The organism is Treponema zioleckii, from assembly GCF_014737315.1.
GTDB classification, from domain to species: domain Bacteria; phylum Spirochaetota; class Spirochaetia; order Treponematales; family Treponemataceae; genus Treponema_D; species Treponema_D zioleckii.
In genome coordinates this window covers 1-44,987 of record NZ_JPUF01000032.1, presented here as the reverse complement: position 1 = coordinate 44,987, position 44,987 = coordinate 1, and the positions used below count along the sequence as shown (strand labels likewise).

At 41.1% G+C, this 44,987-nt stretch carries 47 protein-coding genes; 18 read left to right on the top strand and 29 right to left on the bottom strand.

Features of this window, described 5'->3' with window-relative positions:
• The 3 genes from JI65_RS17110 to JI65_RS09770 form a co-directional block, all read left to right on the top strand.
• Positions 1 to 398: DEAD/DEAH box helicase family protein (locus JI65_RS17110; RefSeq protein ID WP_207106096.1), on the top strand; the 398-nt coding region annotated here is incomplete at its 5' end.
• Positions 314 to 1,855, top strand: coding sequence for a DEAD/DEAH box helicase (locus JI65_RS09775; RefSeq protein WP_197971933.1), 1,542 nt, complete (start codon positions 314 to 316; stop codon positions 1,853 to 1,855). The genes JI65_RS17110 and JI65_RS09775, both read left to right, overlap by 85 nt.
• 112 nt (positions 1,856 to 1,967) lie before the next feature.
• Positions 1,968 to 2,324: an arsenate reductase family protein gene (locus JI65_RS09770; RefSeq protein ID WP_191015819.1), complete on the top strand. Its 357-nt coding sequence runs from the start codon at positions 1,968 to 1,970 to the stop codon at positions 2,322 to 2,324.
• A 150-nt stretch (positions 2,325 to 2,474) separates the two neighbouring features.
• On the opposite strand, the gene JI65_RS09765 is transcribed toward JI65_RS09770, so the two are convergent.
• Complete coding sequence (locus JI65_RS09765; protein ID WP_191015816.1) at positions 2,475 to 2,984, bottom strand: hypothetical protein; 510 nt, start codon at positions 2,982 to 2,984, stop codon at positions 2,475 to 2,477.
• A 115-nt stretch (positions 2,985 to 3,099) separates the two neighbouring features.
• Here JI65_RS09765 and JI65_RS09760 point away from each other — a divergent pair, with 115 nt between their 5' ends.
• Entirely contained in the window at positions 3,100 to 3,753 is a 654-nt protein-coding gene (locus tag JI65_RS09760) for an HAD family hydrolase (RefSeq protein WP_191015814.1), read from the top strand.
• A gap of 29 nt (positions 3,754 to 3,782) precedes the next feature.
• Here JI65_RS09760 and JI65_RS09755 read toward each other — a convergent pair whose 3' ends face one another.
• The 9 genes from JI65_RS09755 to JI65_RS09715 form a co-directional block, all read right to left on the bottom strand.
• A complete protein-coding gene (locus JI65_RS09755) occupies positions 3,783 to 5,162 on the bottom strand; it encodes a sensor domain-containing diguanylate cyclase (RefSeq protein ID WP_191015811.1) in 1,380 nt (459 codons plus the stop codon).
• A 152-nt stretch (positions 5,163 to 5,314) separates the two neighbouring features.
• Entirely contained in the window at positions 5,315 to 5,707 is a 393-nt protein-coding gene (locus JI65_RS09750; RefSeq protein WP_191015808.1) for a pyridoxamine 5'-phosphate oxidase family protein, read from the bottom strand.
• Between the two features lie 683 nt (positions 5,708 to 6,390).
• Positions 6,391 to 7,563 carry a hypothetical protein gene (locus JI65_RS09745; RefSeq protein ID WP_191015806.1) on the bottom strand — a complete coding sequence of 391 codons (1,173 nt, stop codon included), beginning with the start codon at positions 7,561 to 7,563 and terminating at the stop codon, positions 6,391 to 6,393.
• 189 nt (positions 7,564 to 7,752) lie between these two features.
• On the bottom strand, positions 7,753 to 8,955 hold the full coding sequence (locus tag JI65_RS09740; protein ID WP_191015803.1) for a galactokinase: 1,203 nt from the start codon (positions 8,953 to 8,955) through the stop codon (positions 7,753 to 7,755).
• Between the two features lie 108 nt (positions 8,956 to 9,063).
• Positions 9,064 to 10,086 carry an aldose epimerase family protein gene (locus JI65_RS09735; protein WP_191015800.1) on the bottom strand — a complete coding sequence of 341 codons (1,023 nt, stop codon included), beginning with the start codon at positions 10,084 to 10,086 and terminating at the stop codon, positions 9,064 to 9,066.
• A 100-nt stretch (positions 10,087 to 10,186) separates the two neighbouring features.
• Entirely contained in the window at positions 10,187 to 11,692 is a 1,506-nt protein-coding gene (gene galT / locus JI65_RS09730) for a UDP-glucose--hexose-1-phosphate uridylyltransferase (RefSeq protein WP_191015798.1), read from the bottom strand.
• A gap of 179 nt (positions 11,693 to 11,871) precedes the next feature.
• Positions 11,872 to 12,096 (bottom strand): hypothetical protein, encoded by a 225-nt coding sequence (locus JI65_RS09725; RefSeq protein ID WP_191015795.1) that lies wholly within the window; start codon positions 12,094 to 12,096, stop codon positions 11,872 to 11,874.
• An 83-nt stretch (positions 12,097 to 12,179) separates the two neighbouring features.
• A complete protein-coding gene (locus JI65_RS09720; RefSeq protein ID WP_191015792.1) occupies positions 12,180 to 12,458 on the bottom strand; it encodes a helix-turn-helix domain-containing protein in 279 nt (92 codons plus the stop codon).
• Positions 12,459 to 12,896: 438 nt separating this feature from the next.
• Entirely contained in the window at positions 12,897 to 13,484 is a 588-nt protein-coding gene (locus JI65_RS09715) for a PBECR4 domain-containing protein (protein ID WP_191015790.1), read from the bottom strand.
• 268 nt (positions 13,485 to 13,752) lie between these two features.
• On the opposite strand from JI65_RS09715, the gene JI65_RS09710 reads away from it, so the two are divergent.
• On the top strand, positions 13,753 to 14,622 hold the full coding sequence (locus tag JI65_RS09710) for a hypothetical protein (RefSeq protein WP_191015788.1): 870 nt from the start codon (positions 13,753 to 13,755) through the stop codon (positions 14,620 to 14,622).
• Positions 14,623 to 14,688: 66 nt separating this feature from the next.
• Entirely contained in the window at positions 14,689 to 15,780 is a 1,092-nt protein-coding gene (locus JI65_RS09705) for a hypothetical protein (RefSeq protein ID WP_191015785.1), read from the top strand.
• A gap of 135 nt (positions 15,781 to 15,915) precedes the next feature.
• Here JI65_RS09705 and JI65_RS09700 read toward each other — a convergent pair whose 3' ends face one another.
• From JI65_RS09700 to JI65_RS09690, 3 genes are all read right to left on the bottom strand, one after another.
• Positions 15,916 to 17,175 (bottom strand): ATP-binding protein, encoded by a 1,260-nt coding sequence (locus tag JI65_RS09700; protein WP_191015783.1) that lies wholly within the window; start codon positions 17,173 to 17,175, stop codon positions 15,916 to 15,918.
• Positions 17,176 to 17,546: 371 nt separating this feature from the next.
• Complete coding sequence (locus JI65_RS09695) at positions 17,547 to 17,804, bottom strand: hypothetical protein (RefSeq protein WP_191015780.1); 258 nt, start codon at positions 17,802 to 17,804, stop codon at positions 17,547 to 17,549.
• Positions 17,805 to 17,920: 116 nt separating this feature from the next.
• Positions 17,921 to 18,535: a hypothetical protein gene (locus JI65_RS09690; RefSeq protein ID WP_191015777.1), complete on the bottom strand. Its 615-nt coding sequence runs from the start codon at positions 18,533 to 18,535 to the stop codon at positions 17,921 to 17,923.
• 123 nt (positions 18,536 to 18,658) lie between these two features.
• Here JI65_RS09690 and JI65_RS09685 point away from each other — a divergent pair, with 123 nt between their 5' ends.
• Entirely contained in the window at positions 18,659 to 19,021 is a 363-nt protein-coding gene (locus tag JI65_RS09685; RefSeq protein ID WP_191015774.1) for a helix-turn-helix domain-containing protein, read from the top strand.
• A 27-nt stretch (positions 19,022 to 19,048) separates the two neighbouring features.
• On the opposite strand, the gene JI65_RS09680 is transcribed toward JI65_RS09685, so the two are convergent.
• The 3 genes from JI65_RS09680 to JI65_RS09670 form a co-directional block, all read right to left on the bottom strand.
• Positions 19,049 to 20,257 carry an ATP-binding protein gene (locus JI65_RS09680; RefSeq protein ID WP_191015771.1) on the bottom strand — a complete coding sequence of 403 codons (1,209 nt, stop codon included), beginning with the start codon at positions 20,255 to 20,257 and terminating at the stop codon, positions 19,049 to 19,051.
• Between the two features lie 83 nt (positions 20,258 to 20,340).
• On the bottom strand, positions 20,341 to 21,921 hold the full coding sequence (locus tag JI65_RS09675; protein WP_242457211.1) for an ATP-binding protein: 1,581 nt from the start codon (positions 21,919 to 21,921) through the stop codon (positions 20,341 to 20,343).
• 51 nt (positions 21,922 to 21,972) lie between these two features.
• The gene (locus JI65_RS09670) at positions 21,973 to 22,620 is read right to left on the bottom strand and encodes a CAP domain-containing protein (protein ID WP_191015769.1); all 648 of its coding nucleotides are present in this window, start codon (positions 22,618 to 22,620) and stop codon (positions 21,973 to 21,975) included.
• Positions 22,621 to 23,139: 519 nt separating this feature from the next.
• Here JI65_RS09670 and JI65_RS09665 point away from each other — a divergent pair.
• The 4 genes from JI65_RS09665 to JI65_RS09650 are packed head-to-tail and all read left to right on the top strand — an operon-like array spanning position 23,140 to position 24,639.
• Positions 23,140 to 23,628, top strand: coding sequence for a DUF3990 domain-containing protein (locus JI65_RS09665; protein WP_191015766.1), 489 nt, complete (start codon positions 23,140 to 23,142; stop codon positions 23,626 to 23,628).
• The gene (locus JI65_RS09660) at positions 23,625 to 23,852 is read left to right on the top strand and encodes a hypothetical protein (RefSeq protein WP_191015764.1); all 228 of its coding nucleotides are present in this window, start codon (positions 23,625 to 23,627) and stop codon (positions 23,850 to 23,852) included. The genes JI65_RS09665 and JI65_RS09660 overlap by 4 nt, the downstream gene beginning before the upstream one ends.
• Complete coding sequence (locus JI65_RS09655; RefSeq protein ID WP_191015761.1) at positions 23,842 to 24,042, top strand: DUF3791 domain-containing protein; 201 nt, start codon at positions 23,842 to 23,844, stop codon at positions 24,040 to 24,042. Before JI65_RS09660 ends, JI65_RS09655 begins: the two co-directional genes overlap by 11 nt.
• Before the next feature lie 60 nt (positions 24,043 to 24,102).
• Complete coding sequence (locus JI65_RS09650) at positions 24,103 to 24,639, top strand: DNA-deoxyinosine glycosylase (RefSeq protein WP_191015758.1); 537 nt, start codon at positions 24,103 to 24,105, stop codon at positions 24,637 to 24,639.
• 12 nt (positions 24,640 to 24,651) lie between these two features.
• On the opposite strand, the gene JI65_RS09645 is transcribed toward JI65_RS09650, so the two are convergent.
• The 8 genes from JI65_RS09645 to JI65_RS09610 all read right to left on the bottom strand — a co-directional run bounded on the left by JI65_RS09645 (position 24,652) and on the right by JI65_RS09610 (position 29,012).
• Entirely contained in the window at positions 24,652 to 25,011 is a 360-nt protein-coding gene (locus tag JI65_RS09645; protein ID WP_191015755.1) for an arsenate reductase family protein, read from the bottom strand.
• A gap of 2 nt (positions 25,012 to 25,013) precedes the next feature.
• Complete coding sequence (locus JI65_RS09640) at positions 25,014 to 25,370, bottom strand: arsenate reductase family protein (RefSeq protein ID WP_191015752.1); 357 nt, start codon at positions 25,368 to 25,370, stop codon at positions 25,014 to 25,016.
• Between the two features lie 120 nt (positions 25,371 to 25,490).
• Positions 25,491 to 25,868, bottom strand: a complete 378-nt coding sequence (locus JI65_RS09635; protein WP_242457210.1) for a GNAT family N-acetyltransferase — start codon at positions 25,866 to 25,868, stop codon at positions 25,491 to 25,493.
• A 59-nt stretch (positions 25,869 to 25,927) separates the two neighbouring features.
• The gene (locus JI65_RS09630) at positions 25,928 to 26,431 is read right to left on the bottom strand and encodes a GNAT family N-acetyltransferase (protein WP_191015750.1); all 504 of its coding nucleotides are present in this window, start codon (positions 26,429 to 26,431) and stop codon (positions 25,928 to 25,930) included.
• Positions 26,432 to 26,531: 100 nt separating this feature from the next.
• On the bottom strand, positions 26,532 to 27,389 hold the full coding sequence (locus JI65_RS09625; protein WP_191015747.1) for an Lcl C-terminal domain-containing protein: 858 nt from the start codon (positions 27,387 to 27,389) through the stop codon (positions 26,532 to 26,534).
• Between the two features lie 235 nt (positions 27,390 to 27,624).
• Positions 27,625 to 27,966 (bottom strand): TfoX/Sxy family protein, encoded by a 342-nt coding sequence (locus tag JI65_RS09620; protein ID WP_191015744.1) that lies wholly within the window; start codon positions 27,964 to 27,966, stop codon positions 27,625 to 27,627.
• A gap of 13 nt (positions 27,967 to 27,979) precedes the next feature.
• Complete coding sequence (locus JI65_RS09615) at positions 27,980 to 28,342, bottom strand: NifB/NifX family molybdenum-iron cluster-binding protein (protein ID WP_191015741.1); 363 nt, start codon at positions 28,340 to 28,342, stop codon at positions 27,980 to 27,982.
• A gap of 121 nt (positions 28,343 to 28,463) precedes the next feature.
• Entirely contained in the window at positions 28,464 to 29,012 is a 549-nt protein-coding gene (locus tag JI65_RS09610; protein WP_191015739.1) for a ClbS/DfsB family four-helix bundle protein, read from the bottom strand.
• A 163-nt stretch (positions 29,013 to 29,175) separates the two neighbouring features.
• Between JI65_RS09610 and bioB the strand changes: the two genes are divergently transcribed.
• The 3 genes from bioB to JI65_RS09595 all read left to right on the top strand — a co-directional run bounded on the left by bioB (position 29,176) and on the right by JI65_RS09595 (position 31,538).
• Complete coding sequence (bioB, locus tag JI65_RS09605) at positions 29,176 to 30,162, top strand: biotin synthase BioB (RefSeq protein WP_191015736.1); 987 nt, start codon at positions 29,176 to 29,178, stop codon at positions 30,160 to 30,162.
• Positions 30,163 to 30,233: 71 nt separating this feature from the next.
• Positions 30,234 to 30,833: a biotin transporter BioY gene (locus tag JI65_RS09600; RefSeq protein ID WP_191015733.1), complete on the top strand. Its 600-nt coding sequence runs from the start codon at positions 30,234 to 30,236 to the stop codon at positions 30,831 to 30,833.
• Positions 30,834 to 30,845: 12 nt separating this feature from the next.
• The gene (locus JI65_RS09595) at positions 30,846 to 31,538 is read left to right on the top strand and encodes an energy-coupling factor transporter transmembrane component T family protein (RefSeq protein WP_191015730.1); all 693 of its coding nucleotides are present in this window, start codon (positions 30,846 to 30,848) and stop codon (positions 31,536 to 31,538) included.
• 16 nt (positions 31,539 to 31,554) lie between these two features.
• Here JI65_RS09595 and JI65_RS09590 read toward each other — a convergent pair whose 3' ends face one another.
• The 3 genes from JI65_RS09590 to JI65_RS09580 form a co-directional block, all read right to left on the bottom strand.
• On the bottom strand, positions 31,555 to 32,265 hold the full coding sequence (locus JI65_RS09590) for a DNA alkylation repair protein (protein ID WP_191015728.1): 711 nt from the start codon (positions 32,263 to 32,265) through the stop codon (positions 31,555 to 31,557).
• A gap of 224 nt (positions 32,266 to 32,489) precedes the next feature.
• Positions 32,490 to 34,901 carry a glycoside hydrolase family 94 protein gene (locus JI65_RS09585; protein ID WP_191015725.1) on the bottom strand — a complete coding sequence of 804 codons (2,412 nt, stop codon included), beginning with the start codon at positions 34,899 to 34,901 and terminating at the stop codon, positions 32,490 to 32,492.
• 126 nt (positions 34,902 to 35,027) lie between these two features.
• Positions 35,028 to 35,840, bottom strand: a complete 813-nt coding sequence (locus JI65_RS09580; RefSeq protein ID WP_191015722.1) for a helix-turn-helix domain-containing protein — start codon at positions 35,838 to 35,840, stop codon at positions 35,028 to 35,030.
• A gap of 375 nt (positions 35,841 to 36,215) precedes the next feature.
• Here JI65_RS09580 and JI65_RS09575 point away from each other — a divergent pair, with 375 nt between their 5' ends.
• The 4 genes from JI65_RS09575 to JI65_RS09560 all read left to right on the top strand — a co-directional run bounded on the left by JI65_RS09575 (position 36,216) and on the right by JI65_RS09560 (position 40,547).
• Positions 36,216 to 37,601, top strand: a complete 1,386-nt coding sequence (locus tag JI65_RS09575; protein WP_191015719.1) for a type 2 periplasmic-binding domain-containing protein — start codon at positions 36,216 to 36,218, stop codon at positions 37,599 to 37,601.
• A gap of 128 nt (positions 37,602 to 37,729) precedes the next feature.
• Positions 37,730 to 38,698 carry a carbohydrate ABC transporter permease gene (locus tag JI65_RS09570; RefSeq protein WP_191015717.1) on the top strand — a complete coding sequence of 323 codons (969 nt, stop codon included), beginning with the start codon at positions 37,730 to 37,732 and terminating at the stop codon, positions 38,696 to 38,698.
• Complete coding sequence (locus tag JI65_RS09565; RefSeq protein WP_197971932.1) at positions 38,695 to 39,531, top strand: carbohydrate ABC transporter permease; 837 nt, start codon at positions 38,695 to 38,697, stop codon at positions 39,529 to 39,531. The genes JI65_RS09570 and JI65_RS09565 overlap by 4 nt, the downstream gene beginning before the upstream one ends.
• A gap of 101 nt (positions 39,532 to 39,632) precedes the next feature.
• The gene (locus JI65_RS09560) at positions 39,633 to 40,547 is read left to right on the top strand and encodes an Rpn family recombination-promoting nuclease/putative transposase (protein WP_191015714.1); all 915 of its coding nucleotides are present in this window, start codon (positions 39,633 to 39,635) and stop codon (positions 40,545 to 40,547) included.
• 141 nt (positions 40,548 to 40,688) lie between these two features.
• On the opposite strand, the gene JI65_RS09555 is transcribed toward JI65_RS09560, so the two are convergent.
• Positions 40,689 to 41,894 (bottom strand): glycoside hydrolase family 5 protein, encoded by a 1,206-nt coding sequence (locus JI65_RS09555; RefSeq protein ID WP_191015712.1) that lies wholly within the window; start codon positions 41,892 to 41,894, stop codon positions 40,689 to 40,691.
• 230 nt (positions 41,895 to 42,124) lie between these two features.
• Positions 42,125 to 44,437: a carbohydrate binding domain-containing protein gene (locus JI65_RS09550; protein ID WP_191015709.1), complete on the bottom strand. Its 2,313-nt coding sequence runs from the start codon at positions 44,435 to 44,437 to the stop codon at positions 42,125 to 42,127.
• Between the last annotated feature and the right edge of the window lie 550 nt (positions 44,438 to 44,987).

The following is a 44,987-nucleotide window of genomic DNA, read 5'->3' as shown; positions in this document are numbered from 1 at the left end:
GTATACGAGGAGAGAAGAAAATGAACTTGATGAAATTTCAGTTGAACGCAATTCGTGAACTTTTGATTGCGATGGAAGAAGACTCTCGCGACATTATCCTCAAAAGCCCGACGGGAAGCGGAAAGACGATTATGCTCACGCATTTTATGAGCGAATATGCAAAAGGGCACGCTCGCACGGTCTTTGTGTGGCTCACGCCCGGCAAGGGAAATCTTGAAGAGCAGAGCAAGCGCAAAATGGATTTGTACATTCACAATTCTTCCACAAAACTGCTTTCCGACGTGATGACTTCGGGCTTTTGTGAGAACGATTTTTGCTTTATCAACTGGGAAAAACTCACCAAAAAAGGAACAACGCGCTCAAAGACAGCGAGCGCACGAACTTTCTTGAATGGATAGAAAAAGCGCACAACGCAGGTCTTTCTTTCAAGGTGATTATTGACGAAAGCCACCAGAACTTTACGGAAAAATCCGACGCAATCGTGCAGCTTTTCAAGACGGACAAAATTATCCGCTGCTCTGCGACGCCGATTATCGACAAAAGCGCGAAGTTGATTGAAATTAGCGAAGCCGATGTTATTGCCGAAGGTCTTATAAAAAAACTGCTTGTGATTAACGGCGATTTTCCTGCTTTGGTAGCCACCGAGAACCCGACAGAATATCTTTTGGAAAAGGCTCTCAAAAAGCAGAACAAACTTGTTTCTTCTTTTGCCGAAAGAAATGAAAATGTTAATCCGCTCATTGTCGTCCAGCTTCCGAATAATTCAGACTCTCTTCTTTATTCTGTGATTTCGTGGTTTGAAAGTCAGCATATTTCAATCGAGAACGGTCTTCTTGCGGTGTGGCTTTCTGCTCGTCACGATAATCTTGAGGACATCGAAAAGAACGATGGAAAGCAGACTGCGGTCATCATAAAACAGGCTGTTGCAACGGGCTGGGATTGTCCGAGGGCGTACATTCTTGTAAAACTCCGCGAAGGTATGGACGAAACTTTTGAGATTCAGACAATCGGAAGAATCCGCCGTATGCCAGAAGCTCATCATTACGAAAGCGATTTGCTCGACAGCTGCTATTTGTACACATTCGACAGCAAGTTTACAGAAGGAGCAAAATTGGCACTTGGCAAAAACGCACTTTCGGCAAAGACGATTTTCTTGAAGAACGAATACAAAACTTTTACGCTTACAAAAGAGCAACGCACGCAAGTTTTGGACACACAGGACGACGCTTTGGCTCTAAAGGCGATTACCGAATATCTGAAAACGACTTACGGAATTGACGGTGATTGCAAGAAAAATAAACTTCGGCTTGAAACTGGTTCGGAAAATGCAGAAAAGTTCGTGTTCAGCGAAAAGATTGAAAAAACGACGCTTTCTGGCGAGGCTACCGTGATTTCTGACATTTCATCAGACAGTCTCAACACCGTAAAGTTCCGCCAAAAGCTCAACACCCACACTCACGGACGAGAATTCCACAACCGCGTCGGCAGAATCGGACTTGAAATCGGTCTTGAATATGCAAGTGCCGTTACAATTTTGGGAAAACTCTTTGCAAACGAAGGCAAATTTTTATACAAGCAGAAACTTTTCTATCCCGACTACATTTTGAGCGTCAAAGGCAAAATTTGGATTTGCGAAACGAAAGGCGGCTTCGACAGGACGGGAGCGAGCGAGGACATCGACATTTTCTCGCCGAAAAAGTGCGCTGTGCTGCAAAAATATCTAAAAAAGCACAATCTGCACGGCGGATTCGTTCGGCAGGACAAGGCGAGCATGGAGCTTTTGATTTGCACCGGCGAATACAGCGACGACGTGAACAGCGACGCTTGGCAAGTGCTGGGCGAAGTAATGAAATAGAACTTTGGCAGTGTGCAGAAAGCCGTTCCTAAAAAAAGACGCGTTGTCACTGTTTGTGCGATTTTGCAAATTCCATGCTACAATGACTCATCCCATTTTTAAGGAATTTCCTATGACCAAAGTATACTGTTACGAGAGATGTTCAACTTGCAAAAAAGCCCTTGCGTGGCTGGATTCAAGAAATATCGTCTATGAAAAACTCGACATAAAAAGTCAGCATCCCGATGAATCGACTTTGCGGGAACTTCACAAAAAATCGGGTCTTCCGCTCAAAAAATTCTTCAACACAAGCGGAATCCTCTACCGGGAAATGCAGCTTTCATCAAAACTGCCGTCGATGAGCGAAGATGAGCAGTTCAAACTTCTTGCAAGTGACGGAATGCTGGTAAAACGACCGCTGCTCGTTACGGACAATGCGGTGATTCCAGGCTTTAAGGAAGAATCCTGGATTCCAGCTGTGGAAAAATGATGGCATCGGTAGTAGGACATCACGGTTTGTTCTCAAAATTTCTGCAAGAACACCGCCTAAAGTGCCAAAAAATCTGCTACGGCGTGTGGGATTTCACCACGAGTCATTTTTTACAGGTCTTCCACATTGATATCATTAATGACCTTGATTCTACATACTCCCCAATTCTCCCCGACAGGTACAGCGTAGCGTTCTTGGTTTTAGTCTAAAATTTTTTTTCATTTTATCTAAATTGAATTTATTTTTTACAATTATAAAAAGGAAATAAAAGAAAAGTGCGAAAAATGCAAAATTATAGATGAATTCAAACAGAATCCGGTTTTTTACTTGAGAAGCCAGACTGTTTTTACAAATGATTATCTCTTGGCCTTCGTAGTAGTAACTTTTTGAAAAATCACCGAGCCGTGCCAGTAAAGACCAGTCAAATTCTGCTTCATCCTCGAACTTTTGATTTTCCTTTTCGTATTCATAGCGGATTTTACATTCGGTATGTTTTCTGCCGTTTATAACCTTGACGCTCAGGATTTTTGCATTTATTTCTTCAGAATGAATTAACAGCGAGCCGTTAATAACCGTAAAATATCCAAAAAACGCGGTTAAAAAAACGAACGTAAGTGCTGCAAATATAATGGATGCTGTTTTTTTATATTTTTTTTTCATCATTTTTTCCTGGATTTTCACTCTAGCACATTGTCGTTTTTTTTGTCTTTCTTGATTTTCTGGGAGTTTTCGTTTATAAATCCCATTGAGAACCTTCAGTGAACCGAGGAATATGATGAGCAAAATAAAGCATTTGATTTTTGATTTGGACGACACGATTTATCCGCAGTCGTCACGGATGAGCAGTCAGATTTTACGGCGGATAATTGAATATTCCGCACGTTTTTTTAACAAATCTTATGATGAAATCCTTGAGATTCGGAAAGCTGAGCTTAAAAAATATGTTTCAACCCTCTGGTGGCTAAAATCAAACGGTTTTAAGAATGATGAGGAATATTTTTCGTATGTTCATCCGGCAGAAGAAATCAAAGACCTTGATTTTGACCCGGAACTCCGTCCGTTCATTGAGTCACTTCCACAGCCAAAAGTAATCCTTACGAACTCACCTTCCGAACATGCCGAGCATGTCCTTGAATTCTTAAAAGTCCGTGACCTTTTTAACAAAACTATTTCTGACATAAGGCGCAACGACCTCCGCGGAAAGCCTTTCGACATTTCCTACAGAGACGCGCTTTCAATTGCCGGAGGAAGTTTGGAAGACACTCTTTTTCTTGACGATTATCCCTATTATATAGAAGGATATGCAAAACTTGGCGGATTATGCTGCCTTGTAGGCGATGCCCCGTATGAAATTCCTCAGGAATACAAAAATCAGATTTTCAGGATAAAGACAATTTACGAGCTTCCTTCGGTTCTGGAAAAACTTTAGGAAGCCCTTCGGCAAGGCCACCCCTTTTCTTACTTTCTCGCTTTGTCCGGGTGAAGTTTGTAAAATTCCCGCTTGTCGGCGTACATCGCTTCGTCGGCAAGGTGCATACACAAACGCAGGTCTTTACTGCCGTCGCTCCAGTCTGAGCCAATTGCAAAACAAACTTTCGCACCATAACCGACTTCTGCACGCAATTTTTCCACTTTTTTATCAAAGTCCGCTTTTTTGCACCTAGGATAAATTACAATGAATTCGTCCCCGCCAGAACGATAAACTTCCTGATTCTCAAAGTGCTTTTTTAGAACTTCGGCCGCATCTTTTAACAATCTGTCACCAGCTTCATGACCACCATTGTCATTGCACTGCTTAAGTCCGTTCAAATCTGCAAAAATCACGCCAAACGGAGCAGGAACAATTCTTCGTTTTGTTACATGCCAGTCAACACGTGCGTTCATTGAATTTCGATTTTTAACACCCGTCAGCAAATCAAGATTACTCATGTATTCAAGTTTTTCCATGAGTTCGTTGTTCGCAATCTCTGCCGAAAGAAAGAACGCAGTAAGCTCAATAAATTCCTTGATTTCAACGATTCTTTCAACATTAAAATTCGTAATAAAAAGCACGCCCAAAAGTTTTTTTCCCTGTAAAAGAGGAACAAGAACCAGAGTTTTTACATTCGCACAACGAAGACTTTCAGCCCAGGCAGGATTATCTTGTTCAAGCTTAGCCATATCAAATTCATCTTTTATGATGATTGTATCATGCTTTTCAATAGTCTTTTCCCACGAAAAAACAACCTCCGGGGTAAGATAAGGCATAAAATCATCAATCGTCACGTTGTCTTCAGAAAATTTAGAGCACAGCGGAGCATATTTTCCCTGCTCGCGGTCAATCATTATTATGCTGCTACAAAAAGATTCTGTCTTTTTCTGAATATCAGAAATTACAGTGTTCATGCCTGCATAAAAATTTTCTGCGCTACGAAGATTAATACAAGTTTTTATTACGAACGGTGCCGTTTCTAGCGAGACATCCGACATTTTTTCAAATTCAGGACCTTTCGTAAATTCAAAGAAAAACATGAAATAGCAGAGATTTTCTTCGTCAAGTTCTGGAGAAAGCGGCATGTATGTACCGTCCGTCCAAACCCCCATCGATTTTGTATCAACATAAGCATGAAGGTGTTTTTTTAGAACCGCACAGCGATAGCAAAAATCTTCAAAATTGGCTTCTCGTGGAAGCAGCTCGGAGTATAGCATATTGTCATAAAAACCATCGCCCATGATTTTTTTGTACATCGAGTTGGCACAAACGATGCGAATATCACCATAATGCCCGTCATCGGTCTTTTCAACCGAAAGCACAGCCGCCGCCATTCCATAAGAATCAACAAGTTTCTGAAAGTCCATAAATCTATTGTAAAACTGAATTTGTTTTTTTCAATCAGAATAAATAAAAACGCTGAAAATTAATTTTGCGATTACAAGTTAACCCGTGAGTTTTCCGCAAGCTTTGCTAAAGCAAAACTCGCGTTTGTGTCGATTCGTTTTCAAACCGTTTTTTAGAACTCAACGACTTTTGGAGCCGCCGTAAAGCTGTAAAGTGTGGCAATCGCATTCTTAAAATACAGGACTTCCGTATTCGCATCGTCTGCAGAGTACATTTTTTTTAATTCTGGGTAATGTTCAAGCATGTCAACTTTTGCCTCACGCCGTTCATCCCGAACCAGCTCCCCGGCAACACGAAGCCACTCGCCGCCTTTTACGCAACAAAGCTCAACACGAGGATTTTTTTGAATCTGTTTGGAAACATTTTTTGATTTTCCTGTCTGAATATAAAGTTTGCCCTCAAACAAATTAATCGTTCCAAAAGGTCTGTTTCTTGGCTGACCGTCTTCAACTGTCGCAAGATAATAAGTTCCGCAAGCTTTTATAAATTCATAAATTTCTTCCATAATTTTACTCCAAATCAAATTTTTTTAAGCGACAAACTCAACATTCCTTCTCAAAAATAAAAAACCACCTAAAATAGGTGGTTTGCACTATGCGCATTCGCTCTCCAAGGAATGGCATTGTAATATAGTCTGGCTTAGCTGCCAGCAGCATTATAATCATTTCGTTACATCAAAATTTTCACATACGAAAATCGAAACTCTTATTTTTGTCGGAAATTGCATAAATGCCTCCTTCATTGCAGTCGGTGATAAGTCCTCATCTCTTTCCTGACCACGATTTTATATTATCACAACTTTGCAGAAACGCAAGTAAAATTTTCAAAAAAATTTGTTTTGCATATGCAAAAATCTGTGTCCAATCTGCGCTATCCGTGTTCATCTGCGTTAAAAAGTTGCAAGTTGTCATGTCGAGCGGCCCACGCTGTCATGTCGAGCGAAGTCGAGACATCTACTGTCCCGGACAATCGCGGAGTGGACAAATCTATCGTTTGTAGACCTCTCGACTACGCTCGAGGTGACAAAAACGCCCCGAAACTACTTCGGGGGGTAAAGCGGCGGAGAGGTTTCGACAAGCTCAACCACCGATTTTTTTTGAATCTGCGCCTCATCTGTGTCAATCCGTGTTCATCAGCGTCAAAACCTGCAAGTTGTCATTCGCACTGCAGAAGTCTGAAATCACAAATTTACTTTCCAACTTTGTACTGCACGTACATTGGCAGAGACCAGCTCCACTCCCAGTCGTTACGAGTAAGCTCTTTACGGTAGAAATCAGCTCCCAGCGAAACTGTATATTTGCCAGCCGTAATCCAGAGGCGAGGATAGCATTCAAAAGTCTGGCGAGTTTTTGAATCGTCACAAGTGTCAATTCCGGCATAATAGAAAAATCTAGGCTTAAAAGAGAGCGTTTTTCCATAAACCGGAATCAAAAGCTGACTTCCACCGTAAACAGGAACCATGCTTCCGCTAATCGAGTGCCCAGCCTCCCCTTCTAAAACAAGCTGAACAGGACCAAATTCTCCCTTAAAATTCAGCGAAGCAAATTGAGATTTTTTCATGTCGGCATTGGAATAATTCGCAACGTTCTTAAAAACCGAGCTTGAAACGTAAGGCTCCGCGTCATAGGAATAAGTGAGCGCAAGAGTCGGCTTAGAGAAAAAGCCTTCGATTTTTGGTGTGTAATAAACCGTAACCGAGCGGGCGAATTTAAATTCGGCCTCATCTTTTATAGAATCCTTCGCAGAATAATCGATTCCCGTTCGAGAAAAAAGCAAAGTGCCTCCAAGTTTTACAGGAATTGATTCCGAAAAATTTGAAAAATCGTAAACTACAGCCGCATTCAAATCGAATTTGTCGGTGAATTTTACGGAACTTTCTTCAAGCGGAAGACCTAGCCCAAGCGTAAATCCGCCCACCTCGCTTTTAATTCCTGCCCCGGTTTTTCCCCAGCGAGTCGCTCCGGTATACGATTCCGAGAGTGAAAAGAAATTCCCCGGAAGATAGTAGGAATAGAACTTTCCGAGAGAAAATTCCAGCAAATTGCTCGCAAAAGGTCTGTAACGAACGTAAGCGCGTTTTATGTCGATTTTTTGCGCGTTACTCTCAAATCCATTCGACGAATTCAAGCGATAATAAATCTTACCTGCGGCAGTGATTTTTTCGTTAGAAAGGGCAAAGTCGCCAAGAACGTAAGCTCCACCAAACTGTTTCGAATCATTTTCGTCCACTTCGATTGGCGTAATGCCAACCGTAATGTTCGACTTAGATTCAAAAGAAACTGCAAATGCCTGAGACGAAATCAAGGCAACAAAAGATGTAAAAACGAGTTTTTTGAAATTTTTAACTGCTGTTTTTTTCATAGGACTTCCTTTTATGCATAATTGCAGATTCAGTAATTTTTAAAAATTGTCATGCCAAATTCATTTAACATCTCTCAATGCTATAAAGATTCAAGATTCTGAAACAAGTTCAGAATGACACAAAATTACTGACCCTGATTGCAAAACTATACAAAAAAGGAAGTATTTATAAAAGTCCCAAAGAGGAATTTACAATTTATACTCGCTTACGCCGTCACCAGTCTCGCAAGCAAAGAATCCTGCCTCGTAACCGATTACGCCGCTGTAAGTTTTTTGAACGTTCTCAATGAACGAGTCGATTTTGTCTTTGTGAACGAGCGCAATCGCACAGCCGCCAAAGCCTGCTCCAGTCATTCTTGAGCCAAGACAGCCTTCCTGCTTTTGAGCAGTCTCTGCCAAAGTGTCAAGTTCTATTCCAGTAACTTCGTAATCCTCTTTCAGCGATTTGTGAGAAGCGTTCAAAAGTTTTCCGAGAGAAACAAGATCGCCGTTCTTCAATGCGCTAACAGCGTCAAGAACGCGCTGATTTTCGTAAACGCAATGTTTTGCGCGCTTTAAAAGAATCTCGTCAGAAACAAAGCCTTTAACTTCTTCCCATTTTGCCGGGCTAAGCTCACAAAGCGCGTTGATTTTTACGCCATTTTTCTGCAAAGTGGCAAGAACGGTTTCGCACTGGCTTCGTCTCTCGTTGTATTTTGAATCAGAAAGTTTTCGAACTTTGTTCGTGTTCATTACGACAAAGCGGTAGTCTCCAAGCTCAAGCGGAGCGTATTCGTATTCCAGAGTTGCGCAGTCGAGTTTTTCGGCATAATTCTTTTTGCCAGTCGCAATTATGAACTGGTCCATAATTCCGCAATTTACGCCCATAAAATTGTGTTCGCTCATCTGACCGAGTTTTGCGATTTCCACGCGAGAAAGATTGAATCCAAAAGTCTCGCTCACAGCAAACGCAAATCCGCACTCCAAAGCCGACGAAGACGAAATTCCGCCGCCGGCAGGCACGTTGCTCACCATAAGAATTTCAAATCCGCACGGGAAAAGGCAACCTTTTGCTTTGAGCTGGCTCAAAATTCCGTTGAGGTAGTTCGCATAATCATTTTTCTTGTCGAATTTAAAATCATCGTTAATGTCAAACTCAAAAGTTCCAGGGAAGCGCACGTCGTTGTAAACGATTTTTGAATCATTTCGCTTACGAATCGCGACATAAAGATAGCGGTTAATCGCAGCAGGAAAAACTTTTCCGCCGTTGTAGTCAATATGCTCACCAATAATATTAATTCTCGCCGGTGACGAGTAGATTTTTATGTCCGCAGCATTTCCGCCATAAATCTTTACGAATTCTGGAATAAGCTCTTTCGGGTCATATTCTTTTGAAGTCAAACTTCCAGCCATTATTGTCTCCTTTTTACAAACTTTGCCGTCATTCTGATTTTTTTTCAGTCTCCGTATTTACAGATTCCGAATCAAATTCAGAATGACGGGTAATTAGTATTCGATGTTCTAGTTTGAAAATTTATAAATTGTTTTTTGCCAGTATTTTTCGCCCGGCCGCAAAATGCACGAAGGGAATTCCGCGTGATTAACGCAGTCCGGGTATCGCTGCGCCTCAAAGCAAACTCCGTCGTAGCGGTTATGAACAACGCCGTTTTTGCCGTGCGTTCCAGAAAGATAATTTCCGGTGTAAACCTGAACGCCACGCTGGTTCGTGAACATTTCCATTGAAATTCCAGTTTCCTCGCAGGTGATTTTTCCGAATCGGCACACCTTGCTTTCGTTAGCGTGGGTAATAAAATTGTGGTCGTAGCCATAAGCGACGCTCGCGCCAAACTCCCCGATTCGCTCGCCAATCGTGTGCTCTTTTGTAAAATCAAAGCACGTTCCGCTTACAGGCAAGATTTTTCCGGTCGGAATCATCACGTCGTTGATTTCAAGAACTTCGTCGCTGTCGAGCTGCATTTTGTGCGAAAGCACGTTCTGAATTTTTCCGTCAACAACTTTTGTTCCAGAAAGATTAAAGTACGCGTGGTTCGTAAGATTTATAGGCGTAGCCTTGTCAGTCGTAGCCTCATACTCGATTACAAGCTCGTTTTCTTTTGTGAGAGTGTAATAAACGTCAATCGTCACGTTTCCAGGGTAGCCCTGCTCCATATCTGGACTCACCCGATGAAAGTGAACGCAGTCTGCCTTTCCGTCGTGAGTAACAAGCTCGCTTTCCCAAACCATCTTTTCGTAGCGGTTGATTCCACCATGAAGGCTGTTCGGTCCGTCGTTCACGTCAAGCTTGTACTCAACGCCGTCGAGAGTGAACTTTCCGCCAGCGATTCGGTTTGCAAAGCGTCCAACAACAGCATTGTGGGAAGCCGTGCCCGAAGCCCAGCCGTCGAGAGTGTCGTACCCCAAAAGCACGTCAACAGGATTTCCATTTTTGTCAGGGGCATACAAATTTGTAATCGTGCATCCCAAGCTCATCACTTTTGCAACAAGTGAGCCATTTGAAATCTCATAATTCTTACATTCAGACATTTTAAACTCCATTTTTTTATTACTGTGAATTTCGAATTTCTGCAAAACTTTAGAGATGCCGAAATAAATTCGGCATGACAGCTGATTAATGTGCGATATACTAGCTTTCAAGGAATTTTACAAAGGCTCTTTGACCTTCTTCCGTGCACTTGAAAACACCCGCATGTTCAAGAACTTTGCTGAAAACAACACCGGTCTCTTTTTCAAGAATCTCTTTTACGTTCTCCTTTGTGAACGTGTATTTTTCTTTGAGTTCTTTTACCCAGTCAGCGTGCTTACAAAGTTCTTCGTTCGAAGAAATATCCTCGCCCGAAAGAATCGCGTCCTCAAGGTGCGCAAACTCCGTCTTGAGTCGTCCCGGCAAAATTGCAAGTCCCATAACCTCAATCAAGCCGATGTTCTCTTTTTTGATGTGATGAAGTTCGCTGTGCGGATGGTAAACTCCGAGCGGATGCTCTTTTGTGGTGATATTGTTCCTAAAAACCAAATCAAGCTCATAAAGCTCGCCGCGTCTTCGGGCAATCGGATTTAAAGTATTGTGCTTTTCACCGTCCGTCTCCGCAAAAATGAACACGCTCTCGTCGGTGTATTTTCGCCATTTTCCCAAAAGATAATCGGCAAGCTCCACAAGCCTGTTCTTGTCTTTTGAAGAAATTCTCAAAACGCTCATCGGCCAGTTGATAATTCCGCTCTTAACGTCCTCAAATCCTTTTATCGTTATTTCTTTTACGATTTTTGCACGTGCCATTGGGAATTCATACGCACCGCCCTGAAAGTGGTCGTGAGTAAGAATTGAACCGCCTACAATCGGCAAGTCAGCATTGCTTCCGAGCGTGTAATGCGGGAACATCGTAACAAAATCAAGAAGTCGTTCAAAAGTCTTTCGAGAAATGAGCATTGGAGTATGTTTTGAATTAAAAACGATACAATGCTCGTTGTAATAAACGTAAGGAGAATACTGAAATCCCCAATCCTCGCCGGCAAGTTTTAGCGGAATAATTCGGTGATTTTCGCGGGCAGCATGATTCACGCGACCGGCATAGCCTTCGTTCTCGCGACACAAAAGACACTGCGGGTAGCCGGATTGCTTCATGTTGCGGGCAGCGGCAATTGCCTTAGGGTCTTTCTCCGGCTTTGAAAGATTAATCGTAATGTCGAGTTTTCCGTACGGAGAATCGGCAAGCCATTTTACATCCTTGCAAACGCGGTAGCGACGAATATAATCCGTATCCTGACTGAATTTATAGAAGAAATCCGTCGCTTCTTTTGGAGACTTTTCATAAAGTGCATTGAATTTCTTTATGATTTCAGAAGGTTTAGAAACCATAACCGCCATAAGTTTTGTGTCAAACAAATCCCGGTAAACAACACTCTCGCCACCTGTAAGATTGTGAGCCACAGCATAATCAAGAAGATTTTTTAGAATATCCTCAAGGTCGCTAACTTCCACCGCAGGAATTTCACCTGCCTGCTCAGGACTTTCAAAACCGTCAAGCCCCAAATTCAAAAGGAGCTGATTCTTTACAAAAATGACGTCTTCTTTTTCAATAAGCCCTGTTTTTAGCCCGTAGGCTGTAAGTCTGTTAATATCATCAAAAACGTTCATAAGAAAATTATGCTATTGCTTGCGCTCTTTTGTCAAATTGTTAATTTCAGAAAGTGCTGATGTTCAAAAATGCGGGAATCACTTTTTAACGCCGATGAATGCAAAGCCGCACAGATGAAGATTATTGGAACAAGTCCGATAATGGGTAGATTTTAGCATTTTACAAATTAAAAAACGTTTTACTCCACAAAATCGCGGTTCAATTTTTTGAATTTTTCCCACACTTCGAGAGCGAGCTTTACCGCGTCCGTGTAATTTTCGTGCAGCACGGACTTTCCGTTCGCGTTACGAAGCTTGTACTTGCCGTCTTTTGTGTGCTCAATCATCGGAACGTGGGCATGGTCGCACACGCTGAACCATTTTCCGTTAATCTGTTCTTTATGCCATTTAAAATTATTTTTCATTTTTTCACCTCAAAAAAATTGCTCTGAAAAAATCTGCTGTTTGTCCGTTGCATCCTTTCAAAAAAATGCAGCCGCAACTTCATTTAAGCCGTTAACTGATAGCTTCCCTGACAATCGACGTGTTTTTTCTGAATGATTTCGTCAATCGTTACGCCAAAAAGTTCTGAGAGTACAATGAGATTGTCTACAGTGGGAAGATTCCTGCCGTTAAGCCAAGCGTAAATCGCCTGCGGGTAGTCGAATCCAAAAATCGTCTGCAACTGCCGCACGGTTATTTCGCTTGCGTCCATAAGAGATTTGATTTTTTTGCCGGTTGACTCTACGTCAAGCACCGGTCTTGAAAGATTGGTGATGCGATTCATGCCCCTACGCCTCCCTCATATTGAAGCGAAAAAGCCCCGAACCACAGCGATTGCCCGCTCTCGGCAACGACAATCGGCTTTTACGATGTGTGTTGTAAGAACAGAATAGAAGAAAATCGAATCTTTGTCATTAAACTTGTGATTTAAAAAAGCGAGTTTTCTGAAAGAAAACTCGTTAAGCAAGCGATAGCTTGCGACTCATTAAACTTGTGATTTAAAAAAGCGAGTTTTCTGCATACCTACGGTCTAAAACGCAATTCTGGACTGTCACCCCGAACTCGCTTCGGTGGTCTCCTTTACCATGTCTAATGTAGATGCCGAAACAAATTCGGCATGACAACCGTTTTTAGACAGCCCCCCACAGATTTAAACCACAGCTTTAATGCCCTTGCTTTTAACTCACGCTACACTTTTTTTATGAGACCGACAAAAAGCAAGCTAAAACTTCTTTATTTTAAAATTTTTATGCTTATATAAAATACTTTCTGTATTTATAGATTTAACAATTTTCTTCTTAAATAGCACAGTCCATTTTGCCTGGCGTTCTGAGTAATCCTTTTTTTCTTGCGGAAAGAAGGACTTACAAAAATACTTTTCATTTTTACCTTTTGACAAAAACACAAAAATTGGAATTTTATTTATCTCATTTCTCAAAAGGAAATCAGCTTCAATGACCGAGAACGCCTGTAATGCAGGATTATATTTAAATATGGTGTCATTGCTGTCAAAGATATATTCAAACTTTGGAAGATAATCAATGCGACCTTTTATGTAATTATAATTTTTTGATGATTCAATATAGCTTATTGGCAAATGTCCTGATTCAAGCTGATTATAAACTTCTTCTGCTGATACAGCGAGCCTCGGTAAATCCCTTAGATACTGTAATCCTGCAATATGAAAAAAATGATATTTTTGAAATTCAATTGAAAAAGAAATGTTTTTATCTTTACGGCCAAGTACGAACTGGTATTCGATATCAAGAAGTTTTGAGAAAGATTTCTGAGCATCAACTACACTTGCCATTTAATCCCACCACAAAATAAAAAGCCCTGCGCCATTCGCAGAGCTTTTGTTCCGTTTTCTTTCGGCTTTCGCCTAGTTCAGATGAGGTCTACGGAAAACCCTTCAAAGACTGGCAGAATACTGCTTCTGAACACAATATACTGCGTAATAATCTAACAGATACTCAAGTTACCTGTCGCCTTGAATGGCAAGGACTTATCACTAAAAATATACGGCAATAATTCAGAAAAATCAAGCAAACGTTGAATTGAGTAATTGAATATTCGGCATGACAACAGTTTTTAGACAGCCCTCAGATTTAAACCAGAACTTTAATGCGGTCGCTTTTAAGTCACGCTACACTTTTTTTATGAGACCGACAAAAAGCAAGCTAAAACTTCTTTATTTTAAGAAACTTCGTGCAATCGAAAAGTGGCAAAGGCTTTTAGAAAAACAAGCCAGGGAGTCAAAAGAATATGTGGAAATTCCGCGGACGCTCGTGGGATTCAAAGTGTGCCTGACTCTCATAGATTCTATGCGGAACAAGGACGAAGGGCTTTCTGAGGCGATTGCAGCTTCGACGACATTTTTGAGATTTTCTGACAAACCGTACAGGCTTTGCAATTTTAAATCCAGCCGGACGATTTTTGACGGAGATTGGCGATTTTGGCTCGACAAAACTGAAAAAATCGAAGCGACGTTTTTTAAAAACAAGCTCTATCAAAAAGGAAAGCTTGAACTCTTGGACATCTCGGAAGACACTTACAAAAAACTCTCGCCAGAAGCAAAAAAGTATTTTATTCAGGGAGTTCTAAAAATTGACCGTTACGGGCGGTGCGTTTATGTATATCATCCGCACATTCCAAAATCCTATCTTCGGGAATCAGAAGAGAAACTCTATTGGAATCAACTCGCCATACCGGATTCAGACGCACTTTCCGAAGCAAAACGCCTCTCGAACTGGCTCAACTACAAACGCCAGTGCGAACTTTGGCACTACGAAGGCTACCGCACGCGAAGTTATTACCGCTGTGAAGGCAAGGACGAACGAAGAAGAGAGCGGTACAAACTCAAGAGTGAATTGCGAAAACTTCTGGAGGAATATTTTCGTGTGGAAAAAGAGAACGAGGATGGTGACAAATCTAAGGAGCAACTTTAGATTTATCAGAAAAACTCGAAATTCGACCTAATAGCAAAAAAATCCTGATGATTGTATACTCACTGCATGAATAGAAAAATAAAGATTGCACTTAAAGTAAAAACGACATCAATTTTCATCAGCCTGATTTTTATGTGCCTTGCATCCTGCAGCAGAACTGAAGCTCAGAAAATAAGGTATTTTCTTGCAAAAGATGAAGCCGGTACGCCCTATGATTATATTGACCCCACACAAACCGAGCATTTTCTTCTTGCAGGCGATGAATCAAATAAAACTATGACATGCTTTGAAGATAGCATGGATGAAAATTACAACCGTATATTCATTGAAAAATGGAAGATTCCAAGATATTGGCCGAACGAAAGGCTTCTTGTTCAGGTTTCAAACAACGGTGAATTCTGCGTTCTTGACAATAGAGACGAATACACCGAAAAAACATTTGAAAAAAAAGACATTTTGTTCTGGGTTTACAAAAATGGAAAACTTTACGACACAATCACTCGGGGAAAATATCTTAAGGAATTAAAGAAGATTCTTGACCCGGACATAAAGCTAAGCGATAATTTGGAAGTCTGTGACATTGAGGTTTTCATCAACGGATTGAAGCTAGATACATTTTATTTTGATTCTGAATATGATGATGCGATATATGAAATTTTTTTATGGTATGATTTTGACACAAAAAAATTTTTGAATGCAACGCAGCTCAGGGCAGATCAGTGTAAAATTGCATTCGATGTGCTTGCAAAAAAGTTTTCCGACGCAGAAAAGCTTATAGAAGACAATGATGATAAAGCAAAATTCCGCCATGCATTTGAAAAAATCATGCCGTTTGAAAAAGATGCTCCAACAGATACAAGGTTCAGATGGCGGGTTAGAACTTACGAAGACGGTGATGTAACAGTTTACTCAGTATTGCCGAGCGAAGATTTTAGAGGAATGAAGGCATTGGAAAGATTTCAGTACAATGAAGGTGAAACTGTAATTGATTTTTTCATATTGGATGATATTTACGATTTTGCAATCCGCATTCCAAACGGTGGAAAATTCAGCCAAGAGTTAAATTTGTCGGAAGAAGAAATGGCGAATCTTCTTGTACCTGATCTTGTCTATATGTTTGAGACAAAAAAAGGTATCGTAAAAACAGACGGCAAATAGCATAAATTGACACTGCTTGTACAGCGAAACGATTTCCTCCGTGCAAATCCTTTCGCATACTAGATTTTTCTGAAAAAAGAAAAACACAAGTTCTTGGATTCCAAATTTTTGCGTATTTACGCATTTTTTTGGACTTCAAACAAAATCCACAGGCAGTGCAACCAAGTCTTCTTTTAAATACATCTTTTTGTCATACAAACAGAGAATCGTGCCCTGACCGCGCTTTTTTCCGCTTTCCTTGTCCAGCACAGAAAAAGCCTGCGCCATCTCTTTTGTCGGGTTCGCGCTCATCTTTATTTCAATGGGATACAAAACGCCGTTTTCTTCAATCACGACATCGATTTCAGATTCCACAGCGACAGAGCCGCGCTGCGTTTTTATCTTGTCTTTGCCACGATAATAAAACACATTGAAGCGATAATCCCTACCAGCATTTGAAAATGACTTCAATATCTCAGACACGACGAAAGTTTCAAACACATTGCCAGCGACCGCGCTGTTTTTCAGCGTGTCAGCAGTGAGCCATTTCGTCAGATAGCACAATAAGCCAGTGTCCCTAAAATACAACTTCGGAGATTTTATCGCTCTGTTCAAAAACGACGAATAATACGGCTGCAACAAGAAAATAATGCCAGAACGCTCCAATGCTGAAATCCATTCTTTCACGGTTACCTGAGAAACGCCAGTGTCATCGGCGATGTTTGAATAATTTAAGACCTGCCCGCTTCTTGCCGCGATTGCCACAAGAAAGCGCATGAACGCAAGTTCGTCCTTAATGTGAATCATCTGATTTATATCGCGTTCGATATACGTCTTTACATACGACGAATAAAAATCGAGCCATTCCCGCGATGTTGCGTGAAGTTCAGGATATGAGCCAAGGTGGATTTTATCCCAGATATCCGCATAGTGAACCAAAAATTTTTCGCGGCGGGCAATGTAATCCGCAGTAGGAATGAACGGCTCGTTGAAATCAACCGCGAATATTTCCCTCAACGAAAGCCCTGTAAGCTCAAGAATGCTGATTCTTCCAGCAAGGGACTCGCTCACATTTTTCATCAGCTGCATTGACTGTGAGCCTGTGAGATAAAAGTTGCCGTTTATCTCGCTGTTGTCGCATTGCATTTTTATGTATGGGAAAATTTCTGGCACAGTCTGAACTTCGTCAATTATGACAGGCGGCGGATTGTTCAAAAAGAAAAGCCCTGGCTCCGTTGCTGCCTGATTTTTTGCGATTAAATCATCAAAAGTTATGTATTTTACATTCGGATATATTTTTTTCAGCAGCGTAGATTTTCCGACCTGCCTAGACCCAGTAACAAGCAGGCATTTTGCATTAGCAGCCTGTTTTTTGAGAGTGTCAGAAATCGCCCTGTGAAAATAAATCGTGCTCATATTGACAAATATAAGTTGCAACTTTAGATTTGTCAATAAAAATGATTCTATAATTACTCGTCGATTTTTTTAATAGTCGTAGTTGGAGGAAAACGAAAACTCTGGTAAACGAGAACGGAATAATCTTTATGGGCGTAATTCCATTTTTGCTAGACAAAGAAAGCGTGGAGGGGGGAAAAGCGATGAAAACTAGAGGGGAGTCTGGTTTTCATCGCTTTTTCATGTTTAGAAAATAGTCATAGATTTTTGAGAGTATCTCTGCTTATGAAAACAAGTTGTCTTGCGTTTTCGTTCGTTTCTCTTGACTGTATTTTAGAAACGAACTGATCAGGCTTTTTGAACTCTTTAAATCTGTTTACTGCTATCGTATCTTAGTTTTGCCAACTGTTGATTATATCTATGCTTCCTGAATATGGGGCTGGACATGTAGACGAATGATTGTCGAATAATTCTGCAGCTTGAGTTTCAGCATCACCATAATCATCTTCTAGAACATGAGATACGTTAATAGTTTGTTTTTGATAGCAAAAACGGCATTTTGCAATTACAGTAAAATTACGATAAGCTAGAGCTGCAACACTTCCTATTATAGCTAGGAGTACAGCCAATACCAAAACTAATTTTTTCATAAAAAACTCCTTGCAATTTTAGTTCTTGCCAGAACATTTTGTTTATATAAAAGAAAAAACTTTTTGTTGTTTTTTTTAACAAATTTTTGTATTTGTAACATGATTTTTTTGAGATTTTAAATATCACCGCTAACATTTTCTATTTCTTCGTAAAGACTGCTTATATATTGGAGTGCATAATAACAATCTGCAATCATATCACCTCCATCAAAAAAATATGCAATAGACATATCTTTTCCTTGATAAACCTGAAAGTAAAACTTTGAAAAAGTATTAGGCAAGGTAATATTTGCGTTATATTTTTTATTCAAGCTGTTTACAAGCGTGGAAAACGATTTATTGTTTTTTTGACACATTCGCATTAACAAACCATTAACATCGTTGTTTTGTATAAATTGATTCATCTCATTATCTTTAAAACCTTCTTCCTGGTTGGTATAGTAATCATAGCTCCATGCAATAATACATCGCGTCATACCTTTTTTTTCAGATATTGTTAATATAATTCCATTTGGTTTTGTATTTGCAAATTTTCCACCTTGATAATAATAATCTGTAGCCTGTTGATTTTTCACATTTTTACTCAAATTAAATCCCTTGCTTTTCATTACAGAGTCTATTTCAGAAAATTGCGTACCGAATTTCATTCCGAAAATCGTTTCATTTTCTTGGGCATAAATACAAAATCCGAATAATAAAAACATGGCTACAAAAACTTTTTTCACATTCATACATTTTCTCCTCATATCTGATATTTCAATTACACGATTTAAAATTATGTAATTACAATTGATTTTAATGTCAATTACATTATCTGTCAAATTGTAAAAACATAATCGTGGTAATTTTTCTGTATGTCAGAGACTGAGAAAACATTTAAGGATAGACTTATTGAGGAACTTTCTTATCAAGGACTTTCAAACAAAGAATTTGCACATATGCTTGGAATAAATATTGGAACGCTCGGCATGTATCTATACCGAGGCTCTATTCCTGCTGCTGATGTGGCAGTTCGTATGGCTCAGGCACTCAACACAACTACGGAATATCTTGTTACAGGAACAGACAGTACGACTCCGCCTTCAAAATCTGGCACAAAATCTGACTGGCAAAAAAAGGAAATTAATCATATTTTAAGTACGCTTTCATCGCATCAGCTCACGCATTTCCTTGAGATAGCGCGGGCATACAAGAACGGCGTCTGCGAGGAAGAGTAAGGAGGGATAAGACTTCTTAAAACCTCATTAATTTTTATTCAAAAGCCATTCTCTAATATTCTTTCTCACGATTCCTCCCTCATTTGATTCTGGAAGCTCGTCCATTGTTAGGATTAGTTTTGGAAAATTGTCGTTTACTGCCTGGAGCGGTCGGTATTCCCTAATTTTCGTTTCCTCGGATACCAGAAGGTATGAGACTTGAATGTAGAGCACTTCTCCGCCTTTTTTTGCGATGAAGTCGATTTTCGTATCGCCGAGTTTTCCGATGAACACTTCAAAACCACGTCTCAACAGTTCCAGATAAACAATGTTTTCGAGAATTCCGTTGATGTATGTATCCTTGTATCCGTGAAGAAAAAAGAGAAGTCCTTGGTCGGCAAAGTAGTATTTCTCCATTGTCTCAAGGATTTTTTTTCCGCGGATGTCGTACCGTTGCACCTTGTGAAGAACGAAAGCATCCTGCAGATATTGAAGGTCGCTGTATACGGTCTCGACAGAAATCTTCCGTCCGTTCTCCTTCATAAAATTCGAAATTCGCTTTGCCGAGAATATGTTCCCCACGTTGTCGGCAGTATACAAGATGATTTTTTCAAGAAGCGAAGTTTCCCTTATTTTGTTCCTTTTTATGATGTCTTTCAAAAGCACCGTCGAGTAGATTCCTTCAAGGTACGAGCGGATTTGAGTTTCGCTTTCCATCATGTTATTTAAGCCAGGAAATCCACCTGTCGTCATGAATTTTTTGAACGATTCCGAAGATTCCTGAAAATCATTGAAGTACAAAAATTCCTTATACGAAAGCGTCCTCATGTTTACGATTACATATCGACCGCTTAAGTATGTGGCAAGCTCCGACGAGAGAAGATTTGCGTTGCTTCCTGTGATGTAGATGTCCGTTTCGATTGTCTTTGAGGAATACAAGCTGTTCACGCATTTTTCCCAGCCGTCGCATTCCTGAATTTCGTCGAACAGAAGATAGAGTTTTTTACCGTTTGAACTTCGCTTCTTCACAGCATCGTAGAGCGAATGCGCATCTAGAAGTGCCGAATTCTCGAAGTCCTCGAAATTGACGCTGAAAATCTGCGATTCCTCGACTCCTTTTTCCAGAAGTTTTCGTTCAATGAGCGAGAGCATGAATGATTTTCCGCATCGCCTTATTCCCTGAATTACTTTGATTATAGGCTTGTCCTTGTAAAGCGAGATAATTTCGTCTGTGCCAATTCTTTCGTATACCGTCATTTGTTTCTATCATAACCGAAAAAAAACATAAAAACAACAAAACTTTCGGTTATGATGGAAACTTTTTGCCAACAAAAGTGATTCTACCTCACCTTCCAGAGCAAAAGCCCTTTTCCGTCGCTGGAGAACACGAGCGCAATCTTGAACATCTGCTTGCCGCTCACGGCGAACCGCTCGGCATATCCGTTCGCATCAATCTGGGCGAGGGCGGTCTTTGCGACTTCATCAACGTCTTTGCCTTTGTCCATCTTTAGCTCAAAAATGAAAACCACGTTCTTTGTTGTAACGACGACATCGCTCCTGCCGTTCACGTTCTGAAGCTCGGAGACGACGCGCATTCCGCTCAGACGGAACATCAAGTGCGTCACTGACTCGTAATAATTCTCGCAAATATCTTTCTTTACGATTGTGGGCAAATCCGCAACGGCAGCCTTTATCATCGAGCAAACGCGGTCAACGTCCTTGTTCCTGAGCGCGTTCCGCAGATTGCTGATTTCAAGCCCCATGTCGTCGTAGGGCACGGAGACGTATTTTGCCAAAAGGATTTTCAAGAACGACTGCTCGACCTCGCGGTTCGGGAAGTCAAGCCAGAACATCCTGTCCTCGGCGTCGAAGCCTTTTATCGTGAGATAGCCGCTTTGATAGATGACAGGGAGCATGTTCTTTGTGTTCGGGTCGTACTCTCGGAATGAAATCTCATCGACCTCGCGCCCGTTGACGAGCGTCTCAAGCTCCAGCGGCTGGTTCTGCAAAGCCTTCACGAGCATCGACGGAGTTCCGCTTTGGAACCAGTACGAGCCGAAATCACAGTCCTTGAAGCACTTCAAAAGGCAGAACGGGTTGTAAACGCCTTCCACGTTGAACGAAAAATGATAGCCGTCATACATTGTTTTGAGCTTCTCTTTCGCCGCCTCCACCGTCATGCCGAATCGATTTGCAAGAGCCTCGATTTCCGGCACAAAATACGCGTTCAGCTCGGACTCGGAAATTCCGCAAATCGAAGAATACTGTGACACAAGGCTTATATCGTCAAGCTGGTTCAGACCGCTGAAAATATTCATGTGGCTGATTTTCGTGATTCCCGTGATGAACAAAAAGCGGATGTATTGGTCAAGTTCCTTTAATGGGCTGTAGAACGCACGGAGTTCCGCCCGGTTTTTCTCCTCGTATTCGGAGTAGAGCGCGTCGAGCACAGGCTTGTCGTACTCGTCGATGATGATGGCGACCTGCTTGCCGGTCTTTTCGTAGGCGGTCATTATAATCTTGCTCAATCGTATGGAAAGCCGCGGGTCTGAAACCTCAATCTCGTAGACTTTCTCGTATTTTGAAAGAATAAAATTAAGGGAAGATTTCATAATCTCCGTGTCTGTGTAGTTGTCGCCGCCAAAGCTGATTTTAATGACCGGGCAAACTTCCCATTTTTTTTCAAGCTTTTCAAGCGCAAGCCCGCGGAACAGTTCTTTCTTGCCCAAGAAATATGCTTCCATCGTGGAAAGCAAAAGGCTTTTTCCGAATCGGCGCGGACGGCTCAAAAAATAAGCTTTTCCCTCGCGGGCAAGGTTATAGACGTAAGAGGTCTTGTCCACATAGACGCAGCCTCGCCTTCTCAAATCCTCAAAATCCTGAATGCCAATCGGCAAAAATCGATCTTCTTTGTTTTCCATAACATGGGAATTATACAGCACTTTTCATAAAAACTTAATATCAAAAGTGACTTAGTTCTGGAATTCCTCATATTCACCAGCATAGGTGATTACGCATACAGAACCGTAAGCTTTATGCTTTTTACTGAAGCCAATACCGGTTGAAGAAAAAGCTTTATTCATAATATTTTTACGATGTCCTCGACTCAAAACTCCGTCATCAATCAAAAGCTGAACTACAATTTCACGACCAGATTTTGCTCCATAAGAAATATTTTCACCAGCTGTTTGGAACGTTCCGTACTTTTTGATTCTGGTAAATGGGTCACTTCCGTCAACTCCAGTGTGACCAATTTGGTCGGTCTCACCTTGAGTCTTCGAATGTTGCTGAGCGGCAAAAGAAAGGCCTTTTTTAGGACTCAAAACAGGTAGGCTTGTCGATTTTTTCATGTAAGAAATACACTCATTCACAACCGCAACGCCTTCATTTGTCATAAGATTGCCATTATAGACTTTTCCGTCAAATTTTTTCGTTCGGGGTGCAAGATACAACTCCGCATACAAAGCGGGATTTGCACGAGCTTTGTTCATTTCAAGAACGACGTCTTTTTCGACCGTTGAAAGATAATCAACATTTCGAGCAGTATCGAGTCGTTCAATATCCCATTTATCGGCATCTTGATTTTTCTGGGAGGTTGATTCTTCAGATTTTTTATTCATTTCTGAAGAGAGATTATTGAGTTTGTCTAAAGTAGCACAATTAAAAAAGGTTGTGGTAATAAGTATGGTGAAACTAAAAATGAGCACTTTTTTCATCGGATTCTCACCTTTTATTTGGTATAAAAACAACTTTATAAGTATATTTTAAGTATCTTTTATGTAAAGTCAAATTTTTTTTATAGATACAAATCAGGCGCTGTCCATAAAAATCTATTTAACTAGAATCAATAGAAAAATCTCCAGATGAAATTTTAATTCCCATATTTGCAAAAACTTTCAAGTATCTAGGATTTTTGAAACTTTTTCGCTTCTCTTTGTTCATCAGCAAGTTGCACAAGAAGCGAAATCAAATCTTCTTTTGAAAGGGATGCAAGATATTCTTTTATCACGTTTTTTATAGCACAGAAAAACCAAACTTTAGATAAAATTGTGCAATTGTTTTTATCAGAAATCTAGTGAAATAGCATTAAGATAAAGCTTGTAACTGTAATCTCTTAATTTTTATGCTATACTGTTCATATGCAGTATCTTTATCACGGAAGCAATGTGCTTGTCCGAACGCCTGAAATCAGAAAATCTTCTCATCGGCTCGACTTTGGACTCGGATTTTATACTACATCGAGTTTTGAGCAGGCAAAAAAATGGTCAATAAATAAGACTCAACGAGAGAAAAACGGTCTAGCGATTGTCTCTGTTTTTAGCGTTCCTGATGACTTTCTGAAAAATACAAACTATTCCATACTTAATTTTGAAAAAGCAGATGAAAGCTGGCTTGATTTTGTAATTTCAAATCGTACTATTCCTGATTTTGAATTTGGATATGACATAGTAAAAGGTGCGGTTGCAAATGACCGTGTTTTTGCAAGTTTGAACGCTTTCGAATCTGGCTTTATGGATAAGCAAACTTTACTTATTGAATTAAAAACTTGGGTTTATGTGGATCAGATTTTGTTTCATACAGAAAAATCATTAAGTCTATTGCATTTTGAAAAGGAGATTCGAGTATGATTCCGCAAATTACACAAAAAAATGTACATCTTTTTATTCCATATAAAGTTTCAAAAATCTGTGACTACATTTGTCAAAAAGAAAATATATCTGCACAGGAGGCGGTCGTAAAGTTTTATAAAACAAAGACCGCACGGCTGCTTGCAGAAGAAAAATCAAAACTCTGGCATTTTGGCTGGGTTTCATTATATGAGATGTACAAGGAAGAACAGAATGGAAAATGAGGATTTGTCTTTTTGGCTTTCATGGTGCATAGAGGAATATGCTGCAGAAAAAAATATGTCATCATCTGATGTTGCCGAAAAATTTGAAAAAACAGGAACTCTTGAATATCTTTCTAAAAACGCAGAAATTCTTCATACTCAGGGCAAAGATTATATTTTAGGCAGCATAGACGATTTTTTGAAAGAATAAGGAACATAAAATATAGAAGGAATTATAAATTTTTCTTCCTTTTAGTGCTATAATCCCAGCATGGAAAAATCTTTCTTCGTCACTCATCCGCTCGCCCCAGTCTGGTCGCCAGAAAGCACCGTGCTTCTTTTAGGCACAATGCCGTCTCCAGCAAGCAGAGAAGTTGGCTTTTATTACATGCACTCGCAAAACCGATTCTGGCGAGTTCTTCCGACTATTTTTGGCGAAACGATTTCGCTCCCGAACAACTCTCCCGACACGCAAAGTGCCATTTTTGAACGAAAAGATTTTCTCTTGCGCCATAATCTTGCCCTTTGGGATGTTCTTGCAAGCTGCCAGATTGAAGGAGCTTCTGATTCTTCAATAAAACAAGAGATTCCGAACGATTTTACGAAGATTTTTTCAAATTCAAAAATCTGCCGTGTCTTTTTTACCGGGAAAACGGCCGCTGCCCTTTGGAAAAAGCACTGTTCGTCTTACGAAAAACAATTCGGACTAACTTGCACGTGCCTTCCAAGCACAAGCCCGGCAAACGCACGATTCACGATGGAAAAGCTGATTGAGGAATACAAAATTATAAAAGATTTTGCAAATTAAGCTGCTATAAATCTACTTCCAGCCTTCCCAAGTCTTCTGCGCCATTCCAACCGTGGCATCGGTCTTGCCGTTTCGACAAATCGGCTGTTTCAAAAGCTTGGCCTGGTTTTCGAAGAGTTTTTCTTCTTTTTCACTGTCGTCAAGATAGGCAATCGAAGCATAGTCTTTTGATTTCTTGTCAATCATTGCCTCAATCGCTTCTGCACGACTGCCTTCCGTCCGTGCAATCGCATTCACAACCGAGTCGAATTCGCCTTCGCTCATTTCTTTTTCTTTTAGGTCAACGAACTGAAAAGCAATCCGCCGTTCCTTAAAAAATCTCTGCGCGCTTTTTGTATCAAAAGATTTGTTTGTTCCAAAAATCTGAATCATTTTTATACTCCAAGAATTTTCTTCCATTCGGCTTCTTTAAAGCCTGTGCAGACTGAACTTTCCGTTACAAGCAACGGTCTTTTTACAAGCATTCCGTCACTTGCAAGGATTTTGAACTGCTCGTCTTCGCTCATGTCCGGCAATTTCTGCGAAAGGTTCTGCTCACGGTAGAGTATTCCGCTTGTATTGAAGAATTTTTTGAGCGGAAGCCCGCTTTTTTTGTGCAATTCCCGCAAAGTCGCTTCGTCGGGGTGGTCGCCTTTGATGTCGATTTTTTCGTATTTCACGCCGTTTGAATCGCACCAGGCCAACGCTTTTTTGCAGGTCGTGCATCGCTCGTAGCAGTAGATTTTGGTCATTTTGAGTTCTCCTAAAATTTTATTTCTTCACATGTAGCTTCACGGTCTTTCCTTCGCTATTTTTTTCTCAGCACAATCATGTCCACAAGCTGAACGCCACATTCAATTATAGGACGAGCGTTAATTTTTTGTAAAAAAATCTTTGATTACGTGATGGCGGGTAAATCCGCATTTTTCGTAAAAAGGAATCGTAAGCGGACTGTCGCCTGTTCCTACTTGAAGAGTGGTAAATTCATCACGAAACTTTTCTTCAACAAATTCCAACAAGGCACTGGCATAGCCCTTTCCCTGAGAGTTCGGCTCAGTTGCAATATTTTTGATTTCAAGGATTCCTTCGCCCTCGTCAGTTACGACACACTCAGCCTTTACGCCGCCGTCATCAAGAACAAACATCCTTCCTCGGTCAAGATAAAGGTCAACCATGCTTTCCTGCTCGTCAGCAAGCAAAAGAAGAGGAAGAAAATCTTTTTTATTTTTAGTGATTTCTGTTATCTGCATGTTAGCCAGACTCCACAAAATTCCCAGCAGGCAAAACTTCTTGTCTACAAACACATTCTTTAAATCTTCTTTTCCATCAGATAGAATAGCCCTTTGCGCCAGTTCGCTTCGCCTGTTTTGTAGTAGCCCGCATGCTCATAAAGCCTGAGCGAAAATGGATTTTTGCTGAAAACATCAAGCCTTAAACATTTTGCTCCAAGAGCCGCCGCCTGATTTTCGATATGCTCCATTGTTTTCCGCGCAATTCCACGATTCTGAAAATCAGGATGAACGCAAAGACGATGAATCACACGATAATCACCGCTGCACTGCCAGTCAGCTTTTTTATATTCCTCGTCACAATCTTTATTCAGAGCATAAATCACGGCAATCCGATTTTTTTCCTCTTCGCAAACTTCGCCTGCAAAAAGCGAATTTGATTTTATATCATTCAAAAAATCTTCGCGAGTCGGATAAATTTCATCCCATTGAGGAATTCCGCATGAGTCCATTTTGGCTATCGCAGATTTTATGAGCGAGCAGATTTCGTCCAAATCAGATTCTGCTGCAAGTCGGTAAGTCATTTTTCCTCCATTTATTTTTTATTGCGGGAAATGCCGTCATCAAGCCCGTCGTCGGATTTGAAAACTGTGTTATGCCATCTTTACTGTTATACTTTTTAAATTAATCATCAACTGTAAAATCATATACAGCACAGGCATTATTAAGCCCACTTTTGTAATCATAATATACATCATATTTAAAAAGACCTTTCACACTATATTCATTTTCAAAGTGAACAAGAAACACCTTGTTTGAGCCTTTATTACCGGCGAATTGACTTGAAGTCCAATATGATGAAATCATGACATCGGACAATCCTTTTCCTCCGGCAGAAACAATGGCCTTATCGACAATATTTATGTTTGAGTACAAAGAAAGCAGTTCCGCTACGGAAGGAAGGAACCAGCCGTCTGCATATTTCCCACTCAGGGAATGATTCAGCCCGTAACTGCCAGCCCATGAAAAAGCCGGATAGTTTTCTAAACAATTATTCAAAGCGGCAGAATCAGTTTTGCATATTGCGTTCCAGTTATCTCTGCCGTCTAAATCCCCGGAAATATAAATTTTTCCATTTTTGTTTCTATATTGATAGTCATTTTCAGTCAGTGGTCCCGCTATGGAAAAATCACATTTTGTTTCATCAAATGAAGTCAAAAAGCCCGTGGTGTCCTTAGGAGCCCATTTCAATGCTTCAGAAGTAACATGCAGTCCAACTCCAAGCAATCTTTCGCCCAGTAAATCACCTTTTTTCCCAGCGTAGAATATTACGGCGACGGCATTCTTTTTCTGCTCGTCTGTAAGATTCAAGTTTTTACTCCATGAAACTGCACTTCCATCGCTGAAAACTATATCACCGACAGCGGTCGGATACGGCTTTAAAACTGATTTTGTTTTTGCATTACAAGAAGAAGTAATAGAAAAAAAACTTACAATTAGGCAAAACACAAAAAATTTGATTTTTTCAGCAAAAAATGCCATAGAAGTATTCTCCAATGAAGAAGTTAATTTTTACTATCAGGTCGAATTTCGAGTTTTAGGTGAGTTTACAAAAAAAGGCATTCTCTGTAACTTTTGAATCACCACAAAAAAAAACAACGGAAAAATGCCATGACTGAAAACAGCCTAACTACATTATATTGCATAGTTGACGACTTTATCCATAGGCTTCTTGAAACTTCTGCCGTCTTTTTCCCAATATTTTCCTACAAATCTTTCATGTAAAGAACTTCGTCTTCAACAACTTTCCCCTTACAATCGGCTCAGGAAGTTCTTCGCACATCGCCGTTACCAAATCCCGTAAAAATTCGCACTTATCAACATCTTCTACCAAAAGCATTTCTTTTGCACCCTCGTAAGGCAATTCATGCGGAGCCTTGGGCATTTTTTCCATTGCGGATTTTGTCGGCTTAACAAGGAATCGGTCATCGTAAATTCCGCCGAAAATCTTTCCGTCTTTATATAAAATGAATTCACCCATCATTGCGCGATGAGTGATTCCATCCAAAAGAGAAAGCTGATCAAGAATGTATGAAAGATATTCTTTTGACGAAGCCAATTTTTTCCTTCAATTAATGCTCGTGGTGCTCGCCGTGGTGATGGTCGCACTTTGCATCAAAATTACCTTTAAGCTCGCCTTTGGCAAAAAGAGCGGCGGCCTCGTCGGCAGAGCCTGTAATTCCAGGAATTTCTTTGAGTCCGGCTGCCGCAATTGCATCAATGGCACCCTGTCCGCGGTTTCCGAGAATCAAAGTCTCAACTCCAAGACTCTTTAAATACGGCGGAAGCGCATGATGGCCGTTTCCTCCGTTATCAATTACTTCCGAGGAAACAATTTTTCCGTCTTCAATTTCATAAATCTTAAAAAACTGAGTTTTTCCAAAATGCTGGAACACATTTCCAGTCTCTTTTTCATAAGTAGCTGCGATTTTCATGAGAACATTTTATATAGGGCGGAGAATGATGTCAAACTTTAGGTGGGCTGCAACGATATTAACATAACTGCATAGTTGCGTTTTTGCTACTTTTGTTTGCATTTGAAGTTCAAAAGCTGATTTACCCTATTTTCTTGCAGTGTGCCTTGATTTTTTTTATCGCCCAATCATAGTGGCTCGAAGTTGCGCTAACAAAATACGCGCCCAAATCCGTCGTGCCGGTCCACGGAAAATATTTTTTGGTAAAAAGCTCTTCATTCGTATATTTTTCGGCAAGCGCGAGCACTTTTTTATGAGTCTCGGCAAGTTGGTCTTTTGCCGTTTCAAGGCTCGTATTCTGATGCTTCTTCCAGAAGACCATGTTCATCGCACCGTAAGTTTTCCACGAATATTCCGACGGCAAGAAAGCCACGGCAGATTTTGAATCAGTGACTTTTGAATTATTTTCGATAAATTTCAAAAACAACAAATGCCACTCGTACAAATGCACGAGAACGTCGCGCACGTTCTTGTCACGCGACCAGTGCGCTTCTTTTTTGCTCGTGTCGTCAGAAAAATCAAACGGTGTTGAAAGCTGCTTTTCAGTCATTGCAGAAATCATTTCCATCAATTTTGAATAATTTTCTTCGGAAAATTTCATCAAATCATCTTTACATCTCGCTCTAGGCATAATTTTCTCCATTTTTTTTAGTATATCACGGATTTTTTATAATAAAAAATCGATTTTCTTCTATAAATACTACTTTTATTCATCAAAGCAAATTTTTCAATTGTAAACTTATTTTATTTAAAACTAGTTTACAATATATATTATTTTCTTTAACATTCTTTGCATGAAAGAAACAGAATCAAAAAAACGGACAGATATTTTTTATCTTGCACAAGAAATCATCGAGTCGGGAAAAAGACTTTCCAGAAACGACGATTTGTCTTTTTTTAAGGATTGCGACCTTAACGAGCTTTGCTCCGGGGCAGACTTAATCCGAAAGCATTTTTCAGGAAATCACGTTGACCTTTGCTCGATTATAAACGGCAGGGGCGGTCACTGCGGAGAAAACTGCAAATTCTGCGCGCAGAGCGCACACAACAACACAGGCTGCGACGTTCACGGCTTTTTGAATGAAGACACGATTTTTAAGGCCGCAAAGAAAAATGCAGACGCGGGCGTTCATCGCTTTGGAATCGTCTGTGCGGGGCGCTCCGTTGCCGGGGAAGATTTTGAAAAGGCAATCTCGGCATTCAAAAAAATGCACAGCGAACTAAAAATAAAGCTTTGTGCTTCAATGGGATTTTTAACTCAAGAACAACTTGAAAAACTCGTAGAAGCCGGGGTTACGAGCTATCATCACAACATTGAGACTTCAAAAAGAAATTTTCCGAACATCTGCACGAGCCATACTTACGAAATGAAAATCGAAACAATCAAAATGGCACAAAAAGCTGGTCTTAACGTCTGTTCGGGCGGAATTATCGGCATGGGCGAAACTTTTGAAGACCGAATCGACATGGCTCTTTCGCTGAGCGAACTTGGAATCAAATCCATTCCGCTGAATGCGCTCATGGCAATTCCGGGAACGCCTTACGAAAACATCGTTCCGCTGACCGAAGACGAAATTTTGCGTACAGTCGCAATGTTCCGTTTTATAAACCCTGAAGCAAACATAAGGCTTGCGGCAGGAAGAAAGCTTCTTTCAAATTCAGGGGAAAAGGCTTTTAATTCGGGGGCGAGCGCTTCAATAACGGGAGATATGCTTACAACTTGCGGCACTACGACAAAAGACGACAAGGAATTGCTTTTAAAACTTGGGCGAGAAATATAAAATCAATAAAAGGGAACTTCGGAAAAATAACAGAGTTTTCGAGGTTCCAAAAAAATACAGGGGAATACAAAATGAATAAAACAGCTTTGCGAACAACTTTTATCGCATTATTTACCGCACTCATCTGCATTGGCGGAATCATTAAAATTCCGCTCGGACTCGTTCCAATCGTAATTCAGAACGCAATGTGCATTCTTACCGCAGTGATTCTCGGAGGAATTTTTGGCGGAATGCCGACTCTGATTTTCTTTCTCGCGGGCTTAATCGGGCTTCCAGTTTTTGCGGGCGGAACTGGCGGATTCGCATTTGTGCTCGGACCAACTGGCGGATTTTACATTGGCTATGTTGTCGCGGCGTTCATCGCGGGATTTATTGCGGGAAAACCTTCCGTAACAGAAAAAAAACTTTCTAAAAAAGTCGTGATTCGGGTAAGCCTTGCAATGATTTTAGGAATGGCGATTCTTTACATTCCTGCAATTCCTTGGTTTGCGCATTGGGCAACTGCAAACGGAAAAATTCCAGCCGAAAAAACAGCCCTCGCCTACACAATGGGCGCTGCCGTACTCCCGTACATTCCGGGTGATATTTTAAAAATCATCGTCGCAATTCCTGTCGCATTAAAAGTCCGCCCGATTCTTGCACAATATCTTTACGAAAAAGATTCAAAATAGGATTATTTTGAAATGATTCAAAAATATTCATCTTTTACCTACAAAGCGGGCAATTCGTTCGTTCATAAAATGCCCGCCTGGATAAAGATTCTGATTATCCCGATTCTCAGCGTGTTTTTTTTTAACGCACCGTATTACATTTCGCTCACGCTGTTTTTTGCGCAAATGATTTTATCGTTCAGCATAAAATTCACTCTCCGCGAGCAGATTTCTGATTTAAAACTAGTGCTTTACTTTGGACTTCTCTTGTACTCAGTTAATTTTTTTGCGACTGCGGCAAGCGAATTTTTTGACGAAAACAATGCGCAGAATTTGATTCAAGTTTTGCACACCTCGTTCCAAACTTGTCTTAAAAACACAGCGACAGCTTTAATGCTTTTAAAACTGCTTTGCGTTCTTCAAACTTCATCGATTATTTTTAAAACTTCAACGTCGCTTGAACTCCGTGAAGGCATCGGAAAAATCGAAAGCGCAATCCGGAGAATATTTCATCTAAAAGACAAAAATACGATCTCGCACATTTTTGCGTTGATACTCTGCTTTATCCCGATGATTTTCCACGTCTGGAATCAGGCAGTTTACGCATGGAAAGGCCGACACGGAAAAACGTCGCTCAGAATGTATCTTACGCTCTTTCCGGTTCTTTTTTCCGTCAGCATGAAAAACGCCTTTGACACCGCAAAAGCCGTAGCAATCAGGAGCTAAAAGTTCACCTAAAAAGTCAATTTGAACATTTTTTAGGAAGTTTTATTTTTAGAGTCCGCAAATAATCTTTGTGTTCTTTTGAAACGCGAAAACTTTCGATTGCTTTTTGAATCGCCTTGTTGTGCGTCCAGCCTTCAAGGCTTTTTTTTTGAATGTACGGCAGAGCCGAATCGTACTGTTTGGCAAGTGCCGTGGCAAAATACCAGGCAATCATCATATTTACGTAATATTCGTCTGAGCGCACCGCGGCGACTTTTTCAAGATATTTTTTGTCAAAATCCTCGTCCAAAAAATGCTGCATCAAAAGAAGAATTGCGTAACGAACTGTGTAAGTTTTTTTGGAGCAAATCCATTTTTCAATATAAGGCAAAAGTTCAGAATGATGTTTTTTGAAGATTTTTGGCGACATTTGATCGGTGGTAGCCCAACTTTCAACGAAGGGCAAGAAGTTTTCCAGGAGCGAAATGCAAAAGTCAAAATTTTTTTGAAGAGAGATTATAAAAGCATGAAGTTGATTTTCTTCAAAATATTTGTGCGGCAAGTCTTTTAAAAATTCAGTCCGTAAAAACTCGTTCTCTGGAGCGCAAAGTTCTTTTGCATACGAACGCAAGGCTGGCGTCCTAATTCCAATAACGCGGTCAGCCTCAACGTTTGGAATCAGCAACGCCATAAAGTCGCGGTATTTTTCATCTTTTAACAAAAACAAATGCTCGGTAATTTGACTCATAAGAAATTATACCACGAGTTGCAAACTTACAGATGTAAAAATCTGATGGTCGTCCGTTGCGGCGTTTCACAAAAAATTGCGAGCGGCGCGCGAGCAATAAAACTAAACCTCAAAGTCACCGCAGTGCTTGTCGCGGTGACTTTGAAACTCATGCAAGCCCGCTCACCAGAGCGCAAACGCACAAGTAAATTTGAATTCTCAAAGTCAACTTGTAGCGTTTCCTTTTACATCACTAATTTGATGTCCGTTTTTTCTGTCATCAGGTTTTCAGGAACGTAGTTGTCGTTCATGCGGGTGCCGTTTACGAAAAGTTCCGTAAAACCGCTTTCTTTTCCGTTCGGGTTTTCAACACGAATCGAAAGTTTTTTTCCGCGGAAAGTCTTTTCAATAGAAAATTCTTTCCATGATTTTGGAACAGACGGCGCAATGCGAAGTCCCGCAAAATCAGGACGCATTCCCAAAATTCCTTCCACGCAGCCAACCATAACGGTAGAGGCTGTTCCCGTAAGCCAATGAACATGGCTTCGTCCAAAGTGAGGGCTAGCTTTTCCTTCCGTAAACTGGCCGTAACAATACGGTTCGAGTTTTCTAATGTCCGCACGGTCGTTCTGAGCCGCCGGAGAGTTCTCGATAAAATACTTGAAGGCACTCTCGCCGTGTCCGGCAAGAGATTCAGCAAGAATAATCCAGCCTTGTGACTGAGAGAAGATTCCCGCATTTTCTTTTACGCCGGCATTGTAAATAACCGCAAGCGCACCTTCAAAGGCATGGCTATGATACGGAGGATTCATAAGAACTGCACCGTATTCGGTATTCAACTCGCGAGAAACGCTTTCAAGAGCTTTTTCAGCCTGCTCTTTTGAGGCAAGCCCCGAAATTACAGACCAGCTTTGAGGATTCAACCACATGTTGGCTTCAGGTGCAGTCCTAAGCCCGATTGTCTCCCCTTTTTCCGTAAAACCACGAATAAATCTGTCTTCGTTCCAGCAAAGGTTTGTAAGAAGATTCTTTAACTCAGCCTGCTTTTTGTTAATAAACTCAATGTACTCGCTGTCTTTTTTGTATTCCGCAAAATGACGGATAATCGTCATCGCATAGTAATACTGGAATGCGACAAAAGTTGACTCGCCATTTTTTCCCAATCGCAAGCAGTCGTTCCAGTCAGCATAAAGCCCTGCAGGAAGACCGTGAGGGCCAAGCCGCTCCATTGAGAACTGAATCGCACGCTTCAAATGCTCGTAAACAGTCGCGCTTCCCTTGTTGGCAAACGGAATTTCCTCATCAATGAACGAAAGATTTCCGCTCTCAGAAATATACTTGTAAACCGTTGGGAAAAGCCACAAAGCATCGTCAGCGCGATATGCCGGGTGACCGGTTTCTTTTACGTAACTTGCATCGTCAGGAGTGTCCTCGTGTCCGGCATTGTGAGTGAATTTTACGAGCGGAAGACCGCCACCGTTATCAACCTGCGCCGAAAGCATGAACCGGATTTTTTCCACAGCCATTTCCGGTGCCAAGTGAATGATTCCCTGAATATCCTGAACTGTGTCGCGGTAACCGTAACCGTTTCGGAGTCCGCAATAAATAAACGAAGCCGCACGAGACCAAATGAATGTCATAAAGCAGTTATAGGCATTCCAAGTGTTTATCATCGTGTTGAATTCTTTGCTCGGAGTGTTTACCGTAAAGCGTTCAAGTCGGCTGTGCCACCATTCTTTGAGCGCGCAAAGCTCTTTTTTGCATACTGCGGAAACGTCACCGTAGCGAGCAACAATCTTCTCAGCTTCATCGGAATACTTCATGCCAACGATGAAAGCCACAGTTTTTTCTTCGCCAGGGGCAAGCTCCACTGTGCAAGAAAGCGCGCCACAACTATTTTCATTGTAGGAAAGCTCGTTTCCAAGATTGCCTTTTTCTACTCCAACAGGATTTCCGTAGCCGTGGTAAGCCCCCAAGAAAGCTTCCTTGTCGCCGCAGTAAGAAGAAACTTCGGCACCAGCAAGGGCAAAGAATCGCTCCGTTACGATTTTGTTGTCAACAGGCTTGTCTTTTTCCACGTCGGCAAGATTTCCGTGAACCTGCTGCATAACGCGATTTTTCTCAAAATACGTTCGTCCTATAAAAAGTGAATACTGCAGATTCACCTGATCCTGCTCGTAATGAGGATTATTTGTGAATTCTGCGTAGCCTGTAAGCGTAAGGCTTCTTTTTTTATCAGTTTTGTTTGCGACAGTAAGCGCCCAAACTTCGTGTTCGGCATCAAGCGGAACATAATAAAGAGCCTCGCTCGCAATTCCTGCATACTCAGCTTTCATTTTTGTGTACGCAGTTCCGTGACGGCATTCGCTTTTGTACAAAGAAAGGTCCTTTCCCACCGGCTGCCACGACGCAGACCAATAATCGCCATTTTCGTTGTCACGAATATAAATGTATCTTCCAGGTTTATCGTCCGCATTAAAAACATAACGAAGGATTCTTCCAGCCGCGCCAGACTTTGCAAAGCTATATCCGCCGGCATTGTTCGAAATAAGCGCACCGTATTCTGGAGAGCCTAAATAATTTGCCCAAGGTGCTGGTGTGTCTGGACGAGTAATAACATATTCACGATTCTCATCATCAAAAAAACCATATTCCATATTTTTCTCCTAATTATTTCAATCGAGATTTCATTCACAAAATTTATTGAACGGAAAAGTCCAAATTAGAATTCAAAAAGCACACACTTTTCGTAGTATTTTAGGAGGGGCAAATGCTATACCATATCAATTTTTTGTTTTTTGTAACAAAATAATCGCAAAACGAACTTTCTCACCCAAAAAACTATTTTTATTTTCAATCATGCTCGTAAAATTCGTGCGGTAGTGCAAAGTCCTGAATTTTTTAGGCGTGATTCCGCAGGTTTTCTTGAACACGGCAATAAAATAGCTTTCCGAACTGAACTGCAAATAATTCGCTATGTCAGAAGTGCTGTATTCCGTGAACATGAGCAAATTCCTTGCAACTTCGATTTTTTTGTTCTGAATGTATTGGGCAATCGTAATTCCCACCTCGCTGTGAAAAAGCTTTGAAATATACGAAGTGCTAAGCCCGGCAATATTCGCAAGGTCGTCCAACGAGATTTTTTCGTGAAGATTATCGTAAATATAATCAATACATTGAGTTACAGGTTTTGAATACAGACGCTGTTTTTTCTGCTGCTGCATACGCTTAACATACGCCTCGCAAAGTTCCTTATGAATCATCCGAACGCTGTCTTCGTCGCCGCAAGTATCAATCTTTCGAATATAAATGTCGCTCAAATTATATGCGGCTTCCATCTCAAGACCAGCTTCGATTACATAACGAGTAATCATTGCCACTGTAATTATCAGATGATATTTTAGATTGCGAAGAGGATTCTCGCTCAGTTTGCCAAAGCCCTTAACGTTGAGCGGCATGAACAAACGCTGCATCTCTTCCATATCACCATTTTTTATGCTCTGAAAAAAAGCCATCTCACGGTCATACGGAATATGATTAATCAAATATTCTCGATTCTTAAATTCAGTCTTTGTAAGTTCGTCTTTTATTCCCATATCGCATAAACCTTTGTCAAAGTCGAATTAAAAATTCAAAGTTGACTCTAAAAACTTCAATTTTGTAGCCAAACTTTGAAAACGTGAAATTTTAAGTTCTGCTATTTTCCGAACTTAAAAACCGCAGGCATATCTAAAAACAAGTATTTTAAATTTTTACCATGCTCTCAACTTTTAGACTACACCGTTTTGAAAAATTTACAAAACAAAAAGTATGTATTTTTACTATTTTTTCTTTTTTTTGTATTATTTTTTAGGTATTTTACAGACTTACTACTTTTTTAACAAAAAGAAAAAAGTATCTTTTTTAGTGTACAGTTGTGCTACAACGTTGTATTATTATAGTTATAATAAATAAATTGTTAGGAGGAAAAAATGAAAAAGTTTATTCCAATTTTGGCAGGAGCTACAATGTTAGCTACTTTGACTGGCTGCAATGAGAAGAAACCTTCAGCAGAAGCAGAAACAGTTTCGAACAATTCCGCAGAGCAGGCTGCCACAAGCGCAAGCGCTCCGAAGAGCGCCGAGGGAAAAGTTTTGAACATCTATGCTTGGAACGAAGAATTCCAGGGACGATTCAACACTTATTACAAATCAAAATTGCCAGCAGACGTAACCGTAAACTGGCTTATCACACCTTCACAGGACAGCGCTTATCAGAAGAAACTTGATGAAGCCCTCCTGAACCAAGACAACGCTTCTGACAATGAAAAAGTAGACATTTTCCTTGTAGAAGCTGACTACGCTCTCAAATACGTAAATTCAGAATTCACTCTCGATGTACTCAAAGACATCGGTCTTACAAAAGAGGACATCAAAGATCAGTACAAATACACTCAGGACATTATGACCGACAGCAACGGCAACTTGAAAGGCTTGAGCTGGCAGGCTTGTCCGGGCGGATTCATTTACAGACGCTCAATCGCAAAAGACGTTCTTGGAACAGACGATCCAGAGCAGGTAGGAGAACTTCTTTCTGACTGGAACAAATTCAATGACGTTGCGGCTCAGGCAAAAGAAAAGGGCTACTTCATGCTCTCAGGATATGATGACGCATTCCGCGCATTCAGTGACAACATGAAGACTCCTTGGGTAGTAGGCAACAAGATTCAGATTGATGAGCAGATCAACAAATGGATTGCTCAGACAAAAGAATACACAGATCTCGGATACAACAACAAAGCTTCATTGTGGTCACCAGAAAGCTCACAGGGAATGGGCGCAAAAGGTAAAGTATTCGGATACTTCGGACCTGCATGGTTCATTGACTTCTGTATGGCTCCTGCTTCTCTTGACAACCAGGACGCACCAAAAGAAATCGGTAACGGTTCATACGGCGACTGGGCATTCTGCAAAGGTCCTCAGTCATTCGCATGGGGCGGAACATGGATTTGTGGTGCAAAAGGCTCAGACAACATCGGGCTCATCAAAGACATTCTCAAGACTCTTACTTGTGATGCAGACGTAATGACTGACATTGCAAAGAATTCTGGAGACTTTACAAACAACATTCCTGCAATGGAGCGCATTGCAGCAAGCGATTATCAGAATCCTTTCCTCAACGGACAGAACCACATCAAGTTCTTCCTTGACTCGGCAAAGGCAATCGATAAGACAGCAATCTCTCAGTACGATCAGGGTATGTCAGAAAAACTCCAGGCAACAATGAAAGATTACTTTGACAACAAAGTTTCTTTGGACAAGGCTTGGGAAAACTTCTACACAGCTATCCTTGAAATGTATCCAAACTTGACAAAATAACAAGTTAAGAAAACGCTGATTAATAGACCTGTTCGGCAACCGAAAGTTCCAAACAAGTCTATTTTGCCCCCGAAAACGATTCGGGGGCATTAATCACTATTTTCTTAAGCAAATCAGAGAGGCTTGCCATGAACAATAACGAAAACAAAGCTGTCAAAAAAAATAAGAAAGTCGATTTTAATAAATGGGGATATTTTTTCATTGCACCGTTTTTCATTGTGTTTACAGTGTTCTCCCTGCTTCCTCTGATTTCGACATTCACGAACAGCTTGTATGAAAACTACCGCATAGGCTTACAAACAATAGGTCCACGCTTCGTAGGTCTTGCAAACTTTAAAGCTGTATTCGGAAGCGACATTCTTCGCTACATCGGAAACACCTTTATTTTGTGGATGGCGGGCTTTATTCCGCAGATTCTTATCGCACTGTTGCTTTCAATCTGGTTTACAAGCACAGAGTTGCGCTTAAAATGCAAACAGTTGTTCAAAACTGTTATCTACATGCCAAACTTGATTATGGCATCAGCATTCGCAATGCTGTTTTTTACGTTGTTCAGTGACAACGGTCCTATAAACAGCATCCTTCTCAAATTCGGATTCATACATGAAAACATCCGATTTTTGAGCATGGAAAAATGCACCCGCGGACTTATCGCTGCTATGAACTTCCTTATGTGGTATGGAAATACCACTATTTTGCTTATGGCAGGAATCATGGGAATCGACACCAGTATTTATGAGGCAGCAAGAATTGACGGAGCAAATCCGCTCCAGACATTCTTTAAGATTACGTTTCCGTTGCTCATGCCGATTTTTATCTACGTTCTCATCACGAGCCTTATCGGCGGAATCCAGATGTTCGACGTACCACAGATTTTGACAAACGGTGAAGGAAACCCTAACCGTACCAGCATGACGTTGATTATGTACTTGAACAAACACCTTGCCAACAAGAACTACGGTATGGCCGGTGCAGTTTCGGTAATAACGTTCGCGCTGACAAGCGTATTCAGTTTTACGGTCTATTCAATGACCATGAACAAATACAAGGGAATGGGCTCAAAAAGTTACAAGGGAATGATTGGAGGTAAAAAATGAGAATGATAACCCAAAGGAGAAACATTGCGTACTTTGTGCTCATTGTCCTAACAGTACTGTCGCTTTTGCCATTTTTTGTGCTCATAATCAATGCGACACGGAGCCATGCGCAAATTCAAAAAGGATTTTCACCATTTCCAGGAATTTCTTTTGGTTCAAATCTTGTTAAATTGCTTTCAAACCCAAACATGCCGGTGCTCAAAGCACTTATGAACAGTGTATACGTTTCTGTAATGGCGGCACTTCTTACAACATATTTCTCTGCAATGACCGCCTACGGAATTTACATGTACAATTTTAAGCTCAAGAGCGCAGCTTTCAAATTGATTATGATGATCATGATGATTCCAACACAGTGTTCAACGCTCGGTTTTTTGAGTTTGCTTACAAAACTCAAGATGATTGACACTCTTGCAGCTCTTTATATTCCTGCAATAGCCGCCCCGGTCGTATTCTTCTATATGTATCAGGCGATGCAGGCAATGCTCCCCTACTCCATTGTGGAAGCTGCCCGCATAGACGGTTGCAACGAATTCAAGATTTTTAACACAATTGTATTGCCGATGATGAAGCCAGCCATAGCTGTCCAGGCGATTTTCGCTTTCGTAAGCTCATGGAACAACTACTTCGTTCCTGCTTTGGTCATTAACAGCAAGGCAAAAAAGACAATCCCGATTTTGATTGCCCAGCTCCGCAGTGCCGACTACCAGAAGTTCGACATGGGACAGGTTTATATGATTATCTGTATAGCGATTATTCCGCTGATGATTGTGTATCTTTTCCTTTCAAGAAGCATTATTAGCGGCGTTGCTGTTGGTGCCGTAAAAGAATAGCATTCATTCGAAGTTTATAAAAAAGGCAGTCTGCAAGATTTTACTTTGCAAGACTGCCTTTTTTTATGGACTTCCGCACTCAAAGAGCATATATTTAATTTATGGGAGCAAAGGACGCAATTCAAAAAACACTGAAATCCTACAACGATGTTTTTGCAGATATAGTGAATGTCTTGCTTTTTAACGGCGAACAAGTCATAAGCGAAAACGAATTGACGGACGCACAGCCATTCTCGATGTACAAGATGGACGGGGATGTTCGAAGTCAGGAGCGCGACGTTGCGAAATACTGGCAGAACAATGAATGCCTGAGAATCGGTTTTTGTGGCATGGAGAATCAAACCATACCTGAAAGGGATATGGCACTGCGCGTAATCGGATATGACGGAGCCGCCTACAGAGCTCAGCTTTCAGCGAAGAAACAGACTGAAAGATATCCCGTAGTAACGATGGTGCTCTATTTCGGAACAGAGCATCACTGGAATGTCTCGAGATCGTTAAAAAAGCGACTTTCGATAAACGAAAAACTTGCACCATTCGTAAAGGACTACGAGATAAACCTTTTCGAGCTGGCTTGGCTAACTGACGAGCAGATTTCGATGTTCAGGAGCGACTTTCACGAGGTCGTGGAATATCTCCGCGCCAAGAGGCTTCACGTTCGGTACGAAGGCTCGCAGAATCAGATAAGGCACATCGAGGAAATCTTGGAGCTTTTTCGAGTAATGTCGGGCGATAATTCATTCAGAGACATAGAAGAAAAGGTTTTGACCACAGCAAAGAAAACTACAGGAGGTGTAAAAATGTGCGATGTAATTCAAGCAATAAAACAGGAAGGTCGTAGCGAAGGATTCTCTTTAGGTCGCAGTGAAGGCTTTGCAAGTGGTGAAAAATCTGCGACGGATAAGATTCTTGCATTGTTTTCTAAGCTTTATGCAATGGGACGCAATGAAGACGTTCAAAAAGCAACTAATGACCGTGAGTATCTCAAAAAACTCATGGATGAATATCAAAAATAGACTTTAGGGCGGCAGCCAAGCAGGACTTTTGTTCCCGCAAGGCTGCCTTTTTTTATGGAAAGTTAGTTTCTATAAGATAACTTTAAAATCACGTTCAGCGAAAGGCTGGACGATGGGCACCTAGGAAAACTAACAGAGTTTTTAGAGTTTCCCTTTAATCATTTCGTTGATTATCGTAGGAAAATACCATGTACAATCTGACCTTTTGAAATATCCATGACATTCAGCTTTATCAGTACCAGTGCCACCGCTTTGCGTAGAACACACCATATTATCCCAAAGTACGACAGGAACTCCAGCAGATTTTGCCTGATTAAAATAATAGGTAGCCCACTTAACACGCTCTTGAGTATTTCCCTTGTCACTTGCACTAGCTTCTCCAATAACAACAGGGATATTTTTTGAGAGATAAGCGGTTTTTAGAGTAGAAAAAAGCCAAACTATAGAACTTTTATGAGAATCAGAAAAACTATTATCATCGCCCATGCAGAACTCATACGGTGTATAAGCGTGCACAGAAACTATCAATTTTCCACTTACGCTGTCTTCTGGCAATGACCAGCCATCGGTCATATTAGGACTAGCCGCATAAGGCGGAATCATAATGTATCGGCTTGCATTCTTGCCACCAGTTGAACGAATTGTTTCAAGGGCAAGTTTTTCGTATTCCATAATTATTTTGTTCGCAGCTTTTACTTCGTTCGTGTAGCTTCCTGTGTTCCATTCGTAAGCAGTTCCAATGCAGCGAGGTTCATTAAGAACTTCAAAAATAAGATTTTCATCATAATCTTTGAAATTCGTTGCAACTTGCCGCCAAATAGCTTTTATGTAATTCTTAGAAGTTTGTTTTAATGATGAATTAGAACTTGTTGGAATACAGAATCCGTATGACGTGGACCTTTCAGCTTCGGTAAGATTATCATGGTGAATGTTTATTATCACCTTCATCCCATCATTGAGTGCCCAGTCAACTACAGTCTTTACTCGTGCCATCCATTGAGAATCAATTGTGTAATTCTCATCTGTAATGTGGTTGTGCCAGCTTACCGGAATTCGGATTGTCTTGAAGCCTTTCTTCGCAACAGCTTTAATCATCGCCTCGGTCGTTTCTGGCATTCCCCAGCAAGTCTCGGTCGAAAGCCCTTTGTTCGTTTTTCCGGCAGAGGAATAGTGAGCGTCGAGCGTGTTTCCAAGATTCCAGCCGATTGAAAGTCTCTTTGCAAATTCAAGACTTGTCATACCAGACGATTTTCCAGATTCCCCAAACGGTTCATCTATCTCGTCTTCAACTCCGGCAGAATGACTTCCGCACGAAGTGCCAATGAACAACATTGGAGTCAAAATCAAAAGTCCCCAAATTTTTTCATAAAATCCCCTTGCATAAAAAAAGGCGGAATTATCCAAACATTCAATTTATGCCAAGCCCGTTTTTGTAAAATGACATTCTGAAATTATTGGATAATTCCGTCCTTATATTTTTTGTTTTCTATGTATCGAATCTTAAAGAAGTGTCATGCTGAATTTATTTCAGGGAACCTCTTTTTTTATAGATTCCGAATCAAGTTAGGAATGACAACTTATTTTTTCTCATCCCGCTGGACTTCTTCAACCACAATCGAGTCAATGTAGACGTGATGTGTTGTGTTGATGATTTTGTCAGAAACTGCCCCCATCGAAATCGTAAAGATAACGTTCGGGTCGGTTTCTTTACCCATCTGGAACTGCCAGCTGTAATCTTTGAGTTCTGGCCCCACTTTGAACTTTAGATTGTTAGAATAAGGATCCCAGTTATCATCCTTTGAACCGTCGCGCTGCAAAGCGAGCATAATCATTCGCTCAGTGTCACATTTGGCTTTTAGGCTGATTTTGTACAATTTGCCTTTTTCAAGGAGACAGCCGTTCTGCTTGAGCTGAATCATCCAGTCCAAGTTTCCAGTCTTGTCAATTGTCACTTCTGCCTGTTTTCCGTTCGCACCAGTCGTAATCTCAACGCCCGCATTTGCGTTCTGATGTGCGTAAAGTTCCCAGCCAGTCATGTCCTGACCAAAATCACCGTTTACGACTACGCAATTTTCTTTTACGTAAACGTTGTCAATCCAGAGCGTAGCTCCGTCAGTTCCCAAAAGAAGCTCAAAATCAATTTGAGTGTCTTTTTCTGGAGCGTAAATCCACTCAAAATGACTCGGTTTTACGGTTTTTGCGTTAGAATCGCGCTTGTTCTGAACAGGAGGATTTGCAATGACGCGCTCAGTTTTTGTAATTCCTGCAAAACGTGCCGTGAGTTTCGTAGTTTTTGAAGCGAACGCATCAAATTTTACGATGTATGCTTTTCCGCCTTCAAGCTTCAAGCCGGTCTGTTTTACAACAACGCCGTCAGCCGCAGTTTTTTTTGGAGAAACGACTTTGAGCATTCTCGCCCTGTCCTGAGTTACGCTAACTTCCGCACCGGCTTTGTTTTCGATTTTCCAGCTTCCGAGACGGCCTTTGCCTTCCTGGAACTGGCCGTTAAGAATGTAGTTTCCGTCAGGCAAGCAACTTTTTCCGTTCGAAAGGTCAACTTCACCGATTTTTTCAAGACGAATATTTTCGATGTGAATAGCAGCTTTTGAACCTTGCGCACCGCAGTTGTATTCAAGTCGGCATTCAGAATCTGAATCGGCAATCATGTTGAACTCATACGAGTAGTGTTTTAAAGCCGTTCCGAGTTTTACTTTTACGTCACCGAACCGACGTTCGTAGCTGTTGTTCGGAGCCGTGATTCCAGTAATCATCGTGCGCTCAGAATCTGCATAGGCATCGAAAGAATATCGGTATCTGTATCCTTTGTTCAGTGCCACATGTGGCTGAACGTACTGAATCGAATATTCAAGCGAACCTTCGTTCTCTGTGGTAATCACGTGCTTGCTTCCGTCACTGTTTACCGAGCCAACACCGCCACCGGCTGTAAGGAATTCATAAGCCGCCTTTCGGTTTGAAATCATGTTTCCGCTCAAATCTGTCTGAGCAACTACAGGCGCGCGGGCAGGTTTTTCTACGTCCTCGTTGTATGATTTTTTCTGATAGACTTTTACGTAGTCTACGTACATTTTTGCGTCGTCTTTGGCAGGGTCAAAGTTTGTGGTTTCGTCAGGATATCCAACCCATGAACCGCCGACTGCAACGTTCAAAATAACGTAGAATGGCTGGTCGAACGGAGCCGGATAGGTCTGCTCGCCAAATCCCTGTCGTTTTGTGAACCAATCATTTGCGGTCTTGTAATTTACGCCGTCACAATACCAACGGATTTCGCCAGGTTCCCATTCAACAGCGAACACGTGGAATTCATCAGAGAAATTTCCGTTTGAAAGCGTGTGAGTTCCCTGAACCATTCCATGCGGCTCACCAAAGTGAATCGTTCCGTAGAGTTTTGAAATGTCATCTCCGAGGACTTCCATAATGTCAATTTCGCCACACTTTGGCCACTGACCGTAATAGCTTTCGTCGTCAGGCATCATCCAGAAAGCCGGCAAGAAGCCTTTTCCCTTTGGAACGCGGAGACGTGCCTCAAAACGACCGTAAGTGAACGCATGTTTTCCCTGCGTGTTGATTCGGCCAGAAGTGTATTCAACAGTGCCGTCTTTTTTTTCACTTTTTATAGCCTGAATTACAAGGCATCCGTCTTTTAGGTACGTGTTCTTTTTTGAATCATCGTAACTCTGCAATTCGGCATTTACCCAACCAGGTGCGTGGAACTCGTAATTCCAGTCTTTTTTGTTTAGTTTTTTTCCGTTGAAATCTTCTTTCCAAACCAAATCCGCATCCGTGTAGGCAGATGGCTTTCCCTGCGAAATCGCAGTCCCAGCAGACAAAAGGGCTACAGACGCAAGCAAAGCGATTTTGCTTTTTTTCATAAAATTCCTCACTTTTTTTTAGATTCAGGCAGAATCCCCGCCCGTGCTTTCTCTTGAATTCTAAAGATGAATAGTGATATAACTATCGTTTTTTTGCTGGAAATATCAAACTTTTTAAGGAAACTAACGGGAGCGGTAACGGGAGCGGAAAGGTTGACTTGTATTCTTTAAAATCAGTTTTACCGCTCCCCAACAGTTTTTCTTCGAAAAACTGTTGCTTTGGTGGGGGCACTTACAGGGGCTTCGACCTCGCCGCGACAAGCACGGCGGCAAGGTCGAGATCCAGTTTTGTCGCTCGCGCACCGCGAGCAACTTTGGGGGAGTCGTGTCAACTTGCAGATTGCGCACCACCTCGCGTATCGGGCTTTAAGCTATGCTAGGCAGCTTACGAACATTTTTGCTGGGCGAGGCGCGTAAATTAACGCTGATTCTCGCTGATAAATCGTATCAGTCTTCCTGTTGTCATTCCGAATTTATTTCGGAATCTCCGCATTACGTCGTGCGGTGGTTGAGCTTGTCGAAACCACGGAAACACTGCAAGTTCACTTTT

What these genes read in the sequence shown, in the direction of transcription:
- JI65_RS09710 (WP_191015788.1), top strand. Translation starts at nt 13,753, where the DNA reads ATGACAACAGTTTTTAGACAGCCCTCAGATTTAAACCAGAACTTTAAT.
- JI65_RS09550 (WP_191015709.1), bottom strand. Translation starts at nt 44,437, where the DNA reads ATGAAAAAAAGCAAAATCGCTTTGCTTGCGTCTGTAGCCCTTTTGTCT.
- JI65_RS09610 (WP_191015739.1), bottom strand. Translation starts at nt 29,012, where the DNA reads ATGCCTAGAGCGAGATGTAAAGATGATTTGATGAAATTTTCCGAAGAA.
- bioB (WP_191015736.1), top strand. Translation starts at nt 29,176, where the DNA reads ATGAAAGAAACAGAATCAAAAAAACGGACAGATATTTTTTATCTTGCA.
- JI65_RS09575 (WP_191015719.1), top strand. Translation starts at nt 36,216, where the DNA reads ATGAAAAAGTTTATTCCAATTTTGGCAGGAGCTACAATGTTAGCTACT.
- JI65_RS09600 (WP_191015733.1), top strand. Translation starts at nt 30,234, where the DNA reads ATGAATAAAACAGCTTTGCGAACAACTTTTATCGCATTATTTACCGCA.
- JI65_RS09650 (WP_191015758.1), top strand. Translation starts at nt 24,103, where the DNA reads ATGGAAAAATCTTTCTTCGTCACTCATCCGCTCGCCCCAGTCTGGTCG.
- JI65_RS09560 (WP_191015714.1), top strand. Translation starts at nt 39,633, where the DNA reads ATGGGAGCAAAGGACGCAATTCAAAAAACACTGAAATCCTACAACGAT.
- JI65_RS09725 (WP_191015795.1), bottom strand. Translation starts at nt 12,096, where the DNA reads ATGAAAAATAATTTTAAATGGCATAAAGAACAGATTAACGGAAAATGG.
- JI65_RS09640 (WP_191015752.1), bottom strand. Translation starts at nt 25,370, where the DNA reads ATGACCAAAATCTACTGCTACGAGCGATGCACGACCTGCAAAAAAGCG.
- JI65_RS09705 (WP_191015785.1), top strand. Translation starts at nt 14,689, where the DNA reads ATGAATAGAAAAATAAAGATTGCACTTAAAGTAAAAACGACATCAATT.
- JI65_RS09615 (WP_191015741.1), bottom strand. Translation starts at nt 28,342, where the DNA reads ATGAAAATCGCAGCTACTTATGAAAAAGAGACTGGAAATGTGTTCCAG.
- JI65_RS09740 (WP_191015803.1), bottom strand. Translation starts at nt 8,955, where the DNA reads ATGGCTGGAAGTTTGACTTCAAAAGAATATGACCCGAAAGAGCTTATT.
- JI65_RS09680 (WP_191015771.1), bottom strand. Translation starts at nt 20,257, where the DNA reads ATGACGGTATACGAAAGAATTGGCACAGACGAAATTATCTCGCTTTAC.
- JI65_RS09765 (WP_191015816.1), bottom strand. Translation starts at nt 2,984, where the DNA reads ATGAAAAAAAAATATAAAAAAACAGCATCCATTATATTTGCAGCACTT.
- JI65_RS09755 (WP_191015811.1), bottom strand. Translation starts at nt 5,162, where the DNA reads ATGGACTTTCAGAAACTTGTTGATTCTTATGGAATGGCGGCGGCTGTG.
- JI65_RS09635 (WP_242457210.1), bottom strand. Translation starts at nt 25,868, where the DNA reads ATGCAGATAACAGAAATCACTAAAAATAAAAAAGATTTTCTTCCTCTT.
- JI65_RS09630 (WP_191015750.1), bottom strand. Translation starts at nt 26,431, where the DNA reads ATGACTTACCGACTTGCAGCAGAATCTGATTTGGACGAAATCTGCTCG.
- JI65_RS09760 (WP_191015814.1), top strand. Translation starts at nt 3,100, where the DNA reads ATGAGCAAAATAAAGCATTTGATTTTTGATTTGGACGACACGATTTAT.
- JI65_RS09695 (WP_191015780.1), bottom strand. Translation starts at nt 17,804, where the DNA reads ATGAAAAAATTAGTTTTGGTATTGGCTGTACTCCTAGCTATAATAGGA.
- JI65_RS09675 (WP_242457211.1), bottom strand. Translation starts at nt 21,921, where the DNA reads ATGGAAAACAAAGAAGATCGATTTTTGCCGATTGGCATTCAGGATTTT.
- JI65_RS09570 (WP_191015717.1), top strand. Translation starts at nt 37,730, where the DNA reads ATGAACAATAACGAAAACAAAGCTGTCAAAAAAAATAAGAAAGTCGAT.
- JI65_RS09745 (WP_191015806.1), bottom strand. Translation starts at nt 7,563, where the DNA reads ATGAAAAAAACAGCAGTTAAAAATTTCAAAAAACTCGTTTTTACATCT.
- JI65_RS09665 (WP_191015766.1), top strand. Translation starts at nt 23,140, where the DNA reads ATGCAGTATCTTTATCACGGAAGCAATGTGCTTGTCCGAACGCCTGAA.
- JI65_RS09585 (WP_191015725.1), bottom strand. Translation starts at nt 34,901, where the DNA reads ATGGAATATGGTTTTTTTGATGATGAGAATCGTGAATATGTTATTACT.
- JI65_RS09565 (WP_197971932.1), top strand. Translation starts at nt 38,695, where the DNA reads ATGAGAATGATAACCCAAAGGAGAAACATTGCGTACTTTGTGCTCATT.
- JI65_RS09595 (WP_191015730.1), top strand. Translation starts at nt 30,846, where the DNA reads ATGATTCAAAAATATTCATCTTTTACCTACAAAGCGGGCAATTCGTTC.
- JI65_RS09715 (WP_191015790.1), bottom strand. Translation starts at nt 13,484, where the DNA reads ATGGCAAGTGTAGTTGATGCTCAGAAATCTTTCTCAAAACTTCTTGAT.
- JI65_RS09655 (WP_191015761.1), top strand. Translation starts at nt 23,842, where the DNA reads ATGGAAAATGAGGATTTGTCTTTTTGGCTTTCATGGTGCATAGAGGAA.
- JI65_RS09670 (WP_191015769.1), bottom strand. Translation starts at nt 22,620, where the DNA reads ATGAATAAAAAATCTGAAGAATCAACCTCCCAGAAAAATCAAGATGCC.
- JI65_RS09750 (WP_191015808.1), bottom strand. Translation starts at nt 5,707, where the DNA reads ATGGAAGAAATTTATGAATTTATAAAAGCTTGCGGAACTTATTATCTT.
- JI65_RS09735 (WP_191015800.1), bottom strand. Translation starts at nt 10,086, where the DNA reads ATGTCTGAATGTAAGAATTATGAGATTTCAAATGGCTCACTTGTTGCA.
- JI65_RS09770 (WP_191015819.1), top strand. Translation starts at nt 1,968, where the DNA reads ATGACCAAAGTATACTGTTACGAGAGATGTTCAACTTGCAAAAAAGCC.
- JI65_RS09645 (WP_191015755.1), bottom strand. Translation starts at nt 25,011, where the DNA reads ATGATTCAGATTTTTGGAACAAACAAATCTTTTGATACAAAAAGCGCG.
- JI65_RS09580 (WP_191015722.1), bottom strand. Translation starts at nt 35,840, where the DNA reads ATGGGAATAAAAGACGAACTTACAAAGACTGAATTTAAGAATCGAGAA.
- JI65_RS09720 (WP_191015792.1), bottom strand. Translation starts at nt 12,458, where the DNA reads ATGAATCGCATCACCAATCTTTCAAGACCGGTGCTTGACGTAGAGTCA.
- galT (WP_191015798.1), bottom strand. Translation starts at nt 11,692, where the DNA reads ATGAACGTTTTTGATGATATTAACAGACTTACAGCCTACGGGCTAAAA.
- JI65_RS09690 (WP_191015777.1), bottom strand. Translation starts at nt 18,535, where the DNA reads ATGAATGTGAAAAAAGTTTTTGTAGCCATGTTTTTATTATTCGGATTT.
- JI65_RS09625 (WP_191015747.1), bottom strand. Translation starts at nt 27,389, where the DNA reads ATGGCATTTTTTGCTGAAAAAATCAAATTTTTTGTGTTTTGCCTAATT.
- JI65_RS09660 (WP_191015764.1), top strand. Translation starts at nt 23,625, where the DNA reads ATGATTCCGCAAATTACACAAAAAAATGTACATCTTTTTATTCCATAT.
- JI65_RS09700 (WP_191015783.1), bottom strand. Translation starts at nt 17,175, where the DNA reads ATGAGCACGATTTATTTTCACAGGGCGATTTCTGACACTCTCAAAAAA.
- JI65_RS09685 (WP_191015774.1), top strand. Translation starts at nt 18,659, where the DNA reads ATGTCAGAGACTGAGAAAACATTTAAGGATAGACTTATTGAGGAACTT.
- JI65_RS09590 (WP_191015728.1), bottom strand. Translation starts at nt 32,265, where the DNA reads ATGAGTCAAATTACCGAGCATTTGTTTTTGTTAAAAGATGAAAAATAC.